Raw genomic sequence first — 55,874 nt, forward strand, 5'->3', positions numbered from 1 at the left:
GGGTGGGGGTGGCGCGGCCGCCGGGCTCGCGCTGACAGGAGACCAGTGCGGCCACGGTCAGCGCGCCCAGCAGAGCTCGGCGGGACACAGGCACTGGGACAGTTTACGCAGTCCCCGGTCCAGCAGCCATCGGCCGGTGGGCCGACCCGGCGGGATATTCCGTTGCCCCGAGGCCGACCAGGTGCTTACTGTGGGTCTACACAAGGAAGGGGGTGGTCCGACCAATGAGTATTGCCAAACGGACGGGTGAGGTGGTCTGCCGCTAAGGCGAATCCACACAGATCACCGGGAACCCGCAGCGCCTGTCGTCGTCCGCACAGGCAAGCCCAATCGGGCGGCTGCGGGTTCCTTCACGTCCCGGGACGGGACGACCCCTTACTCGCCGGGCTTCAGCACCACCTTGATGCAGCCGTCGGTCTTCTGCTGGAACATGGCGTAGGCATCGGGGGCCTCGTCCAGCGGCAGCCGGTGGGTGGCCAAGGATTCCAGTCCCAGCAGGTCCCCGTCCTGTTCGGCAATGGCCGACAGTTCGTCGGTCCAGGACCGCACGTTGCACTGGCCCATCCGCAGGGTGATCTGCTTGTCGAACATGGCCATCAGCGGCATGGGGTCGACCGCGCCACCGTAGACGCCCGACAGCGAGACGGTCCCGGCCCGGGCCACTGCCTCGATGGCGGTGTGCAGCGCGTCGAGCCGATCGATGCCGACGTGCTCAATCGCCTTCTGCCCCACGGCGCCGGGCAATCGGGCCGCCCCGGCGATCACCTTCTCGGCGACCGGATTGCCGTGGGCCTCCATGCCGACCGCGTCCACCACCGAATCCGGGCCACGGCCGTCGGTCATCTCCTTCAGGGTCGCGGCGACGTCGTCCACCTCACGATGGTCGACCACCTCGGCACCCCACTCCCGGGCCAACTGCAGCCTCTCGTCGACCAGGTCGACGGCGATGATGCGCTTGACGCCCTGCCGTTGGGCGGCCCGCACCGCCAGTTGGCCGACCGGGCCCAGGCCCAGCACCGCCAAGGTGCCACCCTCGGGGACGTCGGCCCACTGCACGCCCTGCCAGGCGGTCGGCAGGATGTCGGAGAGGTAGAGGAAGCGTTCGTCGGGCATGCCTTCGGGGACCTTCACGGGACCGAAGTCGGCATGGGGGACGCGCACCATCTCGGCCTGCCCACCCGGCACCGCACCGTACAGGGAGGTGTAGCCGAACAGGGTTGCACCCTTGTCCTTGGCCCGGACCCGGGTGGTCTCGCACTGGGTGGAACGGCCCCGCTCGCACATGTCGCAGTGCCCGCAGGCGATGACGAACGGGACCACCACGCGGTCCCCGACGGAGAGGTTCTGCACGGCCGAGCCAACCTGCTCCACCACCCCCATGAACTCGTGGCCCAGGATGTCGCCGGGCTTCAGGAACGGCGCCAGCACGCCGTACAGGTGCAGATCGGAACCGCAGATGGCGGTGGAGGTGACGCGGATGACGGCGTCGGTGGGCTGCTCGATCCGCGGGTCGGGTACCGACTCGACGCGGACGTCCTTGAGGCCATGCCAGGTGAGAGCTTTCATGGACCCACGCTAGGCGAGCCGACGCTCCCGGTCAGGCCGGAGGCGGATTCGCCCACCAAAGGGGTGCCATTGGTCCTCGCCCGGCACCCCGGGGAACATCGGGCCGTAGTGTCACCCGCATGAATGGTGTCGCGCTCGTCGCCGGCGGCTCACGCGGTCTGGGCCTGCTGATCGCCAAACGCCTGCTGCAGCGGGGGTACTCGGTGGCCATCAGCGCCCGCGACGGGGAAGAACTCGCCCGCGCCGGCGACCAGCTCGACCAGTGGCGCCGCCACGTTGACCAGGCTGCTTCGGCCAGGGTGCTCACGAGGGTCTCCGACGTCCGTGACGCGCAGGACTGCCGCGACCTGGTCAGCCACGTCGAGGCAGAGCTGGGGCCCGTGGACGTGCTGATCACCGTCGCCGGGATCATCCAGGTCGGGCCACTGGAGGCGCTGACCTTGGAGCACTTCCGTGACGCCCTCGACACGATGACGTGGGGGCCGGTCCATCTGGCCCTGGCCGTCGTGGACGGCATGCGGGAACGCGGTCACGGTCGCATCGGCACCGTCACCTCCGTCGGGGGACTGGTCTCGCCGCCGCACCTGCTGCCCTATGCGACGGCGAAGTTCGCGGCGGTCGGCTTCAGCGAGGGGCTGTCGGCGGCGCTGGCCGGGACCGGTGTCACCGCCACCACCATCGCGCCGGGCCTGATGCGCACCGGGTCACACGAGCGGGCCCTGTTCACCGGCGACGCGCCGCGGGAGTTCGCCTGGTTCGGGCCGGCGGCGTCGCTGCCGATCCTCAGCATCAACGCCGAGCGTGCCGCCCGCATCATCGTCGACGGCGTGCTGGCCGGCCGCACCCACGTGTTGGTGGGGGCGCTGCCAAAGCTCGCCGTGCGGGTGCGGGGACTGCTGCCCAGCCTCACCGTCCGGGCCATGGGCCTGGCCAACAGGATGCTGCCGTCGGGGACGGACCCGACCACCGTCGAGGGACGGTCACTGCCACGCGGTAAGGTCGTCGGGTTCCTGACCGGGCTGGGCGCCGCAGCCGCCCGCCGCCACAACGAGAGCTGACATGCTGATTTCGCCGTACCAGCGGGTGCTGTTCGTCCATGCACATCCCGACGACGAGACCTTGGCGACCGGTGCCCTGATCGCCCAGTTGAGCGCCGACGGGGTCGAGGTCGACCTGGTCACCTGCAGCCGCGGTGAGCGCGGGGAACTGGTGCCCGGCGTGCTGTCGGCGGCCACCACCGCAGCCGAACTGACCCGCGTCCGTGAGGCGGAACTGGCCGCCGCGATCGCGCATCTGGGGATCAGACGGCACGCCTTTTTGGGCACCCCGCCGGCCAGCCGCGACGGCCAATTTCACGTCTACGAGGACTCCGGCATGGTCTGGCTCGCGCCGGGACTCGCCGGACCAGCCGAGGACGTGTCTGGGAGGGCCTTCTCGACCCAGCCCCTGGAAGTGCTGGTCTCCGACCTCCTCGCCTGGGTCGATGTGACGGAGCCGGAAGCCATCCTCAGCTACGACGCCACCGGCGGCTACGGGCACCCCGACCACGTACGGGCCCGGCAGGTGGCGCAGGGGGCGGCCGCCGCTGCCGGGCTGCCCTTCCTGGAGTTCTTCGCCTGGTACGGCCCCGAGAGTGAGACGCCCGGGGTGGAGTGGGAGGACCATGCCGAGCAGATGCCTGCCCTGCTCGCCGCCCATGACAGCCATCGCACCCAGTTCACCCGCGACGGGGACCGGGTCACCCACGTCGGTGGCCAGCAGCAGCCGCTGGTCACCCGGGTCGGCCTGCGGCTGGCCTAGCCCGGCGTCACCCGGGCTGGCCGTAGCGACGCTTCGCCTGCTGCAGGGCGGTCACGTAACTGTTGCGTTCGTAGGCGTCTGCAGGGGCGTCGGCGGGCACCGCCAGCAGGCCGCGCGTCTGGTCGAGGGTGACCTGCTTGCGGTCGAGCCACTCCTGCAGCCCGGCCACCAGGGTGCGGGCATGGTCGCGTCCGTGGCGCACCAGCGACGAGGTCGTCATCACCACATCGGCCCCGGCCAGCAGGTACTTCACCACGTCCTCGGCGGTCTCGACACCACCGGACGCCGCCAGCGAGGCCTGCACCTGGTGGTGCAGCACCGCAATCCAGGTCCGCGGCAGTCGCGCCTCGGCCGGGGTGGACAGTTCCACCCCGGGCACCACCTGCAGCCGTTCGGCGTCCAGGTCGGGCTGCAGGAACCGGTTGAACAGCACCAGGCCGTCGGCCCCGGCCCGGTCCAGTTGCACGCACAGGTTGCCCACCGAACTGAAGTACGGGCTGAGCTTGACCGCGACCGGAATCGTCACTGCCTGCTTGACCGCCGCCAGGATCTGCAGGTGCCGCTCCTCGACCTCGGCACCGGTCAGGGCCAGGTCGCCGGGCACGAAGTAGATGTTGAGCTCCAGGGCTGAGGCCCCGGCGTCCTGCATCCGCCGGGCGGTGGCGGTCCAGCCGCCGGTGCTGGCCCCGTTCAGGCTGGCGACCAGGGGGATGTCGATGGCCGACGCGCAGGATTCCAGCAGCCGCAGGTACGTCGCCGTCATGCCGGCATCGGCGGTGCGGGCCAGGTCGGGGAAGTAGCTCAGGGATTCCGGGTGCCGGTCGACGTAGCCCTCCAGCAGGGACACCGCGTGTTCCTCGTCGCGGCGAATCTCCTCCTCGAACAGGGAGTACATCACGACCGCGCCCAGCCCCGTGTCGGCCAGCGCCTTGACACCGTCCACCGTCTGCGACAGGGGACCGGCCGAGGCGACCACGGGGCTGCGCAGGTCCAGTCCGAGGTAGCGGGTGGTCATGGTGTCACCCGGTCGAGCAGGGCGTCCAGTGCGAACGCCGACGCCGGTTGGGTGGCCAGGTTCTCGTACTCGCGCCACCGTCGCTCGACCTGCTCCTGGGCCAGTTCGAGCAGCCGTTGCGCCTCCTCGGGGTGGGTCTGCTGCAACAGCTTGAACCGCAGTTCCCGGGAGTGGTACTGGGCCAGGGTCAGCCGGGGCCGTGGCGAGTCCAGCAGGAACGGGTTGCCGCCCTGGGCACGGATTACGGGGTTGTAGCGCATCAGCGGCCAGTGGCCGGAGTTGACGGCCGCGTACTGCTGGTCCAGCCCGGCGCGCATGTCGATGCCGTGGGCAATGCAGTGGCTGTAGGCCAGGATCAGGCTGGGGCCGTCGTAGGCCTCGGCCTCCCGGAGGGCGCGCAACGTCTGCTGCGGGTCGGCGCCCATGGCCACCCTGGCCACGTAGACGCTGCCGTAGCTGACCGCCTGCATGGCCAGGTCCTTCTTGTTGGTCTGCTTGCCGCCGGAGGCGAACTTCGCGACCGCCCCCAGCGGGGTCGACTTCGAGGACTGGCCGCCGGTGTTGGAGTACACCTCGGTGTCCAGGACCAGGATGTTGATGTTGCGGCCGCTGGCCAGGACGTGGTCCAGGCCGGCGGAGCCAATGTCGTAGGCCCACCCGTCGCCGCCGACGATCCACACCGACCGGCGCAGCAGGTGGTCGGCGACCGAGGTCAGGTCGGCCACCAGCGGACCGTCGAGGTCCTGCAGTCGGCGGGTCAGGGCGGCGACCCGTTCGGCCTGCGCCAGCAGTTCGGACTCCCGCTCCTGGCTGGCGTCGAGGATGTCATTGACCAGTTCGTTGTCGTCGATGAGGTGGCGCAACTGTTCCAGTCGGGTGCGGGCCAGGGCGGTGTGCTGGTCGGCGGCCAGCCGCAGCCCCAGACCGAACTCGGCATTGTCCTCGAACAGCGAGTTCGACCAGGCCGGCCCACGTCCCTCGGCGTTGCGCGTCCATGGGGTCGTCGGCAGGTTGCCGCCGTAGATGGAGGAGCACCCGGTCGCGTTGGCCACCGTGGTGCGGTCGCCGAACAACTGGGTCAACAGCTTCAGGTACGGCGTCTCGCCGCAGCCGGCGCAGGCCCCGGAGAACTCGAACAGCGGTTCCAGGAACTGGGTGCCGCGGACGGTGCCGAAGTCGATGCGCCGCTTGTCGTTCTGCGGCAACTGCTCGAAGAAGGTGACGTTGGCCCGCTCGGTGTCACGCTCGAGGACCGGCATCAGGTTGATGGCCTTGCGCTGCGGCTGCCCGATGGGACGCACCGGACAGGCCTCGACGCACAGGGCGCAGCCGGTGCAGTCCTCGGCGTAGACCTGCAGCGTGTAGGCGGCGTTCGGCAGCCCGGCGGCGGTCAACGGTGCCGACAGGAAGCCCTCGGGTGCCTGCGACAGCAGCGAATCGTCGTAGTGCTTGGCGCGGATCACCGAATGCGGGCAGACGAAGGCGCAGTTGCCGCACTGGATGCACGCCTGCGGGTCCCACACCGCGATCACGTCGGAGATGTTGCGCTTCTCGTACTGGGTGGTGCCGCTGGGGTAGGTGCCGTCGATGGGCAGCGCCGAAACCGGCAGGGCGTCCCCGCGGCCGGCCAGCATCTCGGCGGTGACGTCGCGCACGAAGTCGGGGGCGTCGGCGGGCACGGGTGGCAGCAGGTCGTGGGTGCTGGTGACCAGGCCGGGCACCTCGATGTGGTGCAGGTGCGAGACGGCCATGTCGACGGCGGTGTGGTTCTTGGCGACCACCTCCATCGACTTGCGGGCGTAGGTCTTGGTGATGGCCTGCTTCTGTTTCTGGATGGCGACCTCGGACGGCAGCACCCCCGAGATGGCGAAGAAGCAGGTCTGCAACACGGTGTTGGTGCGGCTGGCCAGTCCGGCGTCCTGGGCGACGGCGCTGGCGTTGATGGCGTACAGGTGGATGCCGAGTTCGAGGATGGTGCGTTGCATGGGGGCCGGCAACCGGTCCCAGACCTGGTCGGCGGGGTAGGGGCTGTTCAGCAGCAGGGTGGTGCCGGGGCGGGCGAACTCCAGCACGTCGACGCGTTCCAGGATGCTCCAGTGGTGGCAGCCGATGAACCCGGCGCGGGTGACCAGGTAGGGCGCCCGGATCGGGTTCGGCCCGAACCTGAGGTGGGACACGGTGCGCGAGCCCGACTTTTTCGAGTCGTAGACGAAGTAGCCCTGGGCGTGGAACTGGCCGTCGGAGCCGAGGATCTTGATGGTGTTCTTGTTGGCGCCGACGGTGCCGTCGGACCCCAGGCCGTAGAAGACGGCCCGCAGGGTCTGCGGGTCCTCCAGGTCGAGGTCGGCGGGGTAGTCGAGGGACAGGTGCGAGACGTCGTCGGTGATGCCGACGGTGAACCTGGGCCGGGGGCTGGTCCGGCTCATCTCGTCGAAGATGCCGACCACCATGGCCGGGGTGAACTCCTTCGACGACAGTCCGTAGCGTCCGCCGATGACCCGCGGCATGGCGTCGCGTCGTCCGGTGGCGGTCGCCTCGCCGAGGGCGGCGACCACGTCGAGGAACAGCGGTTCGCCGCCGGAGCCGGGCTCCTTGGTGCGGTCGAGGATGGCCAGCACCCGGGTGGTGGCCGGGATCGCCTCCAGCAGCTGCTCGGTGGGCAGCGGCCGGTACAGGCGCAGCTGCACCATGCCCACCCGGGCCTGGGGGTCGCGCTGGTTCAGGGCGTCCACCGTCATGCCGACCGTCTCGGCGCCCGACCCCATCACCACCACCACCCGTTCGGCCTGGGGGTGCCCGACGTAGTCGACCACGCGGTAGCCGCGGCCGGTGAGTTCGGCGAACTGGTCCATCACCTGCTGCACGACCCCGGGGGTGCGGGCATACGTCGGGTTGACCGTCTCGCGGGACTGGAAGTAGGTGTCGGGGTTCTGGGCGGTGCCCCGGATGAACGGGTTGGCCGGGCTGAGGGCGCGCTGGCGGTGCTCCCGGACCAGGTGCTCGGGGACCAGGGCGCGCAGGACCTCGTCGTCGAGCAGCTCGATGGTGTTCAACTCGTGGCTGGTGCGGAACCCGTCGAAGAAGTGCAGGAACGGGATGCGGGTGCGCAGCGTAGCCGCGTGGGCGATGGCGGCCAAGTCGTGGGCCTCCTGCACCGAGGCGCTGGACAGCAGCGCGAACCCGGTCTGGCGGACCGCCATCACGTCCTGGTGGTCGCCGAAGATGGACAGCCCCTGGGCGGCCAGGGAGCGTGCCGCCACGTGGAAGACCGTCGAGGTGAGCTCCCCGGCGATCTTGTACATGTTCGGGATCATCAGCAGCAGCCCCTGGGAGGCGGTGAAGGTGGTGCTCAACGCCCCACCCTGCAGGGCCCCGTGGATGGTGCCGGCGGCGCCGCCCTCGGACTGCATCTCGATGACCGAGGGCACCTGTCCCCAGACGTTGGCGCGGTGGTCGGCCTGCCATTCGTCGGCCAGCTCGGCCATCGTCGAGCTGGGCGTGATCGGGTAGATCGAGCACAGTTCGCTCAGGCGGTAGGCGACGTCGGCGGCGGCCTCGTTGCCGTCGATGATGGCGGTCATCGCAGGGTCTCCGGAATCATCTCGATGGCGTGCACGGGGCACTGGTCGTAACAGGTGGCGCAGCCGGTGCACTTCTCGTAGTCGAAGCGGTACCGGTGGCCCTTGCCGAGCTTGATGACGGCATCCTCGGGGCAGGCTCCCAGGCAGCCGTCGCACTCGAAGCAGTTGCCGCAGGACAGGCAGCGCCGGGCCTCGAAGACGGCCTCGTCCGGGGTGAGCCCGGCGACCACCTCGCCGAAGTCGCTGCGCTCCTCGATGGCCCGTTCGGTGTGCACCCGGCGGGCGTGGTCGCCGAAGTACCACGGGTTCATGGCGTCGAAGATGACGACGGGGTGTTTGGGGCCGCGGCTGCCGTCGGCACGGTTCAGCCAGGCGTCAATCTGTCGGGCGGCGGTCTTGCCGTGGCCGACGCCGATGGTGACGGTGCGGTCGCTGGGCACCGCGTCGCCCCCGGCGAAGATGCCGGGGACGTCGGTCATCAGCGACGAGGGGTCGACCTGGACGACGTCGTCGTCGAAGCGCAACCCGGGGATGTCGTGCAGGAAGTTGGTGTCGGCGCGCTGGCCCAGGGCCAGGATGACGGTGTCGGCCTGCAGCGTCTCGAAGCGGCCGGTGCCGACTGCGCGCCCCTGTGCGTCGAGTTCCATCACCTCGACCTGCACCCCGTGCTCCTCGACCGCCGAGATGGTGCGCAGCCAGTTCATCGTCACGCCCTCACGTTCGGCCTCGACGCGTTCGTCCTCGTGGGCCGGCATCTGGTCGGGGGTGCGGCGGTAGACGACCACCGACTCCTCGGCGCCGAGGCGTCGGGCCACCCGCGCCGCGTCCATGGCGGTGTTGCCGCCGCCGTAGACGGCCACCTTGCGTCCGATCAGGGGACGTTCGCCGCTGGCCACGTCGCGCAGGAAGCTGACGGCCTCAATGATGCGGGTGGCGTCGGCGGCGGGGATGTCGACCCGTTTGGACAGGTGGGCGCCGACGGCGACGAAGACGGCGTCGAAGCCGCCGGCGAGTCGTTCGGCGTTGAGGTCGGTGACGGTGTGGTTCTGGGTGAACACGACGCCCAGGTCGACCAGCCGCGCGATCTCGGCGTCCAGCACCTCCCGCGGCAGTCGGTATTCCGGGATGCCGTAGCGCATCATGCCGCCGGGCACGTCGGAGGAGTCGCAGACCTCGACCTCGTGGCCGAGGCGGGCCAGGTGGTAGGCGGCCGACAGCCCGGAGGGTCCCGAGCCGATCACCAGCACCCGGAAACCGGTGTTGTTGCGGGGCTTGGTGAACTTCCAGCCGTGGGTGATGGCCTCGTCGCCCAGGTAGCGCTCCACCGAGTGGATCGAGACGGCCTCGTCGAGGTCCTGACGGTTGCAGGCGGTCTCGCAGGGGTGGTAGCAGACCCGTCCGTGGATCGCCGGGAACGGGTTGTCCTTGACCAGTTGGCGCCAGGCCTGCTCGGTCTCGCCGGCCTTGATCAGGCGCAGCCATTCCTGGATGTTCTCACCGGCCGGGCAACCAGCGTTGCACGGTGGCAGCAGGTCGACGTAGATCGGCATCCGCGTGCGCACCGGCCCGACTCGCCCGGAGGCCCGGTGCAGGTCGGGTCGTGGCGTCAGGTCCTGCGGCTGGCTCATTGGTTGACCCCCTTCGGCCGTCGTCATCGGCGGCCTCTACTACGGATAGTAGTCACGCGTTTCCGGGGGTTGGCACCGGGGTGCCCGCTCCACGCGAGGCACCAGCCACACCGTGGGTGGGGACCCGAGGGGCGTAGGCTCTGGGAGCATGAGGCTGACGCTTGATGAGCTGGTCTGGCCGGGACGACATCAGCCGATTCTTGCTTCCCACGGGATGGTGGCCACCAGCCAGCCGTTGGCTGCGCAGGCGGGCGTGGGGGTGCTTCGCGACGGCGGCACCGCTGTGGACGCCGCGATCGCGACGGCAGCTGTGGCGACGGTCGTCGAGCCTGCCACCTCCTCCCTGGGTGGTGACGCCTTTGCGATCGTGTGGGACGGTGCCCGACTCCACGGGCTCAATGGGTCGGGCCGCTCACCGTCGGGCCTGAGCGCCGAGCACGTCCGCAGCCAGGGGCATCACGTCATGCCGCAGCACGGCTGGCTGCCTGTCACCGTCCCGGGTGCGCCCGCCGCGTGGCGTGACCTGCACCAGCGGTTCGGACGATTGCCGTTCTCGAGGCTCCTCGAACCGGCCGCCGACTACGCCGAGCGTGGGCACCCGGCCTCCCCGATCTCGGTGTGGCACTGGCGCCGGGAGGTCGAGGACGTCCACCCCAAACTCGCCGGCGCGGAGTTCGCGGCGTTTCCCGCCCTGTTCGCCCCCGGTGGGAGGCCACCCGGGGTGGGTGACATCTGGCGCAGCGCCGAGATGGCACGAACGTTGCGCCTGGTCGCCGCGACGAACTCGGACACCGTGTACACCGGGGAAGTCGCCGACCGGATCGCCAGCTTCTCTCGCGCCACCGGTGGTCTCCTCACCCACGAGGACCTGAGTTCCCACACCAGCACCTGGGTCGACCCCGTCAGCACCGACTACCGCGGCTTCGACGTATGGGAACTTCCGCCCAACGGACAGGGCCTGGCGGCGCTGATCGCCCTGAACATCCTCGAAGGGTTCGACCTGTCCACCATCCCGCCCCACTCCGCGGAGGGCGTCCACCTGCAGATCGAAGCCATGAAGCTGGGCTGCATCGACGCCCGCCGCTACATCACCGACCCCGACCACAGAAGGGTGCCGACCGAGGAGTTGCTGTCCAAGGACTACGCAGCAACCCGGCGCGCCCTCATTGGTGAGCAGGCGCTGGTGCCTGAGCCGGGCAGCCCGAGGGCCAGCGACACGGTGTACCTGTGCGCCGCAGACTCCGCGGGGATGATGGTCAGCTACATCCAGTCCTCCTTCCATGGGTTCGGCTCGCACGTGGTGGTGCCGCAGACCGGCATGGTCCTGCAGAACCGCGGCGCGGGATTCAGCCTCGACGGAGGTCATCCGAACGTCCTGGAGCCGGCCAAACGCCCCTTTCACACCCTCATCCCCGGCTTCCTGACCAGGGCGGGCGCGGCCATCGGCCCGTTCGGCGTGATGGGCGGGAACATGCAGCCGCAAGGACACCTGCAGATGGTCGTGAACACCATCGACCACCACATGGATCCGCAGACCAGCCTCGACCAGCCACGGTGGTTCTGGCACAGTGGCCGCCGAGTCCTGTGCGAGCCCCTGATGGAATCCGGCGTGCTCGCGGGGCTCCGGGACCGTGGCCACCAGGCAGAGCACTGGAACAAGCTGGACGCCTACGGACGCGGACAGATGATGTGGCGGCTGCCGTCAGGTGCCTACATCGCGGGCAGCGACCCGCGCGGCGACGGCCAGGCCGCCGGCTACTGAACGAGGCCTCGCCTGGCCAGGAGCGTGGGGAACAAACCCACCCCGGGCGGGGTTGCACGACCTGATGACGGCGACGAACAGGACTGCACGTTGAAGATCACCACGGTGTCGATGCACACCTCGCCCTGGACCCAGCTCGGCGCCGGTGACGGCGGCGGCATGAACGTTGTCGTGCGCCACACCGCCGAGGAGCTGGCGCAGTTGGGTCACCAGGTCGAGGTGGTCACCCGCCGCACCGACCCCGACACCCCCGAGCGCCAGCAGATGGCCCCGGGCGTCGAGCTGGTCACCCTGACCGCCGGTCCTGCCGCCCACCTGCCGAAGTCGCGCATCGACGAGCACGTCGAATCGTTCCGCGCGGGTCTGGCGGCGCTCGAGCCGGGCGACGTGATCCACTCCCACCACTGGATGAGCGGTGTGGCCGCGCTGCCCGTCGCCGATCAGTGGCAGGTGCCGCACGCGATGAGCTACCACTCCATCGCCGCCCCCCAGTTGCACGTCGACCTGGGGCTCGGTGAACCCCCGGAGTCGGCCCGCCGGGTGCCCGGTGAGCACCTCTGCGCCCAGCGCAGTGATCGCGTCATCGCCATCAGCGCTGCTGAGGCCGACACCGTCATCGAACGCTTCGGCATCGACCCGGCGCGGGTCACGGTCGTCGCTCCCGGCGTCGACCACGACCTCTTCCATCCGCTGGCCGACCAGGACACCGCGCGGGCCGACTACCTGCTGTTCGCGGCCCGCCTGCAACCCCTCAAGGGGGCCGACCTGGTCGTCGAGGCACTCGGACTGATCGACCCGGCCGTCCGGCCGCGGCTGGTGATCGCCGGGGAGGTCTCCGAGGACTTCGCCGACTACCAGGCGGTCATCGACGAAATCATCGGCAGGCACCACCTGGCCGACTGGGTCAGCTACGCCGGGGCACGACCGCGCCAGGACTTCGCGGCGCTGGTCCGTGGAGCAGCCCTGATGGTCATCCCCAGCCACTCCGAGACCTTCGGACTGGTGGCACTGGAATCAGCCGCGTCCGGTGTCCCGGTGGTCGCCTCGGCGGCGGGCGGTCTGGTCGAGTCGGTCGCCGAGGGCCGTTCGGGGCACCTGATGGCCCGGCGCGACCCGGCGCTGTGGGCGGAAACGATCACCGACCTGCTGGCCGACCGGGACCGACTGGCCGCGCTGGGTCGCTCGGCCCACCAGTGGAGCCTGGACTTCACCTGGGCGGCCTCAGCCGCCAGGCTCGAGTCGGTGATGGTCGAGCTGGTGGACCGCTGAGCAGTAGGGGCCTGAGCGGTATGGGACGACCTCAGTCGATGTCGTCCAGGCCGTCGAGGCGTTCCATGTCGGCAGCCGAGATCTCGAAGTCGAGATCGACGTTCTCGGCGATCCGCGACGGGGTGGTGCTCTTGGGAAGGGGCAGGACGCCCTTCTGCAGCACGTAGCGGATGCACACCTGGGCCACCGTCCTGCCGTACTTCTCGGCAATGGAGGCAATCTCGGGACTGTCAAGGATTGCGCCGGTTGCCAGGGGTGAGTAGCCCTCGACCAGGATGTCGTGGTCGCGGCAGTAGGCCAGCGTCTGGTCCTGGGTGCGTCCGATGAAGAATGAGATCTGGTTGACCGCCGGCGTCAGCCGTGAAGCACGGGCGAGTTTCTGCAGGTCGTCGACCGAAAAGTTGGAGACGCCGATGGCGCGGGCGCTGCCGTCCTCGAAGAACTCCTCGAAGGCACGCCAGACCTCGGCATTGCCGGCGGCGCAGTCGGTGCCCATCGCCTCCCACGGCCAGGGGGCGTGGATGAGGTACAGGTCGACATGGTCGGTGCCCAGCGCGGCCAGACTCTGCTCGAAACTGGTGACGGCCGTGGCGTAGTCCTTGATCTCGGCCGGCAGCTTGGTGGTGATGAAGACCTCGTCGCGGGCCAACCCGCTGTCGGCGATGGCCCGGCCCACCGAGGCCTCATTGCCGTAGGCGCGGGCGGTGTCAATGTGCCGGTAGCCGGCGGCCAGTGCCGCGGTCACCGCGTCGTAGGTGGCGGGGCCATCAGGTACCTGCCAGGTGCCGAAGCCGATCGCGGGAATGGTGGCGCCGGTGGCCAGGGTGAAGGTCTGGTCGAGGACTGTCATGAGTGGGTACTCCTGGGGTCGTGGGTGGGCCAAGTGACGGCCCGGTGGCTGTGGGTCATTCACCCAGTTCGATGACGCCCACCTGGCAGCTGACACCGTTGGGGCCGTGGTTGCAGTACCCGCCCGGGTTCTCGTCCAGGTACTGCTGGTGGTAGTCCTCGGCCAGGTAGTAGGCGCCGGCCGTGCCCAGTTCGGTGGTGATCGGTCCGAAGCCTCGCTCGGTGAACCGGGGCTGCACCTCGGCGATGAAGGCGGCGGCCGTCGAGTTCTGTTCGGCGGTGGTGGTGTAGATCGCCGAGCGGTACTGGGTGCCGACGTCGTTGCCCTGCCGCGGGCCCTGGGTGGGGTCGTGGTTCTCGAAGAACGCCTGCAGCAGTTGGGTGAACGTGATCGTCCCGGGGTCGTAGACCACCTGGACGGTCTCGGCGTGGCCGGTCTGCGCCGAGCAGACCTCCTCATAGGTGGGGTTGGGCGTGAATCCGCCCATGTAGCCCACCGAGGTCAGCAGCACCCCGTCCAGTTGCCAGAAGATGCGCTCGGCGCCCCAGAAACAGCCCATGGCGAAGTAGACAGTCTCGGCCCCTTCAAAGGTCTTGTCGAGACGGTGGCCGAGCACCCGGTGGAAGAAGGGGGAGGTCAGCACCGGTGCCTCGCGTCCGGGCAGGGCATCGTCCGCGGTGACCATCGTCGTCTTGTTGGTCAGGAATCGCCACATGTGCGTGCCTTTCGTGAGCTGGTCTTCATCCTAGGACCGATCACCGTCCCGACGTTGGAGCGAGTTTGCGCTCGCTGCATAATGAAGCGATGACAGCACAGACGCCTGGTCGCGCCGAACGAGGTTTCGCCGCGTTCGTGGGCGCCGTCCACCGGGTGCTGCCGGGAGTGCTGCGCCTCATTCCCCAGACCTTCATCGGCTTCGCCTTCATCAACAGCTTCACCTTCGGCGTCGACCTGGTGCTGTTGTGGCTCACCCACGGGGTGCTGGGCATCGCGTACCCGCTGGCGGTCAGCGGCAGCTACGCGGCTGCCAGCGTGCTGGCCTTCTTCCTCAACAAGATCCTCAACTTCCGCGCCCATGGCAACACCGGCAGTCAGTCGGCCAAGTACCTGTTCGTGATCGTCAGCAACTACGTCATCTGGATTCTGGGCTTCTCGTCGTTCCTCGAGTGGGCCGGTGTCCACTACCAGGTGGCACGCGTCACGGCGGCCTGCATCGAGGGTGCCTACATCTACCTGCTGGCCCGGTTCTGGGTCTTCCGGCCCCGCGCCGAACGAGTCAGCGACTCGGGTCGTCGGGAAGCTGCCACTGAATCGGCGCCGCTCCAGCCTGCTCCAGAAGCTCATTGACCCGGCTGAAGGGCCGCGACCCGAAGAACCCCGTCCGCGCCGACAGCGGCGAGGGGTGCGGGCTGGCGATGAGGGGGACGTCGCCCAGCAGCGGCGCCAACGACTGGGCATCGCGGCCCCACAGCACCGCGACCAGCGGGCCGCCCCGCTCGACCAGCGCCTCGATCGCACGCTCGGTGACCTGTTCCCAGCCCTTGCCCCGATGGGAGCCGGTGGCGCCGGGACGCACCGTGAGCACCCTGTTGAGCAGCAGCACGCCCTGGTCGAACCAGCCGGACAGGTCGCCGTGGGGGCAGGGCTCGATGCCCAGGTCGGCGCGGAGTTCGACGTAGATGTTGACCAGGCTGCGCGGCAGCGGACGAACCCGCCGGTCCACGGAGAAGGCCAACCCGACCGGGTAGCCCGGCGTGGGGTAGGGGTCCTGGCCGACGACCAGCACCCGCACGTCGGCCAGGGGACGGGTGAAGGCGCGCAGCACGTGCTCACCGGCGGGCTGGTAGCCGCGGCCGGCGGCGACCTCCTCCCGCAGGAAGTCGCCCAGGCGTCGAATCACCGGCTCCACCGGGGCCAGTACCTCGGCCCAGTCGGGGGCCACCAGGTCGTGCAAGGGTGTCAAGGTCACCCGTCCAGTCTGCCGCAGTCGGGATCAGCCCCCGCTGAACCCTGAGAATGGCAACCAAGACTGTCCAAGATCGGAAGTTCCGGTTTACATTTGTTCCATGAGTGACAAACAGACCATCCTGGAAGACTTGGCCGCCGGCCGCATCGACATTGCCGAAGCCGGCCGCCGCCTGGACGCCCTGGCGTCGGGCGGCCCCGAGACCACCACCACCGTTGACGCTGATGCCGACGTGGTCGACGCCGAACCCGTCATCGAGGACGAGGGCAGCGTCGACGCCGGCCGTCCGCAGTACACCACCCACGCCCGGGAGGACTTCCGAGCCACCCGCCCGGCCCCTGAACCCGAGGCCGAATTCACGCCCGAGGACGACACGGTCATCGAGGAGCCGGAGGTCACCGCCCCCCGACCGGCCGGGTCCAAGGGGGTGGACAAGGTCACGGTACGCAGCGTGGGTCGACGGGTACGCATCATCGGTGACCCCACCGTGGCCACCCTGAGCGCCTCCGGGCCGCACGTGCTGCGCCGCACCGGCAGGACTCTTGAGGTGTCCAGCGACGGCGACATCGGCCCCAACTTCGGCAGCTTCAGCATCATCCGTCCGCCCCGCAGCGTGGACGACCTGCGCACCATGGCCACCGGCAAGGAACTGCTGGTCAAGGTCAACCCGAACATTCCCGTCGACGTCGAGGTGACCGCCGGCAGCCTGCACACCTCGAAGGTGCCGGTGCTCGGCAAGGTGCGGGTCACTGCTGGCGGGGCCAGCCTCAATGACGTCATCGAGGTGGCCGACGCCCTGGTCCAGGCGGGCTCCGCCAGCGTGCGCGGCGACATCTCCCAGGGCCGCAGCCGCGTGCGCGTCGAGTCGGGCTCCCTGACCATCCACCTGGGTGCCAACGCTAATGTCACGGTGCGCGCCGAGACCCAGCTGGGTCGTGTCTCCTGGCCCGGCGAGCAGAGTGGTTCGGTCGACGAGTACGTGGTCGGCAACGGTTCGGCGCGCCTGGACATCGGTGTCGTCATGGGGCACGCCTCGGTCCGCGAGTCGGCCCCCGACGAGTCGGGGGATTGATCATGGGCCGCAAGCACGCCCAGCCGCGCCAGGACGAGGCGCACCGGGCGCCGTCCCAGTGCCCGGTCTGCGACGCGCAGTTGGCGATCCACACCCTGGGATGCCACAGCTGTGGCACCGAGCTGGTCGGCGACTTCGCCCGGTGCGAATTCTGCGCCCTGTCCGACCCCGAGCTCGACCTGCTACGGGTCTTCCTCGCCTCGCGCGGCAACCTCAAGGAGGTCGAGAAGCACCTGGGGGTCTCCTACCCGACGGCCCGGCTGCGCCTGACCCAGTTGCTGGTCAGCCTGGGCCTGGGTGGTGACGTCACCGAGGAGGGGCCGCTCACCCGTGAGCAGGTGCTCAGCGAGATCGCCTCCGGGGCGCTGACCCCGGCCGAGGGCGCCCGGCTGCTCGCCGACCTGGGCTGAGCTTTGACCGCGGCAACGAACAGCGCCCGCATCCTTCACGGATGCGGGCGCTGTTCGTGTCTGCGAATGCGCGCCTATCCCTTGAAGGGTTCCACCGTGACGATGGTGAGGCTGATGGTCTTGCCGTTCGGGGCGACGTACTCGCTGGTCTGTCCGATCCGCCTGCCCATCACCGCCGACCCGATGGGCGATTGCGGGGAGTAGACCTGCAGTTCCTTGACCGAGTCGTCCAGGTCGAGCAGGTCCCGGCTGCCCAACAGGAAGGTCTCGGTGTCGTCCTCGTCCCCGAAGTAGGCGACGGTGACCAGTCGGCCGGGCGCCACCTCGTCGGCATCGGCGGGCGCGGAGCCCACCTTGGCCAGGGAGAGCTTCTGCTTCAGGACGCGGATGCGGTCCTCCATCTGGCCCTGCTCCTCGCGGGCGGCGTGGTAGCCCGCGTTCTCGCTGAGGTCACCCTCTTCGCGGGCAGAGGCGATCTTGTGGGTGACCGCTTCACGGCCCGGACCCTCGAGGTGCGCCAGCTCTTCGGTGAGCTTGTCGTAGGCCTCTTGGGTGAGCCACACGGTGCTATCAGTGTTCACAGACATTTCACAAGCCTAGCCCGTGAGCCCAACATGAGCGCAAGGCCACGCCCGAACAGGGTCAGTTGGGGTGGTGGCCTCAGGCCAGCGAGCAACCGGCCAGCACCGCCGTGTGCGCCCTCAGGTAGGTCTTGAGGCTGGCGGCGATCTCGACGTCCTGCTGGTCGGACGGCGGCACCGCCACGTCGAGTTCGGCGACGGTCTCACCGTTGGGGGCCTGCGCCTGGACCGTGCAGGTGCCCGGCCTGGTGGGATCGGGGCGGTGCACCCGCAGGATGGTGTCGATGCGGGCGTCGTCGATGACCTGGTAGCTGAACAGTTGACCGCTGATGCCGGGGGTCGCCTTGGACAGCCCCGCCCACACCGTCCAGCCGATCAGGCCCATCAGCAGCGCCAGCCCCACGACGGCCACGATCGTCCCCGAACCCCGGCGGGGGTAGCGTGCCGCAATGCGGGCGCGGTCGGCGTCGGTGCGCCCCGGATCGGTGATGTTCTGCTCAGCCATGGTCGGTCCAGCCTAATGGCTCAGGATGGGCGGACTTTCCCGGGGCGGGGGACCAACTGGTGCAGAATGAGGCGCATGTCCGAATCCGGTCTTCGCCTGCTGCACGTCCACGCCCATCCCGACGACGAGTCGTCCAAGGGTGCCGCCTCCACGATCATGTACGTGGAACAAGGCGTCGAGGTGATGGTGGCCACCTGTACCGGCGGTGAGCGCGGCAGCGTCCTCAACCCGGCCATGGACCGGCCCGAAGTGTGGGCCGACATTGCCGCGATCCGTGCCCGCGAGATGGACCGTGCCCGCGAGATCCTGGGCATCCAGCAGGTCTGGTTGGGCTACGTCGACTCGGGTTTCCCCGAGGGGGACCCGTTGCCGCCGTTGCCCGAGGGCTGCTTCGGACTGGTGGACCCGGTCGAGGCCGCCAAGCCGCTGGTGAAGGTGATTCGGGAGTTCAAGCCGCAGGTGATGACCACCTACGACGAGAACGGCGGCTACCCGCACCCCGACCACATCATGTGCCACAAGATCTCGGTCGAGGCCTACAAGCAGGCCGCCGACCCGTCGGTGCACCCCGAGCTCGGGGAGCCGTGGCAGGTCAGCAAGCTGTACTACCAGATGGGCTTCCACCGGCTGCGCTACGCGGCCCTGGACGCGGCCATGCACGAGGCCGGGATGGACTCGCCCTACGGGGAGCGGCTGGCCCAGTGGGAGGACCACAGCCACGAGCACCGGGTGACCACCAAGGTGGCATGCGGTGAGTACTTCGACCGGCGCGACCAGGCCCTGCTGGCCCACGAGACCCAGATCGACCCGCACGGGCACTGGTTCGACGCACCCCTGGACGTCCAGCGGCGGGCCTGGCCGACCGAGGACTACGAACTGGTCGCCAGCACCGTCGAGACCGCCCAGCCCGAAACCGACCTTTTTGCCGGACTTCGTGGCGAGCGGGATCCCGCGCTGGCGGTAGCCTCGGACACATGGGTGATTTGAACGCGGGCGTCCTGACGCTGCTGGCCTTCCTGGCGCTGGCAGTCTTCGGGGTGATTGCCTTCTTCAGTTTGCGCAAGCATGTCCGGGGCATCCAGGCACCCCACAAGCCGGCCCTGCCCAAGGCTGGCGAGGAGTTCAACGACCCGCTCGAGGCCGGACGCAAGCCGGTCGCGCCGAAGCTGGACGTCCCCCCGGCCAGCGACGGCCTGCGCTCACCGAAGGCCTCCGGCAAGAGCTGAGGCGGCCCACAGGACTCCGCAGACTCCTGTGATTCCCATGGCTTGGTTGCGTGGTGGGTTTCCTGACACATCGTGAAAACGTGTTAAGTTTGTCTCGAAATCTTAACGCTTTGTGCGGACGAGTTGAAAGAGTTGACACGTGTCCTGGAGTCCTGACGTCCCCTTCAACGACCTACCACCGCTGCCGCCGACGGACCTCGACCTTGAGCCCAAAGCCGTTCTGAAGGCCACTATTGAAGCCCGGACGGCGCTGGCGACTCTCAGCCAGGCCGGACAGCTGCTTCCGAACCCCAACATTCTGATTCACGCTGTCCCCCTGCTCGAGGCGCAAGCCAGCTCCGAGATCGAGAACATCGTGACCACGGCAGACGAGCTGTTCAAGCACGTCGACCTGGGTGGTGGCGACCATGCCACCAAGGAGGCGTTGCGCTACCGGGCCGCCCTCTTCGCCGGGGTCGAGTCAATCAGGGAGAGGCCGCTCACTGCGGCGACCGCTACCCGGATCTGCTCTGAACTGCAGGGTCGGGACATGGCAGTGCGTGCGGTGTCGGGCACGCGGATCGCGAATCCGAGCACGCGGAAGATCGTGTATGCGCCCCCTGAGGGGGCAGACCTCATCCGCGAGAAGCTCTCGGCATGGGAACGCTTTGTCCACGCCGAGGATGATCTTGACCCGTTGGTGCGGATGGCGGTGGCCCACTATCAGTTCGAGGCGATCCACCCGTTCCACGACGGTAACGGCCGCACTGGCCGCGTCATCAACATCCTCATGCTGATTGAGGCCGGGCTGCTCCAGGATCCCATCCTTTACCTCTCACGCTCAATCATCGCCCGGAAGAACGACTACTACCGACTGCTACGAGCCGTGACAGCCGAGGGTGCCTGGATTGAATGGGTCCTCTACATGCTTGACGTTGTCCGTGACTCTGCGGCGTCAACGACGCGCAAGATCGGAGCCATCCGCTCCTGTCAGGAGGACATCGCCGACCGAGCTCGCGCGGCCACTCCCGGGGGACGGGACGCACAGTTCCTGGCAGTCCTCTTCGAGCAGCCCTATTGCCGCATCAACACCGTCGCCGACCGCTGTGACGTCTCTCGTCAGACCGCGTCGTCCTGGTTGCACGCACTCGTCGGGGCGCGGCTCCTCCGCGATATCAAGGTCGGTAGGGAACTCCTTTTCGTCAACCACGAGTTCTTGGATGTACTGACGCGCCGCGATTGAGTGTGTTGCGTCCCAGTCGTCGCGGTGCTCAGATGAATGACGTCCGGGGGGCGGCAGCGGCGTCCTCTAGGCTGTGGGCGCGGGCACCAGCGGAATTTCGTCGCAAGCGGCCCGTGCATCACTCGGTTCAGAAGAACACATGTGCCACTCGTCAGGAGTCATGCAAATGGCCAACCGCCTCGCTACCGCGACAAGCCCGTACCTGCTGCAGCACGCCCACCAGCCGGTGGACTGGTGGCCCTGGTCTGAGGAGGCGTTTGCCGAAGCCCGAGAACGCGACGTGCCGGTGATGCTGAGCGTCGGCTACGCCGCCTGCCACTGGTGCCACGTGATGGCCCATGAGTCCTTCGACGATGCCGCGGTCGCGGCGAAGTTGAACGCCGGGTTCGTCTCCATCAAGGTCGACCGCGAGGAGCATCCCGACGTCGACGCCGTCTACATGAATGCCACCCAGGCGCTGACCGGTCGCGGTGGCTGGCCAATGACGGTCTTCCTGACCCCTGACGGCGTCCCCTTCTTCGCTGGCACCTACTTCCCGCCGGAGCCCCGCGACGGGCTGCCCAGCTTCGGTCAACTGCTGGACGCCCTGTCCACGGCCTGGGTCGACAACCATGACGAGGTGGTGGAGTCGGCCGCGCAGATCCGTGCCCAGTTGGGCGAGATCAACGCCATCCCCGAGCCGGCGCAGAAGGCGCCCACGGCGATGCAGACCCTGGAGGCGCTCGGCAAGGACTACGACATGCTGCACGGCGGGTTCGGAGGCGCCCCGAAGTTCCCGGCGGCGATGGTGCTGGACGCCCTGCTGGTCAAGGGTGACCACACCAGCCTCGACATGGCGCAGCTGACCTGCGAGACCATGGCCCGCGGCGGCATCCACGACCAGATCGGCGGCGGCTTCCACCGGTACTCGGTCGACGCCCAGTGGGTCGTCCCGCACTTCGAAAAGATGCTCTACGACAATGCGCTGCTGCTGGGCACCTACACCCGCACCTGGCGTCGCACCGCCGACCACGACCCCGACAAGCGGGCCCTGTTCGAACGGGTCATCTTCGGCATCGTGGAATGGTTGCGCGCCGAGATGACCACCGAGAACGGCGGCTTCGCCTCCTCCCTGGACGCCGACTCGGCTGACATCCGCGGCTCGGTGCACGAGGGCATCTACTACGTGTGGAGCCCCGAGTTGCTGGTCGACGCGTTGGGCGCCGAGGACGGCACCTTTGCCCAGGACGTCTTCCATGTCACCAACCAGGGGACCTTCGAGCACGGCCTCTCGACCCTGCAGCTGCGCTCGGTGCCCGACTGGCAGCGTCTGGAGGACGTGTCCAAGCGGCTCAAGCAGGTGCGCGACGGGCGTTTCCGTCCCGCCCGGGACGACAAGGTCATTGCCTCGTGGAATGGTCTGGCCATTGACTCGCTGGTGACCGCCGGCATGGTCTTCAACCGACCCGAATGGGTCGCGATGGCCCGGGCCGCGGCCCAGGCGGTGTGGGACGTCCACCTGGTCGACGGCGGGGACGGCGTCCGGGAACTGCGCCGCAGCAGCCGCGACGGCCGCGCCGGTGAATCGCCGGCGGTGACCGAGGACTACGGCGCCCTGGCGCTGGGGTTCGCGCGCCTGGCCGGGGCCCTGGGCGATGCCAGCTGGCTCGAGCGGGCGCAGTGGCTGCTCGACCAGGCCGACGAACTGTTCAGCGCCGAGGACGGCGGCTTCTACGACGCGCTCGAGGACGACCTGCGGTTCGCGCGTCCCCGTGACCTGAGCGACAACGCCACCCCCAGCGGCACCGCCACCATGGTGACCGCGCTGCGGGCCGTGGGTGTGCTCAGCGGCCAGGACAGGTACGGGCAGCGTGCTGATGCCGCCGCCCGCACCACCTGGGCGACGGTCGCCGCCTCCCCCCGATTCGCGGGGTGGAGCCTGGCCGACGTGCTCGTCATGGAGGAGGCACGCCGCGGGCTGAGGCTGGCGGACGTCACCATCGTGGTCGACGAGGATGACCGGATGAACCAGTTGGTGCGAGCCGCGTGGCGGATGGCGCCGGCAGGTTCGATGGTGGTGGCGGGACCCGCAGGAACGACCGGCTTCGGGCACCTGTTCGACGACCGCGAGCAGCGCGACGGCCAGGCCACGGCCTACGTGTGCCGCGGCAATGTCTGCTTCGAGCCCGTGACCAGCTACACCGAGTTCAAGACCCCGCTGTGGAGCCGCACGTAGAGTCGGGGACATGGACACCCCGCTGGAACAGTACGCCCTGCTTTCTGACCAGCACACCGGGGCACTGGTGGCCCTGGACGGAAGCATTGACTGGCTGTGCCTGCCGAGGTTCGACTCCCAGGCGGTCTTCAGCGCCATCCTCGGCGGGGAGGATGCCGGGCACTGGACCCTGTCCGTGGTCGACGGCGAGGTCGTCGAGCGGCGCTACGTGCAGGACTCCTTCGTCCTGGAGACGGTCTGGCAGAGCCCGACCGGACGCGTCACCGTCACCGACTACATGCCCATGTCGAAGCCGGGCGAATGGTTGCGCCACGACCTGATGCGCAGCGTCCACTGTGATGAGGGCACCGCCGTGGTGGCGCACACGCTGCGGATCAGGTTCAGCTACGGCGAGGCGGTGCCGTTCTTCCGCACCGAGGAACTCGACGGCCAATGCTGGATTCGCGCTGTTGCCGGCCCCGACTCGCTGATGCTGCGGGGGCCGCTGCTGGAACAGCACGACGGCCACCACGTCGGGCAGTTCGCCATGGCGCAGGGCCAGGAACTGCACTGGGACCTGTCCTGGTCGACCTCCTTCCGTGAGCACCCCGACGTGCCCGAGCCAACCGCCGGTCGAGCGGACACCGTCCGGTTGTGGAACGAGTGGGCCAGCCGGATCAGCGTCTCGGGCCCCTACGCCGAGCCGGTGCGCCGCTCCCTGCTGACCCTGCGGGCGTTGACCGACGAGGTCACCGGTGGCATCGTCGCGGCCCCCACCACGTCACTGCCCGAGGACTTCGGCGGCAGCCGCAACTGGGACTACCGCTACGTCTGGCTGCGGGACTCCGCGCTCACCATCGAGGCGATGGTCTCCCACGGGTTCACCGACGGCGCCAATCGGTGGCGCGAATGGCTGCTGCGGGCCATTGCCGGCGACCCCAGCAAGCTGCGCATCATGTACGGCCTGGGCGGCGAACGACACCTGCCCGAGTTCGAACTGGGTCACCTGACCGGCTACGAGAACTCGCGTCCGGTGCGGATCGGCAACGGGGCGGCCAACCAGTACCAGGCCGACGTCGTCGGCGAGGTGATGGTCGCGCTGCACGAGTTGCGCGCAGCAGGGGTGGACGAGGACGAGTTCTCGTGGGGGCTGCAGCGCTCCATGCTGGACTTCCAGGAGGCGCAGTTCGACCGCCCCGACCACGGCATCTGGGAGATGCGCGGCAACCGGTACCACTTCACCCACGGCCGGGCGATGATGTGGGCCGCCTTCGACCGCGGCGTCCGGGCCGTTGAGGAGCACGGTCTGGACGGGCCGGTCGAGCGATGGCGCCAGCGACGTGCGCAGTTGTTCGCCGAAGTCTTCGAGTGCGGCTGGAACGACGATGTGCAGTCGTTCACCCAGAGCTACCAGAGCACCGAGGTCGACGCCTCACTGCTGCAGTTGCCGCAGGTCGGGCTGCTGGCCTACGAAGACCCGCGGATGCTGTCGACGGTGGCCCGGATCGAGACTGACCTGCTCGACGAGCACGGCTTCCTGCACCGCTACCGCACCGACACCGGCACCGATGGTCTGGCCGGCGGGGAGTACCCGTTCCTGATCTGCTCGTTCTGGCTGGTGGAGCAGTACGCCCGGACGGGCCGGGTCGCGGACGCGCAGGCGATGATGGCCCAACTGCTGGGGGTGCAGACCGACCTGGGGCTGCTGTCGGAGGAGTACTCCCCACGGCACCGCCGATTGGCGGGCAACTTTCCGCAGGCGTTCAGCCACCTCGGGCTGATCCGTGCCGCCGACGCCCTGGACGACGTGCTGCGCTGACGGCGCGGTCGGTTCACTGCGTCGGTGATGCCTGGGACGCGATCCGCTCCCTCTCGACGTGGCTGCGGGCGTGGGCCAGGGCCTGGGGCATGGCGGTGAACAGGTGCTCGTGGTGGCGCAGCGACGACAGCACCCCCACCGACCGGAAGACCGCCTCGTGGCGTGGCTGGACGCCCTTGAGCAGCACCGTGATGCCTCGACGTTCCAGGCCGGTGACCACCTCGCTGAGCACCCGGGCGCCGCTGGCGTCGACCAGTTCCAGCTGCGACATCCGCAGGATGACCACACTCACGTCCTGGATGCGCATGGTGGCGTCGAAGATCTTCTCGGACGAGGCGAAGATGAGCGGGCCGTCGAAGCGCAGGATGGCGATGCTGTCGTCCCCGGGGTGGGGGACGCCGCGGATCGGTTCGCGGCTGACGTCGGTGGCCCGGACGAGGTTGCGCAGCGCCACGATGCCCAGCACCACCATGCCGACGATGACCGCAACGATCAGGTCAAAGGACAGGGTGACGATGAAGGTGATCACGAAGCTGAGGGCGTCGCCACGGGTGGACCCCAGGATCGCGCGCACCGTGGACACGTCGACCATGCGGACGGCGGTGACGACCAGGATGCCGGCCAGCGCGGCCAGCGGGATGGACCCGACCGGTCCGGCCGCGACCAGGACGACCAGCAGCAGCACCAGGGCGTGGGTCATCGAGGCCAGTCGGCTGCGGGCACCCGAGCGGACGTTGACGGCCGTGCGCGCCAGCGCCGCCGTGGCGGGCATGCCGCCGAAGAAGCCCGACCCGACCGAGGCGATGCCCTGGCCAATGAGTTCCCGGTCGGGGTCGTAGGGGCCGGTGTCGTCCATGGACGCCGCGACGCGGGCTGACAGCAACGACTCGATCGCGGCCAGGGCAGCGACCGTGCCGGCTGCGGGCAGCAGGCTCACCAGCAGGCCGCCGGTGAAGGGCGGCAACGAGGGCATCGGCAGGCTGTGGGGGAGTTCGCCGATGACGGCCAGGGGGGTGGCGACCAACGTGGCGACCACGGTGACCAGCACGATGCCGGCCAACGACCCGGGGATGGCGGGATGCAGTTTCGGGGCCAGCACCATGCAGGCGGCCACGGCGCCGGCCGTGCCCACGGCCCAGGGCAGGTAGCCCAGATCGGTGGCGGCGATGGCCTGCACCGCGGCCACCACGGTGTTGGAGCTGTGCTCGCCGACCCCGGCCTGGGTGGGTGCCACCAGCAGCGGCACCTGCTGCAGCAGGATGATCACCCCAATGCCCATGGTGAAGCCCTCGATCACCGGCCAGGGGATGAACGAGACGGCTCGTCCGAGTCTGAGGACACCGGCCAGGACGACCAGGACGCCCGCCATCACGGCAATCGTCGCGACCACGCCGGCGCCCTGACTGGCGACGATCGGCAGCAGCACCACGGCCATCGCTCCGGTCGGACCCGAGACCTGGACGTTGGAGCCGCCGAAGAAGGCGGCGAGCATGCCGGCGACGATGGCCGTGACCAGCCCGGCCTCGGCGGTCACGCCGGAACTGACCCCGAAGCCGAGCGCCAGGGGCAGCGCCACGATGCCCACGGTGAGACCGGAGACCAGGTCACGGCGCCAGGTCGTGCCGACCTGGGCGTAGTCGCCGATCGAGGGCAACAGGCTGCGCCAACTGCGGTCGCGGCGGGCGGGCAGGGCCGCGGTGGTGGCGTCGGGAAGCGTCATGAGCTCGGCAGCTCCGGAAGGGAGCCAACGCCATCCGCGCGTTGGTTGTCGGACTCGACAAGCTCACCGAGCAGGTGCCGGGCCACCGCCAGCAGGTCGGCCACCGAGGGCGAGAAGAGCCGGTAGTGGACATGACTGCCGCGACGCTCGGAGATGACCAGACGATTGCGGCGCAGCACGGCCAGGTGTTGGGACAGGTGCGAGGCCTCGAGTTCGGTACTGGCGATCAGCTCGGCGACGGTGTGTTCGCGTCCGTCGGCCAGAAGTTCGAGGATGCGGATGCGCAAGGGGTGGGACAGGCCCTGGAACAGTCCTGCCTTGACTTCGTAGAGGGGACGCGCGTTCCAATGTAGTGACATGATGAAGTCATCATATCAAGGTTGCTCGTCGTCATCCGTCGGGTCGAGGTAGTGCAGGACGAAGCGTGCTGAGCGGCCGGGCATCCGCCGCACCACGTACACCATCGGTTGGTCTCGGGTTCCCATGACGCCTTCACGCACCAGCAGTGGCGACCCCACCTCGAGGGACAGTGCGTCCGCATCATCCATCGAACACGCCATGGCCGAGAAGGCTCGCCAATGGTGCACCAGGGGTTGGTCCGAAAGCTTCTGCAGGGCCCGGCGCATCAGCCCGGTTCCGGTGAACGCCCCAACAAGCCCGGTCAGGCTGGCGGGTACGACGTAGGTGTTGGCGATCCACGGGTGTCCCGAGTCGAGCATGAGGGTGTGGTGGGCTCTCACCTGCGCTGCTGGCAGCCCGATGTGGTCGGCGCCCTCCTCGAGGTAGTCCTGACGCCCGGGGCTGGGACTCAACAGTTGCTCGCTCACCTGGCGCAGGCTGGGCCGGGTGGCCCCGTCGTCGTCCCCCGCGTCCCCGGGTGAGGTCCAGTGGCTGTCGCGTCCATGGGGTTGCACCCGGGTGGCGAACTCGACCAAGGTCGGGGCCTCGGCGACGAAGGCCCCGCGCCCGTGCCGCACTTCGATGGCGCCGGCGCGCCGGAGTTCCTCCAGCGCCTGGCGTAGCGTCAGGCGGTTGACCTGGTACTGCTCGGTGAGCTCACTCTCGCTGGGCAGGGGATTGCCTGGCGGTAGTCGTTGCTCACCGATCCTGCTCCACAGGTCACGAGCGATTGCCCGGTACATCGGCTCTCGCCGCCTGCGATCGTGGCCTGTCATTTCATCCCCCGTGTTGCTGAACGTCAGCTTCTTTGCAACTTCTTGTCACCTGTGTGTCATCCCAGACATCTAGACATCTATATGACCGCCTGTCGCTGTGAGAAGACTAACCACCAAGGAGTGTCATATGCTCACGAAACTCATCCGAGGAGCCACCGCCCTGGCCCTCGCCCTCACCCTCGCCGCATGTTCGTCGGCGACCGAGTCCACCCCCGGCAACGCCAACCCGACCAACTCCGACGCCAGCGTCCACATCGGCTTCGTCCTTGAGCCCACCGGTCTGGACATGTTCTCCACCAGCGGCGCTGCCCTGCGCCAGGTCGAGTTGGGCAACGTCTACGAGGGGCTCGTCCGTCGGACCCACGATGGCGCGTTCGAGCCGCTGCTGGCCAAGGAGTGGAAGATCTCCGACGACGGACTGAATTACCAGTTCACCCTGCAGGACGACGTCACCTTCACCGACGGACAGAAGATGACGTCGGCCGACGTGGTGGCGTCCTTGTCGCTGACCTGCGGCGAGGCCTGCGGCGGCACCGCCGAGACCGCGAGCACTCGTCTCACCGCGGTCACTTCCATCAAGGCCGACGGTGACGACAAGGTCGTGATCACCCTCAAGCAGCGTGACTGGCGCCTGATCGACACCCTGTCGACCGACGTCGGCGCGATCGTCCCCGCCAAGCACGACGTGGACCTGGCCCAGAAGACCAACGGCACCGGCCCCTACCAGGTGACCAACTGGCAGCAGGGCAGCAGCATCACCCTGACCCGCCGCGACGACTACTGGGGCACCAAGCCGAAGAACAAGGAGGTCGTCTACCACTTCTACAAGGATCCCTCCGCAGCCGCGAACGCCCTGGCGTCCGGCGAGATCGACCTGCACACCGCCCCCAATGCGGACATGATCGAACGGTTCACCGGCGACGACAAGTTCGTCATTGGCGAGGGCTCCTCGGCCAGTTGGATGACGCTTGGCTTCAACAACAAAAACGAGGTGCTCAGCGATGTACGCGTGCGTCGCGCGCTGAGGATGGCCGTTGACAAGGACGGCCTGATCACCGCCCTGGGAATCAAGGCCGAGCGGGTTGGCTCGATGACCGTCCCCGACGACCCGTGGTACACCGACCTGACCTCGGTCGACAACAACGACAAGGAGCAGGCCAAGGCGCTGCTCAAGGAGGCCGGGCAGCAGAACCTGACCCTGACCCTCAAGGTTGCCAACACCTACGACAGCAAGATCAGCGAGTACCTGGCGGCCCAGTACAAGGAGATTGGCGTCACCTTGAACATCGAGCAGATGGAGTTCGCCACCTGGCTCGAGGACGTCTACCAGAAGAAGGACTACGAGTTGACCATGGTGCTGCACGTCGACCCGTGGACCCTCAGCTACTACGGCAACCCGAAGTACTACTGGAACTACGACAACCCCGGCGCGCAGAAGGTGCTCAACGAGGCCTTCACCGCCACCGAGGACCGGGTCGCCCACGACAAGCTCAAGCAGTTGTCAGAGCTCGTCACCAAGGACGCCGCCAGCGACTGGCTGTACGCGCCCCGCACGGTGATCCTGGCCAACACGTCTGTGTCCGGGTTCCCGACCAACCGAATCAACTCCGAGTTCCACGTCTGGGACATCGAGAAGTCGAACTGAGCCCATGTCACACACCACCAGCTTCGAGCCCGCGGGGACGCAGGACTACGTCCTCGCGGGCACGGTGCGCCCAGAGGTGCCCGAGGACGACAGCATCGCGCCGCCACCACGGTCGCGGCCGCCCTGGCTGTCGGTCCTCGGGCACGTCGGGGTCGCACTGTTGGCCCTGTGGGTTGCCAGCATCGTGATCTTCTTCTCGCTGCACTACCTGCCCGGAGACCTGGCCGCGATCAAGGCCGGCACGGAGGCGACCCAGGAGGAAATCGAAGCCATCCGGGTCTCACTGGGTCTGGATCGTCCGGTGTGGGTGCAGTACTGGGACTGGTTCAGTGGGGTGCTGCGCTTCGACTTCGGCGTCTCATCACTGTCCCACCTGCCGATCAGCGGGCAGTTGCTGCAGATGATGGCCGTCACCGGCCCGATCGCGCTGGCCTCGTTGCTGGTCGCCCTGGTGATCTCGATCCCGCTAGGGGCCCTGGCCGCGGTGCGCCGCCATGGTGGGCTGGGGCAGGTGTTGCAGGGGCTGACCCAGGTCGGGGTGGCAGTGCCGGTGTTCGTCTTCGGCATCCTGCTGGTGGACCTGTTCTCGGTGCGGGCCAAACTGCTGCCCGCCACTGGCTTCCCGACCGATGGCTGGTCCGACCCCATCGCCGCCACCAGGTCGCTGGTGCTCCCGGTAATCACCCTGACCATCCCCCAGGTGGCGGTGCTGGCCCGCTTCGTGCGCTCGGCCACCATCGACGTGCTGCATCGCGACCACCTGCGCACCGCCCGTGCCCAGGGCCTGTCCGGGGGACGGGCGCTGCTGCAGAGCTGGCGGATGGTCGCCCTGCCGCTGTCGGGGGTGATCGCACTCGACTTCGCCGGGCTGATCACCGGCGCCGTGATCGCCGAACAGGTGTTCGCGCTGCCGGGGGTCGGCAGCTTCATGCTGTCGAGTGTCAGCGCTCGCGACATCACCGTCGTCCAGAGCGTGCTGATGATGCTCAGCGGCATGATCATCATCTTCATGGCCCTGGCCACCCTGGTCCAGGACCTGCTCGACCCAAGGTTGCGCTCATGACTGTCCTTCGCAAACTGCTCCGCCAACCGATCGGGGTGGCCGCACTGGTCATGGTGGGCCTGGTGGTCCTCACCGTCCTGGTCTCGTTAGTGTGGACGCCCCACGACCCGCTGGCGATCGACGTCTCCAATCGCTGGGCGCCGTGGTCGGCGACCCATCCGCTCGGCACCGACGCGCTGGGCCGCGACACCGCCTCCCGGATCATGCTGGGCTCCCAGGTGACGGTGACCACGGCCGTGCTCGCGGTCGCACTGGCGACGGCCCTCGGCGTACCGCTCGGCGCACTGCTGGTCTTCCTGCCTCCCGGGCTGTCGTCGGCGCTGCAGCGGCTGGTCGACCTGATGGTCGCCTTCCCGACGCTGGTGCTGGCGGTGATCATCGCCACCTTCGCCGAGGGTTCGATGTGGGGAGTGGTGCTGGCGATCGGGCTGGGCTCGGTCAGCACCATCATCCGCACGATCCTGCCCGAACTGCGCCGCAGTCGCAGCACCGACCACGTCATGCTGGCCCGCACGAGTGGGGCGGGGCCGCTGTGGCTGACGTGGAAGCACATCCTGCCTGAGGTGACCGCGACGCTGCTGGTGCGCACCACCCAGTTGCTGGGGGTCGCGGCACTGGCCGAAGCTGGGCTCAGCTATCTGGGTCTTGGCACCCCGCCACCCTCGCCGTCCTGGGGTCGGATGCTGGCAGAACACCAGCAACAGATCTATACCCGTCCCGAGGTGCTGGCAGCGCCCGCCCTGGTGATCGTGTGGACGACACTCGGCTTCAACCTGCTCGGCGATGCCCTGCGCGACGCCCTTGACACACGTTCGGAGGTGGGCTGATGACTGCCCTGCTCGAGGTCGACAACCTGACCGTCCGCTTCGACCAGACCGCGGCCGTGGACGGGGTCTCGTTCACGATCCACCCCGGGGAGCGGGTGGGCCTGATCGGTGAGTCCGGTTCCGGCAAGTCCATGGCCTGCCTGACCATCCTCGGTCTGCAGCCCCGAGTCGCGAAGGTGACCGGCTCGGTGCGATTCGAGGGGAATGAACTGCAAACAGTCCGCGACGATGACATGCGCCAGTTGCGCGGGGCACGGATCGGCACCGTCTTCCAGGAACCGATGACGGCGCTGAACCCGGTGATGAAGGTCGGCGCCCAATTGGTGACTGCGCAGCGCATCCACGGCCAGATCACCAGCCGGCAGACGCGCGCCAGAGCGATTGAACTGGCCGGTCTGGTCGGGTTGCCCGACCCGGCCACCATCATCGACCGGTACCCCCATCAGCTTTCGGGTGGGCAACGACAGCGCGTGGTCATCGCCATGGCCGTGTCGTGCACACCGGCCCTGGTGCTGGCGGACGAGCCGACAACCGCCCTGGACGCCACCGTGGCACGCCGGGTGCTCGACCTGATGGTGCGCTTGTGCGACGAGTTGGGCAGCGCGTTACTGCTGGTCACCCATGACATGGGCGTGGCCACCTCCACCTGCGACCGGCTGATGGTGATGCGTGGTGGCCACCTGGTCGAGCAGGGGCCCTCAGCTGAGCTGGTCCAGAATCCCCAGCAGGACTACACCAGGAACCTGGTCACGGCCGCCCGTTCGACCGGCCTCGACCTGGCCGGCGCGCACGCGGTGCTGGCCCGACAACGAGGCGAAGGAGCCACGCTGTGACCGCACTGCTCGAAGGATTCGCGTTGACCCGCCGCTACGGCGCCACCGTCGCCGTGGACCGGGTGGACATCCGGGTCGAGACTGGCGTCTCGCTCGGGGTGATCGGTGAGTCAGGTTCCGGCAAGACGACCTTGATGAAGCTCATGCTTGGCATCAATGCCCCGGACGAGGGGCGGGTGTTGTTCGAGGGCCGACCGGTCACCGCCGGCGGTTTCGGGGTCAAGCCGTGGCGTCGTCACATGCAGGTGGTGCTGCAGGACCCGTACTCATCGCTGACCCCGTCGATGCGGGTAGGTGAGATCCTGGCCGAACCAGTGCGCCTGCTCGAACACCGTCGACTCGGCCGTGCCGAGGCGAGCGGGCTGCTGGCTGAGGTGGGCCTGCCCGCGCACATGGTGGACCGCTACCCCCACCAGCTTTCCGGCGGCCAACGCCAACGAGTCGCGATCGCCCGGGCCCTGGCGGTCAAGCCCCGGCTGCTGATCGCCGACGAGCCGGTCTCGGCGCTGGACGTCTCCGTGCGGGCCGACCTGCTCGCCACGCTGGAACACATCATCGCGGAACGTGGCCTCACGCTGGTGGTGGTCTCCCATGATCTCGGTGTGGTGCAACGGCTGTGCCCGCAGACGATGGTGATGAGCAATGGCCGCGTGGTCGAGAGCGGAGAGACCCTCCGCTTGTTGACCGCACCCCAGCACCCGATCACCCGGGCGCTGGTCGACGCCGTACCGCGGTTTCCCGTGGCGAAGGGGAGGACGGACGCATGAGTGCGGCAGACAGTCATCCGGTGCCGGTGGGAGTGCACAACATGCGCTCGATCGGCGGTGCGGGAGGAGTGCCCGGACCCAGACTCCGACCTGGTCGGCTGTGGCGCTCCAGCGCTCCACTGCGCGAACACCCGGGCCTGGCCGACGACCTGCACCAACTGGGCGTGCGCACCGTGCTCGACCTGCGCGACGACTCCGAGCGCCGCCTGGCCCCCGCGCTGGTCGGCGACGAACTGGTGTTGCGTTGGGTGCCGGTGTTCGGCAATGAGCTCGGCGGTCTGGTCTGGGACCAGTTGACCGATCTGTACGAGCTGATGCTGACCCGGTTCGCCCGCCAACTGGCCAGCGCAGTCGGCGTCATCGCCGACGCCATGCCCGGTCCGGTGCTGGTGCACTGCACCGCGGGCAAGGACCGCACCGGCGTGGTGTGTGCACTGGTGCAGGAAACCCTCGGCGTGTCCCGAGAACGGATCCTCGCCGACTACCGGTTGTCGGCCGAACTGCTCGGGGAGGACTACCTGGCCGACCTGTCGCGCGTCACGGGCCGCGGGCGGATGGCGGGCGAGGCCGCCCATCGCGCCACCGCCTCGCCCTCCGAACTCCTGGCCACGACGCTGGACCGGCTCGAGGAGCGCGGTGGCGTCCGCGATTTCCTGCTGGACAACGGATGTTCTGCCGACCAGTTGGACCGACTCGCCGAGCACCTGCTCGACAAGGAGTGACATGCGCATCCTGCACGTGAGCGACCTGCATCTGGCCGGAGATGCCGCTTGGCACTACGGAAAGGTCGACACCGCCGCCCGCCTGGTCGAGTTGCTTGACGGGCTCGAGCTGGCATCACTGCCCGCCGACCGGCGTCCGCAGGTGGTGGTGGTCTCCGGCGACATCAGCAACGATGACTCGGCGCAATCCTACGACTTGGCCCTCGAGCTGGTCGGCGCCAGAGTGGCCGGGTTGGGCGTGCCCGTGGTCTGGGCCCCGGGCAACCACGACAACGGCGCGCACTACGACCGACTGCACCAGCCTCACGGCGCCGTGGCCCACCACGCTCGCGGAGTGGTCACGGTCCCCGGCGGTGCGGTCGCGGTCGTCGATACCCGGACGCCGCGGCGTGGCTTCGGCCAGCTACCGCAGGAGTTCGACGGACTGCTGCACGAACTGGCGAGCGTTGACGGCGAGAGGGTGTTGGTGATGCACCACCCGCCGGTGCCGGCTCCCACTGCGCTGCACCACGCGCTGCGGTTGCGAGGCGCCGAGGTGTGGGCCGAGAAGGTCGCCGCAAGCGGTGTTTCGCTCGTCCTGAGCGGGCACTACCACCTGCCAGGTGTGCATCGCTGGGGACGGGTGCCGGTGGTGGTCGGGGCTGCGGTGGCGAACCTGACCGACCCTGCGGCTGCCTGGGCCGAGGAGTCAGCGCTCGCCGTACACGGCCTGACCCTCGTCGACTCGCGGGATCCGGCCGCGGCCAGGTTCGTCCGGATCGGTGCGGCCGAACCATCGCAGGTCTTCAGAATGGACGCCGAGCGGGTGCGCGTAGTGGCGAGCTGGGCGGGCAATCCTGAGGAGGCTGACGGCGGGATGGACGACACTGGCCGCGCCCGGGAGTTGGCCGAAGTCTGGCGTCGCCACCGTCCGGTCGGCTGGTGACGTTACCCGGCCTCAGCGTCCGTAGCGACGCTCACGCTGGCTGAACGAGCGCAGGGCCCGCAGGAAGTCCACTCGACGAAAGTCGGGCCACAGCGCCTCGCAGAAGTACAGCTCGCTGTGCACGCTCTGCCAGATCAGGAAGCCCGAGACGCGTTGCTCGCCGCTCGTGCGGATGATCAGGTCCGGATCGGGCTGGCCCTTGGTGTAGAGATGGTCGGCGATCTGCTCGATCTCGAGGGTGGTGGACAGTTCGGCCAGGGTGGTGCCCCGATCGGCCTCGTCGGCCAGCAACGACCGGAAGGCGTCGCGCAGCTCGTGGCGTCCGCCGTAGCTGACGGCGATGTTGATGTGCAGGCCGTGGTGTTCGCTGGTGCGTTGGGTGGCGGCGGTCAGGCGTTCGGCGATGGGGGTGGGCAGCAGGTCCATGGCGCCGACGATCTGCACCCGCCAGTTCGACCGGCCGGCCAGCTCGTCGACCAGGTCGGCGATCACCTGCAGCAGCCCGTCCAGTTCGTCGCCCTCGGCCCGCTTGAGGTTGTCGGTGCTGAGCACCCACAGGGTGACACGCCCGATGCCGGCCTCGTCGCACCAGCCACAGAAATCGAGCAGCTTGGCGGCGCCAGCGCGGTAGCCGGCGATCAAGGGCTGCCCCGGGGCGTTGAGCCGAGCCCACCGGCGGTTGCCGTCAGCCATCACCGCGACGTGCTGGGGCAGCCGGTCGCGGTCGAGTTCAGCGGTCAGGCGGCCCTCGTAGGACCGGTAGAGCAGGCCGCGCGGGTGCAATCGGTCCACCAGTTCCTGCAGGCCGTCGCGACCACGCAGGCGGCTGAACAGGGGCGACTTCGACATGGGTGCCAGCCTAGCCACGACGCGGCCGTCGCGTCCCCCTGTCAAAGTGGACCTCCAACCTACGCAAGCGTAGGTTGGGCTCGTGCAGACCATGAACCCAGGACCCGACGCGCCAGACGCCGGGATGCTCGACCAGCTCGTCACGGCCGTGAAACCGCGGCTGCGGGGCTGGTTGCACACCGGGATGACTCCGCTCGCCTTCCTCGGCGGCCTGGTGTTGATGATCGCCACCCCCACGGTCGGCGGGCGTCTCGCGGTGGCCGTCTACGTGGTCAGTTCGCTGATGCTCTTCGGCAACTCCGCGGTCTACCATCGCGGCACCTGGAGCGAGCGCACCACCCGGCTGCTGCGCCGATTCGACCACGCCAACATCTTCGTCTTCATCGCTGGCACCTACACGCCGCTGGCCGTGCAGCTGCTGGACGGCTCGTCGCGGGTGCTGCTGCTGGCACTGGTCTGGGCCGCTGCCGCGCTGGGCGTCGCCTTCCGGGTGCTGTGGCTCGCGGCGCCGCGCTGGCTCTACACCGCGCTGTACCTGTTGATGGGGTGGGCCGCTGTCGGCTGGCTGCCCCAGTTCTGGACCAACGGGGGACCGGTGGTGGTCCTGCTGATCATCGCCGGGGGACTGGTCTACTCCGTTGGCGCGATCGTCTATGCCCGCAAGCGCCCCAACCCGTCGCCGACCTGGTTCGGCTTCCACGAGATCTTCCACGCCGCGACTGTGCTGGCCGCCCTGTGCCACTTCGCGGCCATCTGGGTTGCCACCTTCTCCTGAGCGCTCGCCGACTGCGGAGGGGAAACTCCAGATGAACTTCGTCCGAGCCTTCGGCGCGGCATCGGATTTCGGACGGGGTGGAGAATTAGTTTCAGTTCCAGAAGCAGCTGCCAGCGCCCCATGGTTCGCCTTCCCCGGTGATGCTTCGCCACGGAACGAAACATCCAGCAAGGGTCCGCTCGCCCCCTGGTGAGGCCCTTGCCACGGGAAGGAAACACCGTGTACAAGAGTGCCACCGACCAGCCGTCCCCACTGCTCGACTCCGCCGGTTCCTCGCGGACGCTGAAGACCTACGTGATCGACACCTCGGTGCTGCTGAGCGATCCCCGCGCGCTGCTGCGATTCGCCGAACACGCCATCGTGCTGCCGATCGTCGTCATCACCGAACTCGAGGCCAAGCGCCACCACCCCGAGCTGGGCTACTTCGCCCGCTCTGCCCTGCGCCTGCTCGACGACCTGAGGGTCGAGCACGGCCGGTTGGACGCGCCCGTCCCCGTCAATGACCAGGGCGGGTTCATCCACATCGAACTGAACCACACGGATCCCGAGCGCCTGCCGGTGGGCTTCCGGCTCGGCGACAACGACACCCGCATCCTGGCCGTGGCACTGAACTACCAGGCCGAGGGGGCCGACGTGGTGCTGGTCTCCAAGGATCTGCCGATGCGCGTCAAGGCGTCCGCGGTCGGGCTGGAGGCGCAGGAGTACCGGGCCGAGTTGTCGCCCGAGACCGGCTGGACCGGCATGGTGCAGGTGGAGGTGGCCGCTGAGGTGGTCGACGGGCTCTACTCCCAGGGCAGCATCGTGGTGCCCGAGGCGGCCGACCTGCCGATCCACACGGGCCTGGTGTTGCACTCCAGCGGTGGCACGGCGCTGGCCCGCAAACTGCCCACCGGTGAGGTGCGTCTGGTGAAGTCGGATCGGGAGGCCTTCGGGTTGCACGGGCGTTCGGCAGAACAGCGGGTCGCGCTCGACCTGTTGCTCGATCCCGAGGTGGGCATCGTGTCGCTGGGCGGGCGAGCAGGCACCGGGAAGTCGGCACTGGCCCTGTGCGCGGGCCTGGAGTTGGTGATGGAGCGTCGCCAGTACTCCAAGGTGATGGTCTTCCGTCCGTTGTACGCGGTCGGCGGCCAGGACCTGGGCTACCTGCCCGGCAGCGAGAGCGAGAAGATGTCGCCCTGGGGCCAGGCGGTCTTCGACACGCTGGGTGCGCTGACCAACAAGTACGTCATCGACGAGATCGTCGAGCAGCAGATGCTTGAGGTGCTGCCCTTGACCCACATTCGCGGACGCTCCTTGCACGACGCGTTCGTGATCGTCGACGAGGCGCAATCGCTGGAGCGCAACGTGCTGTTGACGGTGCTGAGCCGGCTGGCCGGGAACTCGCGGGTGGTGCTGACCCACGACGTCGCCCAGCGGGACAACCTGCGGGTGGGCCGCCATGACGGGGTTGCCGCGGTGGTCGAGAAGCTGAAGGGCCATCCCCTGTTCGGCCATGTCACGCTGACCAGATCGGAGCGCTCCCCGGTCGCCGCGCTGGTGACCGACCTGTTGGAGGACGCGCTCTGAGGCGGCGCTGGGATTGGTTCGCGCTTGGCCAAGCTGGGAGACTGTCCGGGTGGCTCGACCCAAGAAGAATGCAACTGCACGTGACATGTTCCTGACCATCCTGGTGCTGATGGTCCCGTTGGTGCTGATCACCTGGTTCTTCACGCGTGACCCCGAGCAGCCTCCGGTCCAGTCGGTCGACTGGCAGGCGGCGGTCGTGCAGGCCCAGCAGGCGGACGACTTCCCGGTGAACACCCTCAAGGCGCTCCCGGCGGGATGGATGGCCACCAAGGCTGCGTGGGTGCCGACCGGTGAGGTGCTGCCGTCCGGTGCCACCGCCGGAGGGTCCACCCTGGAGCTGGGGTTTCTCAGTGAGAATCAGACCTACTTCGCCGTCAACCAGACCATGGCACCCAAGGGTCCCTATCTCGGCCATGTGACGCGTGAGGGTGCCGCGGTGGGAACTGTCGAGGCTGCGGGCCTCCAGTGGCAGCACTACGTGTCGGCGGACCAGCGCACCCACTCCCTGGTGCACACGACAGCGGGGGGACTGACGATCGTACTGGTCTCCGATGCGGGTGTGGATCGGCTCCGTGAGGTCGCCGGCCTGCTGACGCCCGCCTGAGCGTCGCGGGTGTACTAGTATCTGCATGTGAATGCAGGTATGAACATAGATGTCGGGCTGCCGGATGACGAGGATGTCGACCTGGCGGTGGAGATCTTCGCGATGCTGGCCGACGCCACCCGGGTGCGGATCATCCTGGCCCTGGGGGCAGGGGAGTCATCGGTCAACGAACTGTCCACGGTGGTGGGCAAGTCACCGGCGGCGGTGTCCCAGCACCTCGCGAAGCTGCGTCTGGCCCGAATCGTGGCGCCGCGGCACGAGGGCACCCGCGTCTACTACCGACTGCTGAACGAACATGCCCAGCAGCTGGTCTCCGATGCGATTCACCAAGCCGAGCATTCACTGGGCGGGGTGCCCCGGCACCATGCCGACGAGCAGGATGCGGGGCGCAGCCATGAGTGACGCCACGCGTACCCAGGACCACCCCCACGACGGCGCGCATGGGCATGCCCATGACCACGGGCATGACCACGACCACGGGCATGACCACGACCACGGGCATGACCACGAGCATGGGCATGACCACCCGCATGGGCATGACCACCCGCATGGGGGACTGCGCGGTTTCCTCACCCATCTGTTCGTGCCGCACAGCCACGACGCCGCCGACAAGATCGATGACGCGTTGGAGGCGAGCAGCCAGGGCATCCGGGCGGTCAAGTTCAGCCTGGTGGCACTGCTGGTCACCGCCCTGCTGCAGGTGGCGGTGGTGCTCATCAGCGGCTCGGTGGCGCTGGCGGCCGACACCATCCACAACTTTTCCGACGCCCTGACCTCGATCCCGCTGTGGATCGCGTTCGTGCTGGGACGCCGGGTGGCCAGTCGGCGATTCACCTACGGCTACGGCCGCGCCGAGGACCTGGCCGGCTTGTTCATCGTGGCGATGATCGCCCTGTCGGCGGTGGTCGCGGCCGTGGAATCGGTGCGTCGACTCGTCGACCCCCAGGAACTCGACCACCTCGGGTGGGTCGTGGCTGCGGGGGTGATCGGCTTCCTGGGCAACGAGGCCGTGGCCAGCTACCGCATCCGCGTCGGTCGTCGGATCGGATCGGCGGCACTGGTCGCTGATGGCGTGCATGCCCGTACCGACGGGTTCACCTCGCTGGCCGTCGTCTTCGGCGCCGTCGGAGTGTGGCTCGGTTTCCCCATCGCCGACCCCATCGTCGGCCTGGTGATCTCGGCAATGATCGTGGTCCTGCTCTGGGGGACTGCCCGCGACGTCGGCACCCGACTGCTGGACGGCGTCGACCCGGAACTCACCACACGTGCAGAACAGGCCGTGCTCCACACCGCAGGTGCCGCCCCGAGTGAGTTGCGTCTGCGCTGGAGCGGCCACCGCCTGACCGTCGCGGTGACCCTGGAGGCTCCACGGGACGTCAGCATCGAGGCCTTTGCGGTCCTCGCCTCTCAGGTGGAGGCGGCCCTGCGCACCGAACTTCCCGCCATCAGCGAAGTGCGTATCACCGCGGCGCCGATTCCCGCCTGAGCCGACATGCCGTGCCGGCGGCGGCTCGCGCCTAGCCTGACGAGGACTCCGCTGCCGGGCCCTCGCCCTGCGTGCGGGCTGCCGCCACCTTGGCCTTGGCGCCGTCCAGCCACTCCTGGCAGATGGCGGCCAGTTCCTCGCCGCGCTCCCACAGCTGCATGGACTCGGCCAGCGGTGTCCGCCCCGACTCCAGTTTGTTGACCACTTCGCCCAGCTCCTGGCGGGCCTGCTCGTAGGACAGCTTCGGGGTCTCACTCATGGGTGCCTCCAGTGGCGTCGGACGGATGGTGGTGGACGTGAGGGGTGGACTCGCGGACCTCGAGGATGATCGAGCCGTCATGCACGTAGGCCATCAGGTCGTCACCCTCGTCGACCTGGTGCACGGAGGTGATCGTGTCGGTGCCGTCGCTGAGGATGGCGTAGCCCCGCTCCAGGGTGCGCTGCGGCGACAGTGACCTGATGCGTTCGAGCTGGTGCCCCAGCGCCCGTGACTCGTCCTCGACGGCGCGGCCGATGGCGGCGCGCAGGGTCCGTCGCTGGGACTGCAGCCGCTCCTCGTGCATCTCGAAGCTGGCCAACGGATTGCGCAGCACCGGACGCGACCGCATCTGGTCCAGTGCCCGCTGTTCGTGGTCGAGGCGCGATGCCACCGCCTGGGCCATCCGTCGGCGGGCCTGGGTGAGCAGCTGGTGCTCCTCGGCGGCGTCAGGAACGATCCGCTTGGCGGCGTCGGTCGGGGTGGAGGCGCGGACGTCGGCGACGTTGTCGAGGATGGGGGCGTCCTTCTCGTGCCCGATCGCCGAGACGACCGGGACTCGGCAGGCGGCCACGGCACGCACCAGACCCTCGTCGGAGAAGGCCAGCAGGTCCTCCAGTGACCCGCCGCCGCGGGCAATGACGATGACCTCGACGCCAGGGGTCCGCTGCAGCTCGTCCAGCGCCGCCATCACCTCGCTGGCGGCATTCTGGCCCTGCACCAGGGTGTGGCGGATCTCGAACTGGGCCGAGGGCCAGCGGCGCAGGGTGTTGGTGACCACGTCGCGCTCGGCGTCGGAGTTCGCCCCGGAGATCAGCCCGATGCGCGTGGGCACGAACGGCAGCCGCTGCTTGCGGTGCGGCTCGAAGAGTCCCTCGGCCTGCAGGGTGCGCTTGAGGTGCTCGAGCCGGGCGAGGAGTTGGCCCTCGCCGACGGGTCGCAGCTCGCGGCACTCGAAACTGAGGCTGGTGTTCTGCTCCCACATGCGGGCCTTGATCCACGCGGCGACGGTGGCACCCTCGGTCAGCGGCCCGGCATTGTCCAGGACCAGCCGGCTGCAGGTCAGCGTCGCGGTGACGTTGGCCCGCAGGTCGCGCAGCTTCAGGAACTGGGTGGCCCCGCTGCGGCGATTGATCTCCAGGATCTGGCCCTCGACCCAGATGTCCCCGGTGCGTTCCACCCACTGCTTGAGGGCGGCAACGACCCGCCCCAGCGGCTGGGGCTTCTCCGGCGAGCTTTCGAGTGATGCCACGGGCTCAACCCTAGAGGCTGCGTCCGACACGTTTTGCGCTGGCCGCGGAGCCACTGGTCAGGACCGCGGATCGTCGGTGGCCGGCTGGGTAGACTGGCACCATGACTGAGACCTCCAAGAGTGTCGTGGTGGCCGCCCCCCGTGGATACTGCGCCGGTGTTGACCGCGCGGTGATCACGGTCGAGAAGGCGCTGGACCTGTACGGCGCGCCGGTCTACGTGCGCAAGCAGATCGTCCACAACAAGCACGTGGTGGAGAACCTCGAGCAGCGTGGCGCCATCTTCGTGGAGGAACTCACCGAGGTGCCCGAGGGCGCCACCGTCGTCTTCTCGGCCCACGGCGTCTCCCCGGCCGTCCACGCCGAGGCCGCCGAGCGCGAACTGAAGACCATCGACGCCACCTGCCCGCTGGTCACCAAGGTGCACCACGAGGCGCGCCGATTCGCCGCCGACGACCTCGAGATCCTGCTGATCGGTCACGCGAACCACGAAGAGGTCGAGGGCACGATGGGTGAGGCGCCCGAGCACATGACCCTGGTGGAGCACCCCGAGGACGTGGAGGCACTGGAGGTCAAGGACCCGAGCAGGTTGGCGTGGCTGAGCCAGACCACCCTGAGCGTCGATGAGACCTACGAGACGGTGCGTCGGCTGCGCCAGAAGTTCCCGCTGCTGATGGACCCGCCCTCGGACGACATCTGCTACGCCACCTCGAACCGTCAGGCAGCGATCAAGCAGATCGCCGCCCACAGCGACCTGGTCATCGTCGTCGGCTCCAGCAACTCGTCGAACTCGGTGCGCCTGGTCGAGGTCGCCCTCGAGGCCGGCGCCAAGGCCGCCTACCGGGTCGACGACGCCAGCGAGATCGACGAGGCATGGCTGCAGGGCGTCGCGTCCGTGGGTGTCACCAGTGGCGCCTCGGTGCCCGACGAACTGGTGCACGGGGTCCTGACCTACCTGCAGGACCGTGGCTTCCCGGTCGCCACCGAGGAGCGTCTGACCGAGGAGTCCCTGGTCTTCGCGCTCCCGCCGGAACTGCGCAAGGACATCAAGCGCGCCCAGCAGCACTGAAGCTTCTCGCGGGGGACGACCCCCTGCACCCCCGCAGGTCGCGGGGGACGACCACTTGCACCCCCGCGCTGACGGCTACACCAACAGGCGGGTGAAGGGGCTGTCCTGCGGCAGCACCTCCGCCTGCAGGTTGCTGGCCTCCAGACGCTCGACCAGCTTCGGGAAGTCGAAGGGGTCGGACAGTTCGATGCCGACCAGCGCCGGGCCGGTGTCCCGGTTGGAGCGCTTCACGTACTCGAAGTGGACGATGTCGTCGCCGGGGCCCAGCACGTCGTCCAGGAAGCGGCGCAGGGCGCCCGGCTCCTGCGGAAAGCTCACCAGCAGGTAGCGCTTGCGGCCCTGGTGCACCAGGGAGCGCTCCACGATCTCGGCGTAGCGCGAGACGTCATTGTTGCCGCCCGAGACGATGGAGACCACCGTCTGTCCCGGTTCGATGACCACGGCGCTGTCGACCTGGGAAGTGCGCAGGCAGGCTGAGGACAGCGCCCCGGCGGGTTCGGCGATGATGCCGTCGACCTGGTACATGTCGAGCATCTCGGTGCAGACCTGCCCTTCGGGCACCGCGATCATCTCCGGAGCGACCTGGGCGACCAGGGGCAGCGTGAGGTCGCCGGCGCGGCTGACGGCAGCGCCGTCGACGAAGGTGTCGATGCCCTGCAGCGCGACCGGCCTGCCCTGCTCCAGGGCCCGAATCATGCTCGGCGCGCCGGCCGGCTCCACACCGATCAGGCGGGTGTCGGGATAGTTGGTGCGAAACCATGCGCCCAGCCCGGACAACAGCCCCCCGCCGCCGACGGGGATGAGCAGCACGTCCGGCGCCGCCCCGAGTTGCTGGACGATCTCGGGCGCCAGCGTGCCCTGGCCGGCGATGGTGCGCAGGTCGTCGAAGGCGGGCACCATGGTGGCGCCCTCGGCGGCCGCCACCGTCTTGGCCAGCGCAGACGCGTCGTCGTAGGTGTCCCCACCCACCACCAGCTCGATGTGACCCTGCCCCAACGCCACCATCCGGTCACGCTTCTGCCGCGGTGTGGTCGAGGGGATGAAGATGCGGGCGTTGATGCCGAGCCGGGCACAGCTCCAGGCGACGCCCTGGCCGTGGTTGCCGGCCGACGCGCAGATGACGCCGGCGGCGCGTTCGACCGTGGTGAGCTGGCTCATCAGGAAGTAGGCGCCGCGCAGCTTGTAGGAGCGCACCGGCTGCAGGTCCTCCCGCTTGAGCCACACCTGCCCACCACTGGCTGCGGACAACCGCTCATTGCGCTGCAACGGGGTCATGGTGGCAACACCCTGCAGGACGCCGGTGGCGGCCTCGATCATGGTGGACATTTCAGCAAGAGTGGTCACAAGGTTCATTTGTACTCCCACTGGGGCAAAGTCGCACCCGGGCGGCGTTCAGCCCAGTTTGCGCAGGTGCGTCGCCGAAGCGTGCCCGGTGCCTTGGGTGTCCTCGACCAGTTCCTCCAGGCTCGGGTCGGGGCGGGTCAGGGCCAGCAGGTCGGCCCCGGACTGCTCGAGAACCTCGTCGGGACCGGCGGTGATCGCCTGCTGGGCGTCACGGGCCTGGAGCAGTTCGGGGGCGCTGAGGGGTCGGACGTCCGCATCGACGTGCCGTGGCGAGACCAGTTCGGCGTCGGTCACGTTCAGGTCGGACAGTTTGCGGGCCGAGGGCAGCACCCGGCCCTCGAGGGACCCCACCGAGTCGTTGTAGGCGTTGACGGCGGTACCCAAGGCGCGCCCCAGCTTGTCGACGTGGCTTCCCATCTTGCCGAGACGGTCGTGGAGTTCCCGGGCGAGGGTGAGGACCTGGGCTGCGTTCTCGGCCAAGGCGACCTGGCGCCACGAGTGCGACACCGTCTTCAGCAGACCAATGAGCGACGTGGGGCTGGCGATGATGATCGCCTTGTCCGCGGCGTACTGGATCAGGTCCGGCATGCGATTGACGGCCTCGACGTAGAGGGCCTCCGCGGGGATGAACATGATCACGAAATCCGGGGTGCCTGCCTCGGACTTCCAGTACTGCTTGCTCGAGAGCTGGTCGACGTGGTTGCGCACGTTCTTGCTGAACAGGGCCAGCAGTCGCTCGGCCTCGGTCTCTGAGGTGGCCTCCTGGGCGTCCAGGAAGGCAGACAGCGGCACCTTGGAGTCGACGTGGACGTGGCGGCGGTCACCCAACATGATGGTCATGTCGGGTCGAATCGTGGTGTCGGCGCTGGTCGTCGTGGTGGCCTGCTGCTGGAAGTGGACGTGCTCGACCATGCCGGCGACCTCGACCACCCGCTTCAGTTGCAGTTCGCCCCACTGGCCGCGCACCTGCGGCTTGCGCAGGGCGGTGGCCAGCGCCGCCGTCTCGCGCCGCACCTGGTCACCGGTGCTGGTGACCAGCTTGACCTGTTCGCGCAGTTCGGTGGCCAGGGTGGAGCGTTCCTTCTCGATCTCGGTGACCCGCTGCTGGAACTCCTTGAGCTGCTGGGTCAGCGGGCTGACCAGTGCCTCCACCGCCTTCTGGCGTTCGGCGGCGGCAGCATCGGCGGTCTTGCCCTGACGTTCCAGGTGATCGCTGGACAGAATCCGGAACTGGTTGACCATCTGCTCCTCATTGGCCGCCATCGCCTCGACCTGGGCCAGGGCCGCATCCCGCTGGGCCAGCGCTCCGGCAAGCGCCGACCTGGCCTCGGCGACCTCGGCCTTGGCATTGCTCACCACCGCCTGGCGCTCGGCGCGGTCGGCATCGGCGTTGGCAGCCTCGGTGCGCTGCTGGGCCAACAGCTCTCGCTGGGTGGCCAGCTCGACGCGCACCTGGGAGGTTTCCGCCTTGGCGTCCGCGGCCTCGGCCCGGGCACGCTCGGCGGTGGCGCGGGCCTCGGCCAGCGCGGCGACCGCGTCCGAGGACTGTGCCTGCGAGCGGGAGCGGCTGACCAACCAGCTGCAGACGGCGCCGACGACGACGCCGAGCAGCAGGCCGACCAGCAGCAGGGTGAGCGATGCGAAAGTCATGTGTTCACTGTGCCGCAGGCCGCTGACAAATCCTGCGCCCCCACCCCGCCTAGGGCCGAACCGTCACGCAATCTGGCTGGTCGAGGCGCGCTTGCCCGACAGGTCAACCACACGGTCGGCGCGGGTCAAGCGGTCGTCACGCAGTGCCGCCACCGCCCAGATCGCCGTGCAGATCGCGAACACCACTCCATAGGCAACCCGGCCACCAGCAGCCAGGTAGAACTGCACGGGGAACAGGGCCATCACGATGCCCAGCGGCCATGCCGCCCAGGCCGTCGCGGCGTTCTTCGACCAGACCACCGCCACCAGGACGGCAGCAACGGACAGGGCGATCAGGCCGATCCCAAAGGTCACCAGCGCGGCGGGGTGGTTGCGCACCTGATCGACGACCGCGAGCATACCGGCGTCCGGATGGGCCCGATGGGCGACGCCCAAAGCGTGCAACCCGAAGGTCTCCGCGCCGTAGTAGGGCAGGCACAGGACCACACCGACCAGACCGAGGGTCCGGGCAGCCCGAGCGGGGAGCGAACGCTGGTCGCGTCCGCGGATCGCCTCGTCCAGTCGAAGGGCCAGTCGTGCGAACTGGGCCAGGGCCAGGACTCCGAGCAGGTGCGCGGCGATCCACAGCGGGCTGGCAAGGGCTGCGGCGATCTGGGCGGGGTCACCGCCCTGGTCGCCGTAGGGGCGAAGCAGCAAGTAGCCGGCCATCGCGATCCCGGTACCAACTAGGGGAGCGGTGACGGCGGCGAGGGTGGTGCGCGAGTCCTTCATGACTTCCTCCAGCGTGAGAGCAGTGCTTCCTCTTCTCAGTATGAGAGCACCGCTCTCGTTCTGTCAAGAGCACCGCTCTCGCTTTTTCGATTGAGTCCGGCCATGATGGTGACCATGGTCGGAATCCGTGAACAGAGCAGGGCTGAGAACACCACCCGCATCCTCGCCAGCGCTCGCCACCAACTCGCTGTCCACGGTGCGACGGGACTGTCGATGCGTGCCGTGGCCCGGGACGTGGGCATGGTGTCATCGGCCGTCTTCCGCTATTTCCCGACCCGCGAGGCGCTGCTGACGCGGATGATCATCGAGAGCTACCACCACCTGGCTGACGCACTGGAAGCCGCCGCCTCGGATGCTGCCGGTGCGGCCGCCTGGCGAGCGGTCGCGAACAGGGCTCGCGACTGGTCCCGGGAGTCCCCCCACGAGTTCCAGCTGATCTATGGGACCCCCATTCCGGACTACCAGGCGCCTTCTGAGACGGTGCCGGCGGCCGCCAGGGTGGCCGCACCATTCCTGCGCATCGTCGCCGCCGGCCGCCCGGGAACCGTGGACGAGACCGCAGTGGGCTTCATGGAATCGGTGCCGGGGGTCAGCGCGGGCGTGTTGGCGGTGGCCGTGGCCGACCTGGCCCAGCTGATCGGCTTCATCAGCCTCGAACTCGCCGGTCATTTCAAGGGTGTCACCGTTGATGGGGACCGGTTCTATGCATCGGTGATCGAACGCCAGATCCGGACGCTCGGGCTCCCTTGAACCGGTGATGTCGTCGCCCTCTGGTTGGATGGTGGACATGTCTGCACGCGACCACCTCGAAGGCCTCACCTCGTTCATCAAGGCCTCGCCCAGTTCGTACCACGCCGCCGAAGAGGTCGCCGCCCAGCTTGAGGCCAGCGGATTCACCCGGCTGGACGAGGCCAAGCCATGGGACCGCAGCCACGGCGGGCAGTTCATCGTGCGCGACGGGGCCGTGGTCGCCTGGCTGGTGCCCGACACCGTGGATGACGCCACCGGCTTCCGCGTGGTGGGCTCCCACACCGATTCGCCGACCTTCAAGCTGAAGCCGAACGCGACGGCCACCACCGTGGGATGGCAGCAGGCCGGCATGGAGGTCTACGGGGGACCGCTGCTGAACTCGTGGCTGGACCGGGAGCTGGGGCTGGCGGGCCGGGTCACCACCGTCGACGGCGAGGTGCGGATGGTGCGCACCGGGCCGATCCTGCGGATCCCGCAGCTGGCGATCCACCTCGACCGGAGCGCCAACGACGGGTTGACGCTGGACCGCCAGCAGCACACGCGTCCGCTCTACGCCGTCTCGGACGCCGAACTGAACATCGAGGACTACCTGTGCGAGCAGGCAGGCATTGACCCCGCCGACCTCGCCCACCACGACGTGGTGGCCTACACGACCGAGGCACCGGCCCTGTTCGGGGTCAAGGACCAGTTCCTGGCAGCCCCGCGGATGGACAACCTGACCAGCGTGCACGCGAGCCTGGTGGCGCTGGGCCGGGTCGAGCTGGGCTCCGACATCGCTGTGATGGCGGCCTTCGACCACGAGGAGGTCGGGTCGGCCTCCACCAGTGGCGCCGCCGGGCCGATCCTGGAGGACGTGCTGCGCCGCATCGCCGTCGGCCACGGCATTGACGGTGACCGCTGCGCGGCGATGATCCGCCGCTCCAGTTGTGTCTCCGCCGACGCCGGCCACGCCGTCCACCCCAACTACGTCGGCCAGCACGACCCGCAGAACCAGCCGCTGGTCAACGGCGGTCCGCTGCTGAAGATCAACGCCAACCAGCGTTACACCACCGACGCGGTCGGGGCGGCGCTGTGGAAGCGTGCCTGTGCTGCGGCCGAGGTGCCGGTGCAGCCGTTCGTGTCGAACAACGCGGTGCCGTGCGGGTCGACCATCGGACCGATCACCGCGACCCGGCTGGGCATTCCCACCGTCGATGTGGGCATCCCGCTGCTGTCCATGCACTCGGCGCGGGAAATGTGCGGTGTCGACGACCCCTGGTACCTGTCCCGGGCGCTGGAGGCGTACTGGTCGGGCGTCTGAGTCGACCCCCAGGGGCGGCGGTGAGCGTCGAGGGTGACTGACGGTAAGCTTGCCTTCCGTGGCTCTTACCATTGGCATCGTCGGACTGCCCAACGCCGGCAAGTCGACCCTTTTCAACGCTCTGACCAAGAACGACGTGCTCGCGGCGAACTACCCGTTCGCGACGATCGAGCCGAACGTCGGCGTGGTCGGGGTCCCCGACTCGCGACTGGCCACGCTGGCCGAGATCTTCGGGTCGGAGAAGATCATTCCCGCGACCGTGTCCTTCGTGGACATCGCCGGCATCGTCAAGGGCGCCAGCCAGGGTGAGGGCATGGGCAACGCGTTCCTGGCCAACATCCGTGAGGCCGAGGCGATCTGTCAGGTCACCCGCGTCTTCGAGGACGCCGACGTCACCCACGTCGACGGCAAGGTCGACCCGGGCAACGACATCTCGACGATCACCACCGAGCTGATCCTGGCCGACCTGCAGACCTTGGAGAAGGCGCTGCCGCGGGTGGAGAAGGAGGCGCGGATCCGCAAGGAGACCCAGCCGAAGCTCGAGGCCATGCAGCGGGCGGTCGACGTGCTGAATGCCGGCACCACTGTCTTCGCCTCCGGCATCGACACCGAACTGCTGCGGGAGTTCTTCCTGCTGACGGCCAAGCCGTTCATCTACGTCTTCAACTGCGACCAGGACGAATTGGCCAACGAGGACCTGAAGGCGCGGATGCGCGAGATCGTGGCGCCGGCCGAGGCCATCTTCCTGGATGCCAAGTTTGAGTCCGAACTCGTGGAGATGTCCGATGAGGAGGCCCGGGAGTTCCTGGCCGACAGCGGCGTGGACGAGCCGGGTCTGGACGTGTTGGCCCGGGTTGGGTACGACACGTTGGGTCTGCAGAGCTACCTGACGGCCGGCCCCAAGGAGGCTCGCGGCTGGACGATCCCCAAGGGCGCCACCGCGCCCGAGGCGGCCGGGGTGATCCACACTGACTTCCAGAAGGGCTTCATCAAGGCCCAGGTGGTCAGCTTCGACGACCTGGTGGCGGCTGGCTCCGAGGCTGCGGCGAAGGCTGCCGGCAAGATGCGCCTGGAGGGCAAGGAGTACGTGATGCAGGACGGCGACGTGGTGGAGTTCCGGTTCGGGCAGGCATCTTCGGGAGGGCCACGGTGAGTGGTGGAAGACCCGCCATATCCAGGCCCTTGAGTCGTGCTGTACGGGTCGAGGCCGGACACCGTTGTGCGATCCCGACGTGCCGCGCAACGTCGGGGCTTCAGATTCATCACATAGACGAGTGGGCCAAGGTTAAAGAGCACAGCTTTGAAAACTTGATACTCCTGTGTGCGAACTGCCACGCCAGGGTTACCGCGCGCGAGATCGATAGACGATCTGTGACGGCCTACAAGCACAACCTCAGCGTCCTTGCGGGCAGGTACGGCGACCTCGAACGACGGATCATCGATCGCTTCGTGAATAACCCCGACCAGACCGAAGTAGTCGTCGATACGAGTCAGACACTCCTGCTCGACTATCTGATCGCCGACGGACTGCTCGAGTATCATAGTCCTGCCGATGGCGCTCTGTTTGTTGGCCTTGGCGAGCCGCCTGCGTACGAGGCCAGCACTCCCGAAAGCCATTACGGTCCCGCTCTCTGGCGGCTGACTGCCGACGGGCAGCAATTCGTTGAACGCGTGCGGTCCGCGCGGGAGGTCGGATAGCGAGAACCCTGAAGGGTTCCGCACTAATCTTCGACGTCCTGGGTGCATCTGCGAGGGCTGCCCGCATCGTGGTAGCGGCTTGACACTTTGACAGCGATGTAGTGGAGTTCCGACACGAATCAGCTTCATCGGGCAAGAAGTGAATAGCCGTCCGCGAAGCAGCGCCGCAAAGGTGGGAAAGAGTGTGACCTACAAGAGCCACCCCGACCTCTGGGATGTCGAGGATGCTGACACCGTACTTTGGCGTTACATGGACCTGTACAGGTTCCTCGATCTCCTGCAGGAGTCGGAACTACATCTCACACGTGTCGATCAGATGGAGGATAAGTGGGAAGGCTCGTTCAGCGACCTAAATGTCGCTGAACGCCCGGCCATTTACGCCGAGCACTGGAGCGAGTCGTTCGCCAAGGCAATGCATAATCTGTATCTACACGGGCGGACTCACACCTACCTGAACTGCTGGTACATGGGCGACGCGGAGTCATACGCCATGTGGAAGCTGTACGACGCTGCAGGGAAAGGTGTTGCGGTCAAGGCGACTATTGGCCGTCTTCAGGCGTCCTTGAAGGGCGTGCACCGTCCGGAAGTCTGCGGATCACAAGTGAAGTACGTCAATTACGCCACCACGTACATACCGGAGCGGAACCTTTTCCTTCCCTACATTCACAAGCGGTTGAGCTTTGCTCACGAGCAGGAGTATCGCTTGCTTGCAATGTGGTCGCCCAAGGTTCTAGAGACGGATCAGAACAACACGGCGACCCTTACCGAGCCGGACGTCCCGCCTGTGCTCCTCCGTGAGGCCGTCGATCTGGACGAGTTGATAGGCTCAGTCTACGTCTCCCCGGACGCTCCTGATTGGGTGGCGAAGGTGGTGTCGGAAGTGACACGCCAGTACTTGCCTCGACTGGAGGTTCGTCACTCGGACCTTGCGGCCGACCCGGTCTTTTGAGACTGCGGGCGACGGAGGACATGGTGGAGTTCGTCACGCTAAGTCCGGCACCAGAACCCCGGCTCACGAGCCAGATGGCAATCCTGGGACCGTCGGGCTGCCGGTCGACAACCGCGATTCCTCTCAAGCCGCTCTTCGTGCGCTCGCGGCGCCCACCCGCACAGTACGATGCGCGCCCCTCTCTTACGGAGTGTTTGAGCGGCTCGCCCGCCAGGACGAAACGGCCTTGCGGACGTGCAATTGCTAGGCGCCTTGACCGTGCGGTGCCTTGACTCGGCGAGCGATGGATGACGCGTCCCCTGGCAACGCAGCGCAGTCGAGTGCAGAATGAACGTCTAGCTGACAACGTCCTTTCGGCGCATGCGGTTCTGTTGTGAACGTCAGGGGTTTGCGCAGATGTGTTGCGAGGCGGACGAGCGCCTGTCGGGCGGCGGAAGCTGGCGCCTCGAGGACGTCGTCTCTGCTGACGTGTCCATCGGCAGGGGCTGGGCGAGTAGAGCCGCGGGTTCGGGCAGCCCAGAAATGTCCGACCCCCGGAGCAACATGAGTACATGACAGAACAGCAAGGTGAATCACTGCTGAAGTTCACTGTGGCGCTGCGTCCGTTCGAGGACCACGTGGCTGCCACTGAATGCCTCTGGGGCCGCTGGATCGACCGGAACGAGGGTCTGGTCGCCTCCCACAACAACGCCAACGAGGTACCGCTCGCGGTCAACGACGTCGTTCGAGTCGCGCGCACCGCGTCCGGGTCGTGGCGGCTGGTCGAGATCGTCCGCCTGGCTGAGTCGGTCGTCACCTGGACGTCCTTCGATCCACCCGTCACCCAGGCGCAGGCCCTCGCGGTCTACGACGGGTGGGTCCGCGACGGCCTGGCCGTCTTCACCGAGGGCGGCAACGGGATCATGGTCACCGCGTGGAGGGAGTTCATGTCGATCGAGGAGGTGTTGGGTGCCCTGACGGTGTTCGCGGCGCCCGGGTGGGAGTTGTGGCAGGTGTTCACTCCGGAGGAGCGCCTGCGGGAACTGGAGCAACGCGTCGACATGGGCCGCGGTACGCGTGTCCATCGCTGACGTGGCGCACGACCCGAACTCGGGGCCATGCCAGCCGCGAAGCGGTCACGATGCCAGTTCGTCCTGGGCGCAGCCGCCGATGCGACGTGGCAGCAAACCGGGGTTGGCAGTGTAGAAGTGGAGCAGCTTGGGTGCGGTCTCGGCCAACGCCCGGTGCCAGCGACGGCCGAGCGGCAGGGTGAAGGGACGCGCAGACGAGATGGCTGCGATCATGCCCGGCACCACGTCCAACTGGTCGAGGAACGCCGTCGCTTCCGCCAGTTCGCGTGCGGAGCAGTGCCACTTCATGCCGTCGATCACAATGGGTTGGATGAGGCGGTCGTGCTCGTCGCAGAGCAGCAGCAGCCATGAGTCAGCGTGCCGGTCGCGTTCACCCAGGAACAGGTCGACCACATTGGTCGCGAGTTCGGCGTCGGTCAGTGGCATGTCAGCCCAATTGTTGGGCAGGTCTTCGAAGGTCATGTCCCTCAGTGTTGTCACGGGGCGAGGGGGGTGGACCCTCGGCAGCGAAGCTGTGGACAACTTCGTGCGTGTCCACAGGCCTACGTGGCGACCCTGTCCTCGCAGGTCCAGCGGTGCCATAGTGCTGGGATGACCTCCACGCTGCGGCGCACGGTTGCCGCATTGCTCCGGACCTATCGCGCGAGCGGCGCGGACTGGCCGTGTGGTGACCTGCTGCCCGCCCACGACGTCGCCATGGAGGGGTACTTCTGGCGGTTCAGCGACCCTGCGTCCGGACGCGTCGTGATCGCACTCAACGGCGTGAACCACTCGGATGACGGACACTGGTCGACGCTTGGCCTCGCGGCGCATCCGCATGGTTTCCTGCGCACGGCAGTTCACCCGGTAGGTGTGGCCGCCACGGACCGACTCGGCGCGTCCGCAGGTGATGCCTTTGTCGGCACGTCGGGACGCGTGCGGGTCGACCTCGCCGCCGACGCCCACCTTGACGTGGAGGTCAGAAGTCCGCAGCCCTGGCCGCGCAAGAGTCTTGGTGGGTCCAGCGTGTTCCAGGCCGTGCCCGGCCTCAACCAGTACTGGCACCCGTGGCTGCTGGGTGGGTCGGTGCACGGACGCGCCGTGCTGGGCACCGAGACCTGGGCGCTGGACGGATGGTCGGTCTATGCCGAGAAGAATTGGGGCAAGGGCGGGTTTCCCGACGCATGGTGGTGGGGTCAGGCGCAGGGCTTTGATGATCGGTCGGTGTGCGTCGCCTTCGCTGGGGGGCAGGTCAGCGCTGGGCCGTTCCACACGACCGTCACGGCTGTGGTCGTCCTGCTGCCGGACGGCACACTCATCCGACTGGGGAACCCGGTCGTCTCGCCAGTGCATGCCGAGGTCACCGACGAGCGGTGGGAGCTCAGCGGACGCAGTGCCCAGTGGAGCGTCGACATCGAGGGGTCGGGCAGTCTGGACACCGCGCATGTGCTGCCCGTGCCACTGCCTGCCGAGCGGCGAAATGTGCCCGGCGCCATCGAGCATCTCGGCGCCACGATGCACGTCACAGTGCGCCGGCGGGGCCGACTCATCTGGGAAGGCGTGTCCACCATCGCCGCCCTCGAACACGGCGGGATTGCGCGCGCCCGGGCCGAGATCGCGCGCCGGGGCCACGGGCCAGACGCCGTCGACGCGTCCCCGGTGCGGTGAATCGCGGTGCCCCGACAGTCACGACTAGGGTGGCAGGATGTCAACTCCCCTCAGCCCGCCTGAGCCCAGCCGTGACCAGCCGAGGCGCGGCGCCTCGCGCACGTGGAGTGTTCTGTCCGCAGCCGCTGGCCTGTTCCTGATTGCCTTTGGTGCCCTGGTCGTCATGCTCGGCCAGGCCGATGACTCACCGGGGTTGGGCGGGCTGGGACTGATCACCGCCCTCATAGGCCTGGTCATGCTGGTTCGGCTGCTCCGGGGACGGACCGGCAGGGGTCAGCACTGAGCTGAGGTGGTGGGTCAGAGGTACCCCCACCGCTGCCATCTCGAAGCTGGTGGTGAGTTCGGTGCCCTGGAGCCGGATTCGTCGGACGGTCTGGTCCACCAGCTTCGCTGATGCGGAGTTCACCACCCGTGAGTGCAGCTCCATGGAGAACCCGTCGGCCTCGGCCACGAGTGGCCCCTCGGCCAGTTCGGTCTGACCGGTCGGTTGGGCCAGGACGAACTCGACCCGGCCGTGGCTGGGCACCCGCAGGTAGCCGGTCTCGACATGCAGGGGTCGTCCATCCGGTGCCCAGGTGCGCTGGGCATAGGCCAGGAAGGGCTTGCCAATGTCGGTGAAGGTGACCTGCTCGGTGTACTCGAAGGTGTCGATGGTCGGGTACTCGCCGACCCCGGGGCCGCGCCACGTGCCGACCAGACCAGCGATGGGCGCAAGGTTCGGATGCAGGTTCATGCCGGAAGTCTAGGTGGGCGGTGCAGTCTGGGTGGGCGGTGCAGTCTGGGAACGTCGTCGGCACCCGCGCGGCTGCCACCTGCACCAGTTCCGTCCTCCTGCAAGGCTTCAAGCCCTGCAACGGGTCCCAACTGTTGCAGTTGGTTCCCGTCCCGGAAGCCAGCCATAGACTCCGCCCATGGGTTCATCACGCCCCAACTTTTCGGGGATGACGGTCAACGAGCGCCTGGCCGCTGCTGGATTGACCCGCGAATTCGACTCGGCGATCATCGCGGGGGACCGCCAGAGGGCGATCAGCGTGTTGCGGCGGGTCGCCATGGACGAGAACAGCGCTGCCTTCACCGTGGACACCACACTCGCCAACCCGGCGAAGTACGGCTACCGGCGCCCCTGAAGACGCAATGAGCATCAGTCCCCAAGAGCGCCCGTGGTCCGTGTCATACTGCAGTCAGGCGTGCTCGTGTCGCCTCTTCCTCGTGGCCAGCCCACGGGTCGAAGTGCCGCCGGGCCCCAGGACAGCGTCCGCCGCCACACTCGGTGGGGAGCGAGATGCCTTCTCAACAGCGGATCCAGCAGCGTCGCCGGTTCCTGATGTGTCGTCCGGACCACTTCACGGTGCGCTACGAGATCAACCCGTGGATGCAGCGGGCGCGTCCCACCGACACGGCGCGAGCGGTGCGGCAGTGGCAGGCGCTCCACGACACCTATCTGGAGCTGGGGCACGAGGTCGAACTGATCGACCCGATCCCCGGCCTGGACGACATGGTCTACACGGCCAACGGCGGACTCGTCATCAACGGTGTGGCACTGGGGGCGAGGTTCAAGGTGGCCGAGCGTCGCGGTGAGGAACGCCCGTTCCGGGAGTGGTTCGCCGCCCACGGGTTCGAGGTCGTCGAGCCGGTCGCGACCCAGGAGGGTGAAGGGGACTTCCTGCTCGCCGGCGAGACCATCCTCGCCGGCTATGGCTTCCGTTCCGAGCTCGGGAGCCACGCCGAGGTCGCCGATGTGTTCGGGCTCGAGGTCGTCTCGCTGCGCCTGGTCAACCCGGCCTACTACCATCTGGACACCGCGCTGTGCGTCCTGGACCCGGTGCAGGGCCCGGGCGGGGTGGAGCGGGCGAACATTGCCTACCTGCCCTCCGCCTTTGACGCGCACAGCCAGGGCGAACTCGTCGAGCGGTTCCCGGACGCAATCCGGGTGCCCGCCTTCGTTCCCGAGACCCTCGAACTGAACGCTGTCAGCGATGGTCTCAATGTGGTGATCTCGACGCCCATCAACGGCTTCGACGCCCAGCTGCGCGAGCGCGGTTACCACCCCGTGGCCGTCGACCTGTCCGAGTTGCACCTCGGCGGTGGCGGGATCAAGTGCTGCACCCTGGGACTCAGAGGAGCCAGACCATGAGCACCACGATGAACCCATCCACGTCGACGGACGCCGGGACGCCGACCGCGCGATTCATCCACGACGAGGGGGAGCACGTCGCGCACAACTACGATCCGCTTCCCGTGGTCGTGTCGACCGCGGAGGACGTCTGGGTGACCGACGTCGAGGGCAGGCGCTACCTCGACCTGCTGTCGGCCTACTCGGCGCTGAACTTCGGACACCGACACCCCGAGCTGGTGAAGGCGGCCGTCGACCAGATCGGCCGGCTCACCCTGACCAGTCGGGCATTCCACAACGCCCAGCTTGGCGCCTTCTGCGCCGCCCTGGCCGAGTTGTGCGGCAAGGACCTCGTGCTGCCGATGAACACCGGTGCGGAGGCCGTCGAGACCGGCATCAAGGCAGCGCGCGCCTGGGCCTACCGCGTCAAGGGCGTGCCCGCAGACGCCGCGCGGATCATCGTGGCGGCGGGCAACTTCCACGGCCGCACCACCACGATCGTCGGGTTCAGCGACGACCCCGTCGCCCGGGACGGGTTCGGGCCGTTCACGCCCGGATTCGTCACCGTCCCCTACCAGGACGCC

General features: G+C 68.3%; 54 protein-coding genes and 2 pseudogenes (1 of these 56 running past the window's edge). 36 read left to right on the forward strand and 20 right to left on the reverse strand.

Annotation, left to right across the window (positions count from 1 at the left end; all coding sequences use genetic code 11):
* Positions 1–375 precede the first annotated feature (375 nt).
* On the reverse strand, positions 376–1,566 hold the full coding sequence (locus IPV09_RS06145; RefSeq protein WP_207474361.1) for a zinc-dependent alcohol dehydrogenase: 1,191 nt from the start codon (positions 1,564–1,566) through the stop codon (positions 376–378).
* Positions 1,567–1,685: 119 nt separating this feature from the next.
* On the opposite strand from IPV09_RS06145, the gene IPV09_RS06150 reads away from it, so the two are divergent.
* Both IPV09_RS06150 and IPV09_RS06155 read left to right on the forward strand, forming a co-directional pair.
* Positions 1,686–2,624: an SDR family oxidoreductase gene (locus tag IPV09_RS06150; protein ID WP_207474362.1), complete on the forward strand. Its 939-nt coding sequence runs from the start codon at positions 1,686–1,688 to the stop codon at positions 2,622–2,624.
* Between the two features lies 1 nt (position 2,625).
* The gene (locus IPV09_RS06155) at positions 2,626–3,366 is read left to right on the forward strand and encodes a PIG-L family deacetylase (RefSeq protein WP_207474363.1); all 741 of its coding nucleotides are present in this window, start codon (positions 2,626–2,628) and stop codon (positions 3,364–3,366) included.
* A gap of 7 nt (positions 3,367–3,373) precedes the next feature.
* On the opposite strand, the gene IPV09_RS06160 is transcribed toward IPV09_RS06155, so the two are convergent.
* Genes IPV09_RS06160 through IPV09_RS06170 form a run of 3 tightly spaced genes read right to left on the reverse strand, consistent with a single transcriptional unit; the run spans position 3,374 to position 9,590 of the window.
* Positions 3,374–4,381, reverse strand: coding sequence for a dihydroorotate dehydrogenase-like protein (locus tag IPV09_RS06160; protein WP_207474364.1), 1,008 nt, complete (start codon positions 4,379–4,381; stop codon positions 3,374–3,376).
* On the reverse strand, positions 4,378–7,962 hold the full coding sequence (nifJ, locus tag IPV09_RS06165) for a pyruvate:ferredoxin (flavodoxin) oxidoreductase (protein ID WP_207474365.1): 3,585 nt from the start codon (positions 7,960–7,962) through the stop codon (positions 4,378–4,380). Before nifJ ends, IPV09_RS06160 begins: the two co-directional genes overlap by 4 nt.
* Entirely contained in the window at positions 7,959–9,590 is a 1,632-nt protein-coding gene (locus tag IPV09_RS06170) for an NAD(P)-binding protein (protein WP_207474366.1), read from the reverse strand. Before IPV09_RS06170 ends, nifJ begins: the two co-directional genes overlap by 4 nt.
* A 148-nt stretch (positions 9,591–9,738) precedes the next feature.
* Between IPV09_RS06170 and IPV09_RS06175 the strand changes: the two genes are divergently transcribed.
* Both IPV09_RS06175 and IPV09_RS06180 read left to right on the forward strand, forming a co-directional pair.
* Complete coding sequence (locus IPV09_RS06175; RefSeq protein WP_207474367.1) at positions 9,739–11,352, forward strand: gamma-glutamyltransferase family protein; 1,614 nt, start codon at positions 9,739–9,741, stop codon at positions 11,350–11,352.
* 90 nt (positions 11,353–11,442) lie between these two features.
* Positions 11,443–12,621: a glycosyltransferase gene (locus tag IPV09_RS06180; RefSeq protein ID WP_207474368.1), complete on the forward strand. Its 1,179-nt coding sequence runs from the start codon at positions 11,443–11,445 to the stop codon at positions 12,619–12,621.
* Between the two features lie 31 nt (positions 12,622–12,652).
* Here IPV09_RS06180 and IPV09_RS06185 read toward each other — a convergent pair whose 3' ends face one another.
* Positions 12,653–13,471, reverse strand: coding sequence for an aldo/keto reductase (locus IPV09_RS06185; protein WP_207474369.1), 819 nt, complete (start codon positions 13,469–13,471; stop codon positions 12,653–12,655).
* Between the two features lie 55 nt (positions 13,472–13,526).
* A complete protein-coding gene (gene msrA, locus IPV09_RS06190) occupies positions 13,527–14,186 on the reverse strand; it encodes a peptide-methionine (S)-S-oxide reductase MsrA (RefSeq protein WP_207474370.1) in 660 nt (219 codons plus the stop codon).
* An 89-nt stretch (positions 14,187–14,275) separates the two neighbouring features.
* On the opposite strand from msrA, the gene IPV09_RS06195 reads away from it, so the two are divergent.
* On the forward strand, positions 14,276–14,818 hold the full coding sequence (locus IPV09_RS06195) for a GtrA family protein (protein ID WP_207474371.1): 543 nt from the start codon (positions 14,276–14,278) through the stop codon (positions 14,816–14,818).
* Here IPV09_RS06195 and IPV09_RS06200 read toward each other — a convergent pair.
* Positions 14,748–15,440, reverse strand: a complete 693-nt coding sequence (locus IPV09_RS06200; RefSeq protein ID WP_207474372.1) for a uracil-DNA glycosylase — start codon at positions 15,438–15,440, stop codon at positions 14,748–14,750. The two genes, IPV09_RS06195 and IPV09_RS06200, sit on opposite strands and share 71 nt — an antisense overlap.
* A gap of 97 nt (positions 15,441–15,537) precedes the next feature.
* On the opposite strand from IPV09_RS06200, the gene IPV09_RS06205 reads away from it, so the two are divergent.
* Positions 15,538–16,509 carry a hypothetical protein gene (locus IPV09_RS06205; RefSeq protein WP_207474373.1) on the forward strand — a complete coding sequence of 324 codons (972 nt, stop codon included), beginning with the start codon at positions 15,538–15,540 and terminating at the stop codon, positions 16,507–16,509.
* Positions 16,510–16,511: 2 nt separating this feature from the next.
* The gene (locus tag IPV09_RS06210; RefSeq protein ID WP_207474374.1) at positions 16,512–16,919 is read left to right on the forward strand and encodes a DUF2089 domain-containing protein; all 408 of its coding nucleotides are present in this window, start codon (positions 16,512–16,514) and stop codon (positions 16,917–16,919) included.
* Positions 16,920–16,993: 74 nt separating this feature from the next.
* Here IPV09_RS06210 and greA read toward each other — a convergent pair whose 3' ends face one another.
* Entirely contained in the window at positions 16,994–17,506 is a 513-nt protein-coding gene (gene greA / locus IPV09_RS06215; protein WP_207474375.1) for a transcription elongation factor GreA, read from the reverse strand.
* Between the two features lie 73 nt (positions 17,507–17,579).
* Positions 17,580–18,005, reverse strand: a complete 426-nt coding sequence (locus IPV09_RS06220; protein ID WP_207474376.1) for a DUF4307 domain-containing protein — start codon at positions 18,003–18,005, stop codon at positions 17,580–17,582.
* 66 nt (positions 18,006–18,071) lie between these two features.
* Here IPV09_RS06220 and mca point away from each other — a divergent pair, with 66 nt between their 5' ends.
* From mca to IPV09_RS06245, 5 genes are all read left to right on the forward strand, one after another.
* Positions 18,072–18,992 carry a mycothiol conjugate amidase Mca gene (gene mca, locus IPV09_RS06225; protein WP_370590241.1) on the forward strand — a complete coding sequence of 307 codons (921 nt, stop codon included), beginning with the start codon at positions 18,072–18,074 and terminating at the stop codon, positions 18,990–18,992.
* Positions 18,980–19,231, forward strand: coding sequence for a hypothetical protein (locus IPV09_RS06230; protein WP_207474378.1), 252 nt, complete (start codon positions 18,980–18,982; stop codon positions 19,229–19,231). Before mca ends, IPV09_RS06230 begins: the two co-directional genes overlap by 13 nt.
* A 139-nt stretch (positions 19,232–19,370) precedes the next feature.
* Positions 19,371–20,453, forward strand: a complete 1,083-nt coding sequence (locus tag IPV09_RS06235; protein WP_207474379.1) for a Fic/DOC family N-terminal domain-containing protein — start codon at positions 19,371–19,373, stop codon at positions 20,451–20,453.
* Between the two features lie 166 nt (positions 20,454–20,619).
* Complete coding sequence (locus IPV09_RS06240) at positions 20,620–22,668, forward strand: thioredoxin domain-containing protein (RefSeq protein WP_207474380.1); 2,049 nt, start codon at positions 20,620–20,622, stop codon at positions 22,666–22,668.
* A 10-nt stretch (positions 22,669–22,678) separates the two neighbouring features.
* Positions 22,679–24,466 carry a glycoside hydrolase family 15 protein gene (locus IPV09_RS06245; RefSeq protein WP_207474381.1) on the forward strand — a complete coding sequence of 596 codons (1,788 nt, stop codon included), beginning with the start codon at positions 22,679–22,681 and terminating at the stop codon, positions 24,464–24,466.
* A gap of 13 nt (positions 24,467–24,479) precedes the next feature.
* Here the strand turns inward: IPV09_RS06245 and IPV09_RS06250 are convergent, their stop codons facing one another.
* From IPV09_RS06250 to IPV09_RS06260, 3 genes are read right to left on the reverse strand one after another with little or no spacing between them, the layout of a single operon-like run.
* Positions 24,480–26,186 carry a SulP family inorganic anion transporter gene (locus IPV09_RS06250; protein ID WP_207474382.1) on the reverse strand — a complete coding sequence of 569 codons (1,707 nt, stop codon included), beginning with the start codon at positions 26,184–26,186 and terminating at the stop codon, positions 24,480–24,482.
* Positions 26,183–26,545, reverse strand: coding sequence for a helix-turn-helix transcriptional regulator (locus IPV09_RS06255; protein WP_207474383.1), 363 nt, complete (start codon positions 26,543–26,545; stop codon positions 26,183–26,185). The genes IPV09_RS06250 and IPV09_RS06255 overlap by 4 nt, the downstream gene beginning before the upstream one ends.
* Before the next feature lie 15 nt (positions 26,546–26,560).
* Positions 26,561–27,328 (reverse strand): GntR family transcriptional regulator, encoded by a 768-nt coding sequence (locus tag IPV09_RS06260; RefSeq protein ID WP_207474384.1) that lies wholly within the window; start codon positions 27,326–27,328, stop codon positions 26,561–26,563.
* A gap of 160 nt (positions 27,329–27,488) precedes the next feature.
* On the opposite strand from IPV09_RS06260, the gene IPV09_RS06265 reads away from it, so the two are divergent.
* From IPV09_RS06265 to IPV09_RS06295, 7 genes are read left to right on the forward strand one after another with little or no spacing between them, the layout of a single operon-like run.
* On the forward strand, positions 27,489–29,006 hold the full coding sequence (locus tag IPV09_RS06265; protein ID WP_207474385.1) for an ABC transporter substrate-binding protein: 1,518 nt from the start codon (positions 27,489–27,491) through the stop codon (positions 29,004–29,006).
* Between the two features lie 4 nt (positions 29,007–29,010).
* Positions 29,011–30,069, forward strand: coding sequence for an ABC transporter permease (locus tag IPV09_RS06270; RefSeq protein WP_207474386.1), 1,059 nt, complete (start codon positions 29,011–29,013; stop codon positions 30,067–30,069).
* Positions 30,066–30,896, forward strand: coding sequence for an ABC transporter permease (locus IPV09_RS06275; protein WP_207474387.1), 831 nt, complete (start codon positions 30,066–30,068; stop codon positions 30,894–30,896). The genes IPV09_RS06270 and IPV09_RS06275 overlap by 4 nt, the downstream gene beginning before the upstream one ends.
* The gene (locus IPV09_RS06280; protein WP_207474388.1) at positions 30,896–31,729 is read left to right on the forward strand and encodes an ABC transporter ATP-binding protein; all 834 of its coding nucleotides are present in this window, start codon (positions 30,896–30,898) and stop codon (positions 31,727–31,729) included. Before IPV09_RS06275 ends, IPV09_RS06280 begins: the two co-directional genes overlap by 1 nt.
* Positions 31,726–32,496: an ABC transporter ATP-binding protein gene (locus IPV09_RS06285; protein ID WP_207474389.1), complete on the forward strand. Its 771-nt coding sequence runs from the start codon at positions 31,726–31,728 to the stop codon at positions 32,494–32,496. Before IPV09_RS06280 ends, IPV09_RS06285 begins: the two co-directional genes overlap by 4 nt.
* Positions 32,493–33,218 carry a tyrosine-protein phosphatase gene (locus tag IPV09_RS06290; RefSeq protein ID WP_207474390.1) on the forward strand — a complete coding sequence of 242 codons (726 nt, stop codon included), beginning with the start codon at positions 32,493–32,495 and terminating at the stop codon, positions 33,216–33,218. Before IPV09_RS06285 ends, IPV09_RS06290 begins: the two co-directional genes overlap by 4 nt.
* A 1-nt stretch (position 33,219) precedes the next feature.
* Positions 33,220–34,143 (forward strand): metallophosphoesterase, encoded by a 924-nt coding sequence (locus IPV09_RS06295; protein ID WP_207474391.1) that lies wholly within the window; start codon positions 33,220–33,222, stop codon positions 34,141–34,143.
* Between the two features lie 12 nt (positions 34,144–34,155).
* On the opposite strand, the gene IPV09_RS06300 is transcribed toward IPV09_RS06295, so the two are convergent.
* Positions 34,156–34,992, reverse strand: coding sequence for an isoprenyl transferase (locus IPV09_RS06300; RefSeq protein WP_207474392.1), 837 nt, complete (start codon positions 34,990–34,992; stop codon positions 34,156–34,158).
* Between the two features lie 124 nt (positions 34,993–35,116).
* Between IPV09_RS06300 and IPV09_RS06305 the strand changes: the two genes are divergently transcribed.
* The 5 genes and pseudogenes from IPV09_RS06305 to IPV09_RS06325 all read left to right on the forward strand — a co-directional run bounded on the left by IPV09_RS06305 (position 35,117) and on the right by IPV09_RS06325 (position 39,423).
* Entirely contained in the window at positions 35,117–35,767 is a 651-nt protein-coding gene (locus IPV09_RS06305) for a hemolysin III family protein (protein ID WP_207474459.1), read from the forward strand.
* 229 nt (positions 35,768–35,996) lie between these two features.
* Positions 35,997–37,333 (forward strand): annotated as a pseudogene (locus IPV09_RS06310) (PhoH family protein).
* A gap of 49 nt (positions 37,334–37,382) precedes the next feature.
* Positions 37,383–37,937 carry a DUF4245 domain-containing protein gene (locus tag IPV09_RS06315; RefSeq protein WP_207474394.1) on the forward strand — a complete coding sequence of 185 codons (555 nt, stop codon included), beginning with the start codon at positions 37,383–37,385 and terminating at the stop codon, positions 37,935–37,937.
* A 39-nt stretch (positions 37,938–37,976) separates the two neighbouring features.
* Positions 37,977–38,339, forward strand: a complete 363-nt coding sequence (locus IPV09_RS06320) for a metalloregulator ArsR/SmtB family transcription factor (RefSeq protein WP_207474395.1) — start codon at positions 37,977–37,979, stop codon at positions 38,337–38,339.
* A complete protein-coding gene (locus IPV09_RS06325; protein ID WP_207474396.1) occupies positions 38,332–39,423 on the forward strand; it encodes a cation diffusion facilitator family transporter in 1,092 nt (363 codons plus the stop codon). The genes IPV09_RS06320 and IPV09_RS06325 overlap by 8 nt, the downstream gene beginning before the upstream one ends.
* 31 nt (positions 39,424–39,454) lie before the next feature.
* Here IPV09_RS06325 and IPV09_RS06330 read toward each other — a convergent pair whose 3' ends face one another.
* Complete coding sequence (locus IPV09_RS06330) at positions 39,455–39,682, reverse strand: exodeoxyribonuclease VII small subunit (protein ID WP_207474397.1); 228 nt, start codon at positions 39,680–39,682, stop codon at positions 39,455–39,457.
* A complete protein-coding gene (gene xseA / locus IPV09_RS06335) occupies positions 39,675–40,931 on the reverse strand; it encodes an exodeoxyribonuclease VII large subunit (protein ID WP_207474398.1) in 1,257 nt (418 codons plus the stop codon). Before xseA ends, IPV09_RS06330 begins: the two co-directional genes overlap by 8 nt.
* Before the next feature lie 101 nt (positions 40,932–41,032).
* On the opposite strand from xseA, the gene IPV09_RS06340 reads away from it, so the two are divergent.
* A complete protein-coding gene (locus IPV09_RS06340) occupies positions 41,033–41,998 on the forward strand; it encodes a 4-hydroxy-3-methylbut-2-enyl diphosphate reductase (RefSeq protein WP_207474399.1) in 966 nt (321 codons plus the stop codon).
* 75 nt (positions 41,999–42,073) lie between these two features.
* Here IPV09_RS06340 and ilvA read toward each other — a convergent pair whose 3' ends face one another.
* The 3 genes from ilvA to IPV09_RS06355 form a co-directional block, all read right to left on the reverse strand.
* On the reverse strand, positions 42,074–43,324 hold the full coding sequence (ilvA, locus tag IPV09_RS06345; RefSeq protein ID WP_242681313.1) for a threonine ammonia-lyase IlvA: 1,251 nt from the start codon (positions 43,322–43,324) through the stop codon (positions 42,074–42,076).
* A 66-nt stretch (positions 43,325–43,390) separates the two neighbouring features.
* The gene (rmuC, locus tag IPV09_RS06350) at positions 43,391–44,992 is read right to left on the reverse strand and encodes a DNA recombination protein RmuC (protein ID WP_207474401.1); all 1,602 of its coding nucleotides are present in this window, start codon (positions 44,990–44,992) and stop codon (positions 43,391–43,393) included.
* A gap of 63 nt (positions 44,993–45,055) precedes the next feature.
* On the reverse strand, positions 45,056–45,763 hold the full coding sequence (locus IPV09_RS06355; RefSeq protein WP_207474402.1) for a hypothetical protein: 708 nt from the start codon (positions 45,761–45,763) through the stop codon (positions 45,056–45,058).
* Between the two features lie 102 nt (positions 45,764–45,865).
* Between IPV09_RS06355 and IPV09_RS06360 the strand changes: the two genes are divergently transcribed.
* The 7 genes and pseudogenes from IPV09_RS06360 to IPV09_RS06385 all read left to right on the forward strand — a co-directional run bounded on the left by IPV09_RS06360 (position 45,866) and on the right by IPV09_RS06385 (position 51,530).
* Positions 45,866–46,513, forward strand: coding sequence for a TetR/AcrR family transcriptional regulator (locus tag IPV09_RS06360; RefSeq protein WP_207474403.1), 648 nt, complete (start codon positions 45,866–45,868; stop codon positions 46,511–46,513).
* Between the two features lie 28 nt (positions 46,514–46,541).
* The gene (locus IPV09_RS06365; protein WP_207474404.1) at positions 46,542–47,813 is read left to right on the forward strand and encodes a M18 family aminopeptidase; all 1,272 of its coding nucleotides are present in this window, start codon (positions 46,542–46,544) and stop codon (positions 47,811–47,813) included.
* Between the two features lie 58 nt (positions 47,814–47,871).
* Positions 47,872–48,966 (forward strand): redox-regulated ATPase YchF, encoded by a 1,095-nt coding sequence (gene ychF, locus IPV09_RS06370; RefSeq protein ID WP_207474405.1) that lies wholly within the window; start codon positions 47,872–47,874, stop codon positions 48,964–48,966.
* Positions 48,963–49,151, forward strand: a pseudogene (locus IPV09_RS14635) (HNH endonuclease signature motif containing protein); the annotation flags it as partial. The gene ychF and the pseudogene IPV09_RS14635, both read left to right, overlap by 4 nt.
* 33 nt (positions 49,152–49,184) lie before the next feature.
* Positions 49,185–49,511 carry a hypothetical protein gene (locus IPV09_RS14200; RefSeq protein ID WP_242681315.1) on the forward strand — a complete coding sequence of 109 codons (327 nt, stop codon included), beginning with the start codon at positions 49,185–49,187 and terminating at the stop codon, positions 49,509–49,511.
* A 184-nt stretch (positions 49,512–49,695) separates the two neighbouring features.
* Entirely contained in the window at positions 49,696–50,460 is a 765-nt protein-coding gene (locus tag IPV09_RS06380) for a DUF2971 domain-containing protein (protein WP_207474407.1), read from the forward strand.
* 551 nt (positions 50,461–51,011) lie between these two features.
* On the forward strand, positions 51,012–51,530 hold the full coding sequence (locus IPV09_RS06385; RefSeq protein WP_207474408.1) for a hypothetical protein: 519 nt from the start codon (positions 51,012–51,014) through the stop codon (positions 51,528–51,530).
* A gap of 45 nt (positions 51,531–51,575) precedes the next feature.
* On the opposite strand, the gene IPV09_RS06390 is transcribed toward IPV09_RS06385, so the two are convergent.
* Positions 51,576–51,992 (reverse strand): hypothetical protein, encoded by a 417-nt coding sequence (locus tag IPV09_RS06390; protein WP_207474409.1) that lies wholly within the window; start codon positions 51,990–51,992, stop codon positions 51,576–51,578.
* A 129-nt stretch (positions 51,993–52,121) separates the two neighbouring features.
* Here IPV09_RS06390 and IPV09_RS06395 point away from each other — a divergent pair, with 129 nt between their 5' ends.
* Entirely contained in the window at positions 52,122–53,177 is a 1,056-nt protein-coding gene (locus tag IPV09_RS06395; RefSeq protein WP_207474410.1) for a tocopherol cyclase family protein, read from the forward strand.
* A gap of 184 nt (positions 53,178–53,361) precedes the next feature.
* Here IPV09_RS06395 and IPV09_RS06400 read toward each other — a convergent pair whose 3' ends face one another.
* Positions 53,362–53,910: an FABP family protein gene (locus IPV09_RS06400; RefSeq protein WP_207474411.1), complete on the reverse strand. Its 549-nt coding sequence runs from the start codon at positions 53,908–53,910 to the stop codon at positions 53,362–53,364.
* 178 nt (positions 53,911–54,088) lie between these two features.
* Here IPV09_RS06400 and IPV09_RS06405 point away from each other — a divergent pair, with 178 nt between their 5' ends.
* The 3 genes from IPV09_RS06405 to rocD all read left to right on the forward strand — a co-directional run.
* Positions 54,089–54,304: a hypothetical protein gene (locus IPV09_RS06405; RefSeq protein WP_207474412.1), complete on the forward strand. Its 216-nt coding sequence runs from the start codon at positions 54,089–54,091 to the stop codon at positions 54,302–54,304.
* Between the two features lie 155 nt (positions 54,305–54,459).
* Positions 54,460–55,311, forward strand: a complete 852-nt coding sequence (gene ddaH / locus IPV09_RS06410; RefSeq protein ID WP_207474413.1) for a dimethylargininase — start codon at positions 54,460–54,462, stop codon at positions 55,309–55,311.
* Positions 55,308–55,874, forward strand: the 5' end (the start) of a protein-coding gene (rocD, locus tag IPV09_RS06415; protein WP_242681316.1) for an ornithine--oxo-acid transaminase. 675 nt of this gene lie beyond the right edge of the window; the window shows 567 of its 1,242 coding nt (coding positions 1–567); the start codon lies at positions 55,308–55,310; its stop codon lies beyond the right edge, outside the window. The genes ddaH and rocD overlap by 4 nt, the downstream gene beginning before the upstream one ends.

The organism is Tessaracoccus sp. SD287, assembly GCF_017355265.1.
In the GTDB taxonomy this organism is placed as follows: domain Bacteria; phylum Actinomycetota; class Actinomycetes; order Propionibacteriales; family Propionibacteriaceae; genus Aestuariimicrobium.

Coding starts and splice junctions, on each gene's coding strand:
- IPV09_RS06145 (WP_207474361.1), bottom strand. CDS start 1,566: ATGAAAGCTCTCACCTGGCATGGCCTCAAGGACGTCCGCGTCGAGTCG.
- IPV09_RS06150 (WP_207474362.1), top strand. CDS start 1,686: ATGAATGGTGTCGCGCTCGTCGCCGGCGGCTCACGCGGTCTGGGCCTG.
- IPV09_RS06155 (WP_207474363.1), top strand. CDS start 2,626: ATGCTGATTTCGCCGTACCAGCGGGTGCTGTTCGTCCATGCACATCCC.
- IPV09_RS06160 (WP_207474364.1), bottom strand. CDS start 4,381: ATGACCACCCGCTACCTCGGACTGGACCTGCGCAGCCCCGTGGTCGCC.
- nifJ (WP_207474365.1), bottom strand. CDS start 7,962: ATGACCGCCATCATCGACGGCAACGAGGCCGCCGCCGACGTCGCCTAC.
- IPV09_RS06170 (WP_207474366.1), bottom strand. CDS start 9,590: ATGAGCCAGCCGCAGGACCTGACGCCACGACCCGACCTGCACCGGGCC.
- IPV09_RS06175 (WP_207474367.1), top strand. CDS start 9,739: ATGAGGCTGACGCTTGATGAGCTGGTCTGGCCGGGACGACATCAGCCG.
- IPV09_RS06185 (WP_207474369.1), bottom strand. CDS start 13,471: ATGACAGTCCTCGACCAGACCTTCACCCTGGCCACCGGCGCCACCATT.
- msrA (WP_207474370.1), bottom strand. CDS start 14,186: ATGTGGCGATTCCTGACCAACAAGACGACGATGGTCACCGCGGACGAT.
- IPV09_RS06195 (WP_207474371.1), top strand. CDS start 14,276: ATGACAGCACAGACGCCTGGTCGCGCCGAACGAGGTTTCGCCGCGTTC.
- IPV09_RS06205 (WP_207474373.1), top strand. CDS start 15,538: ATGAGTGACAAACAGACCATCCTGGAAGACTTGGCCGCCGGCCGCATC.
- IPV09_RS06210 (WP_207474374.1), top strand. CDS start 16,512: ATGGGCCGCAAGCACGCCCAGCCGCGCCAGGACGAGGCGCACCGGGCG.
- greA (WP_207474375.1), bottom strand. CDS start 17,506: ATGTCTGTGAACACTGATAGCACCGTGTGGCTCACCCAAGAGGCCTAC.
- IPV09_RS06220 (WP_207474376.1), bottom strand. CDS start 18,005: ATGGCTGAGCAGAACATCACCGATCCGGGGCGCACCGACGCCGACCGC.
- mca (WP_370590241.1), top strand. CDS start 18,072: ATGAGGCGCATGTCCGAATCCGGTCTTCGCCTGCTGCACGTCCACGCC.
- IPV09_RS06230 (WP_207474378.1), top strand. CDS start 18,980: ATGGGTGATTTGAACGCGGGCGTCCTGACGCTGCTGGCCTTCCTGGCG.
- IPV09_RS06240 (WP_207474380.1), top strand. CDS start 20,620: ATGGCCAACCGCCTCGCTACCGCGACAAGCCCGTACCTGCTGCAGCAC.
- IPV09_RS06245 (WP_207474381.1), top strand. CDS start 22,679: ATGGACACCCCGCTGGAACAGTACGCCCTGCTTTCTGACCAGCACACC.
- IPV09_RS06250 (WP_207474382.1), bottom strand. CDS start 26,186: ATGACGCTTCCCGACGCCACCACCGCGGCCCTGCCCGCCCGCCGCGAC.
- IPV09_RS06255 (WP_207474383.1), bottom strand. CDS start 26,545: ATGTCACTACATTGGAACGCGCGTCCCCTCTACGAAGTCAAGGCAGGA.
- IPV09_RS06260 (WP_207474384.1), bottom strand. CDS start 27,328: ATGTACCGGGCAATCGCTCGTGACCTGTGGAGCAGGATCGGTGAGCAA.
- IPV09_RS06265 (WP_207474385.1), top strand. CDS start 27,489: ATGCTCACGAAACTCATCCGAGGAGCCACCGCCCTGGCCCTCGCCCTC.
- IPV09_RS06270 (WP_207474386.1), top strand. CDS start 29,011: ATGTCACACACCACCAGCTTCGAGCCCGCGGGGACGCAGGACTACGTC.
- IPV09_RS06275 (WP_207474387.1), top strand. CDS start 30,066: ATGACTGTCCTTCGCAAACTGCTCCGCCAACCGATCGGGGTGGCCGCA.
- IPV09_RS06280 (WP_207474388.1), top strand. CDS start 30,896: ATGACTGCCCTGCTCGAGGTCGACAACCTGACCGTCCGCTTCGACCAG.
- IPV09_RS06290 (WP_207474390.1), top strand. CDS start 32,493: ATGAGTGCGGCAGACAGTCATCCGGTGCCGGTGGGAGTGCACAACATG.
- IPV09_RS06295 (WP_207474391.1), top strand. CDS start 33,220: ATGCGCATCCTGCACGTGAGCGACCTGCATCTGGCCGGAGATGCCGCT.
- IPV09_RS06300 (WP_207474392.1), bottom strand. CDS start 34,992: ATGTCGAAGTCGCCCCTGTTCAGCCGCCTGCGTGGTCGCGACGGCCTG.
- IPV09_RS06305 (WP_207474459.1), top strand. CDS start 35,117: ATGCTCGACCAGCTCGTCACGGCCGTGAAACCGCGGCTGCGGGGCTGG.
- IPV09_RS06320 (WP_207474395.1), top strand. CDS start 37,977: ATGAACATAGATGTCGGGCTGCCGGATGACGAGGATGTCGACCTGGCG.
- IPV09_RS06325 (WP_207474396.1), top strand. CDS start 38,332: ATGAGTGACGCCACGCGTACCCAGGACCACCCCCACGACGGCGCGCAT.
- IPV09_RS06330 (WP_207474397.1), bottom strand. CDS start 39,682: ATGAGTGAGACCCCGAAGCTGTCCTACGAGCAGGCCCGCCAGGAGCTG.
- IPV09_RS06340 (WP_207474399.1), top strand. CDS start 41,033: ATGACTGAGACCTCCAAGAGTGTCGTGGTGGCCGCCCCCCGTGGATAC.
- ilvA (WP_242681313.1), bottom strand. CDS start 43,324: ATGTCCACCATGATCGAGGCCGCCACCGGCGTCCTGCAGGGTGTTGCC.
- rmuC (WP_207474401.1), bottom strand. CDS start 44,992: ATGACTTTCGCATCGCTCACCCTGCTGCTGGTCGGCCTGCTGCTCGGC.
- IPV09_RS06355 (WP_207474402.1), bottom strand. CDS start 45,763: ATGAAGGACTCGCGCACCACCCTCGCCGCCGTCACCGCTCCCCTAGTT.
- IPV09_RS06360 (WP_207474403.1), top strand. CDS start 45,866: ATGATGGTGACCATGGTCGGAATCCGTGAACAGAGCAGGGCTGAGAAC.
- IPV09_RS06365 (WP_207474404.1), top strand. CDS start 46,542: ATGGTGGACATGTCTGCACGCGACCACCTCGAAGGCCTCACCTCGTTC.
- IPV09_RS06385 (WP_207474408.1), top strand. CDS start 51,012: ATGACAGAACAGCAAGGTGAATCACTGCTGAAGTTCACTGTGGCGCTG.
- IPV09_RS06390 (WP_207474409.1), bottom strand. CDS start 51,992: ATGACCTTCGAAGACCTGCCCAACAATTGGGCTGACATGCCACTGACC.
- IPV09_RS06395 (WP_207474410.1), top strand. CDS start 52,122: ATGACCTCCACGCTGCGGCGCACGGTTGCCGCATTGCTCCGGACCTAT.
- IPV09_RS06400 (WP_207474411.1), bottom strand. CDS start 53,910: ATGAACCTGCATCCGAACCTTGCGCCCATCGCTGGTCTGGTCGGCACG.
- IPV09_RS06405 (WP_207474412.1), top strand. CDS start 54,089: ATGGGTTCATCACGCCCCAACTTTTCGGGGATGACGGTCAACGAGCGC.
- ddaH (WP_207474413.1), top strand. CDS start 54,460: ATGCCTTCTCAACAGCGGATCCAGCAGCGTCGCCGGTTCCTGATGTGT.